52 protein-coding genes and 5 tRNA genes (2 of these 57 cut by a window edge) are annotated in these 57,671 nt (G+C 43.1%); 38 read left to right on the top strand and 19 right to left on the bottom strand.

From position 1 onward, the window contains the following. Positions 1–243: the 3' portion of a Dabb family protein gene (locus G327_RS0107190; RefSeq protein ID WP_019614083.1), read on the top strand. 54 nt of this gene lie to the left of the window's left edge; only the last 243 of its 297 coding nucleotides appear in the window; the start codon falls outside the window, past its left edge; the stop codon is at positions 241–243. A gap of 166 nt (positions 244–409) precedes the next feature. Beyond that, positions 410–1,006 (top strand): hypothetical protein, encoded by a 597-nt coding sequence (locus G327_RS0107185; RefSeq protein ID WP_019614082.1) that lies wholly within the window; start codon positions 410–412, stop codon positions 1,004–1,006. A gap of 55 nt (positions 1,007–1,061) precedes the next feature. Here G327_RS0107185 and G327_RS0107180 read toward each other — a convergent pair whose 3' ends face one another. Continuing rightward, positions 1,062–1,802 carry a hypothetical protein gene (locus tag G327_RS0107180; protein WP_019614081.1) on the bottom strand — a complete coding sequence of 247 codons (741 nt, stop codon included), beginning with the start codon at positions 1,800–1,802 and terminating at the stop codon, positions 1,062–1,064. Between the two features lie 335 nt (positions 1,803–2,137). Between G327_RS0107180 and G327_RS0107175 the strand changes: the two genes are divergently transcribed. From G327_RS0107175 to G327_RS0107165, 3 genes are read left to right on the top strand one after another with little or no spacing between them, the layout of a single operon-like run. Further along, positions 2,138–2,800 (top strand): alpha/beta hydrolase, encoded by a 663-nt coding sequence (locus tag G327_RS0107175; RefSeq protein ID WP_019614080.1) that lies wholly within the window; start codon positions 2,138–2,140, stop codon positions 2,798–2,800. 51 nt (positions 2,801–2,851) lie between these two features. Beyond that, on the top strand, positions 2,852–3,100 hold the full coding sequence (locus G327_RS0107170; RefSeq protein WP_019614079.1) for a DUF2960 domain-containing protein: 249 nt from the start codon (positions 2,852–2,854) through the stop codon (positions 3,098–3,100). A 35-nt stretch (positions 3,101–3,135) separates the two neighbouring features. Then, entirely contained in the window at positions 3,136–3,825 is a 690-nt protein-coding gene (locus G327_RS0107165; RefSeq protein ID WP_019614078.1) for a hypothetical protein, read from the top strand. 57 nt (positions 3,826–3,882) lie between these two features. Here the strand turns inward: G327_RS0107165 and hutH are convergent, their stop codons facing one another. The 5 genes from hutH to hutC all read right to left on the bottom strand — a co-directional run bounded on the left by hutH (position 3,883) and on the right by hutC (position 10,271). Continuing rightward, positions 3,883–5,415: a histidine ammonia-lyase gene (hutH, locus tag G327_RS0107160; RefSeq protein ID WP_019614077.1), complete on the bottom strand. Its 1,533-nt coding sequence runs from the start codon at positions 5,413–5,415 to the stop codon at positions 3,883–3,885. 21 nt (positions 5,416–5,436) lie between these two features. Then, complete coding sequence (gene hutU, locus G327_RS0107155) at positions 5,437–7,113, bottom strand: urocanate hydratase (RefSeq protein WP_019614076.1); 1,677 nt, start codon at positions 7,111–7,113, stop codon at positions 5,437–5,439. An 11-nt stretch (positions 7,114–7,124) separates the two neighbouring features. Then, the gene (hutG, locus tag G327_RS24150; RefSeq protein ID WP_019614075.1) at positions 7,125–8,192 is read right to left on the bottom strand and encodes a formimidoylglutamase; all 1,068 of its coding nucleotides are present in this window, start codon (positions 8,190–8,192) and stop codon (positions 7,125–7,127) included. Continuing rightward, positions 8,185–9,396, bottom strand: a complete 1,212-nt coding sequence (gene hutI / locus G327_RS0107145) for an imidazolonepropionase (RefSeq protein ID WP_019614074.1) — start codon at positions 9,394–9,396, stop codon at positions 8,185–8,187. The genes hutG and hutI overlap by 8 nt, the downstream gene beginning before the upstream one ends. Positions 9,397–9,566: 170 nt before the next feature. Further along, positions 9,567–10,271, bottom strand: a complete 705-nt coding sequence (gene hutC / locus G327_RS0107140; protein ID WP_019614073.1) for a histidine utilization transcriptional repressor HutC — start codon at positions 10,269–10,271, stop codon at positions 9,567–9,569. 168 nt (positions 10,272–10,439) lie between these two features. Here hutC and G327_RS24145 point away from each other — a divergent pair, with 168 nt between their 5' ends. Then, positions 10,440–11,972 carry a hypothetical protein gene (locus G327_RS24145; protein WP_019614072.1) on the top strand — a complete coding sequence of 511 codons (1,533 nt, stop codon included), beginning with the start codon at positions 10,440–10,442 and terminating at the stop codon, positions 11,970–11,972. A gap of 119 nt (positions 11,973–12,091) precedes the next feature. On the opposite strand, the gene G327_RS0107130 is transcribed toward G327_RS24145, so the two are convergent. Next, positions 12,092–12,616 (bottom strand): MerR family transcriptional regulator, encoded by a 525-nt coding sequence (locus G327_RS0107130; protein WP_019614071.1) that lies wholly within the window; start codon positions 12,614–12,616, stop codon positions 12,092–12,094. Positions 12,617–12,776: 160 nt separating this feature from the next. Here G327_RS0107130 and G327_RS0107125 point away from each other — a divergent pair, with 160 nt between their 5' ends. Together G327_RS0107125 and G327_RS0107120 are read left to right on the top strand one after the other, a co-directional pair. Further along, positions 12,777–13,727, top strand: coding sequence for a LysR family transcriptional regulator (locus G327_RS0107125; RefSeq protein ID WP_019614070.1), 951 nt, complete (start codon positions 12,777–12,779; stop codon positions 13,725–13,727). A 67-nt stretch (positions 13,728–13,794) separates the two neighbouring features. Next, positions 13,795–14,448: a LysE family transporter gene (locus tag G327_RS0107120; RefSeq protein ID WP_051090293.1), complete on the top strand. Its 654-nt coding sequence runs from the start codon at positions 13,795–13,797 to the stop codon at positions 14,446–14,448. 39 nt (positions 14,449–14,487) lie between these two features. On the opposite strand, the gene G327_RS0107115 is transcribed toward G327_RS0107120, so the two are convergent. Further along, positions 14,488–15,426, bottom strand: coding sequence for an NADP-dependent oxidoreductase (locus G327_RS0107115; protein WP_019614068.1), 939 nt, complete (start codon positions 15,424–15,426; stop codon positions 14,488–14,490). Positions 15,427–15,535: 109 nt separating this feature from the next. Between G327_RS0107115 and G327_RS0107110 the strand changes: the two genes are divergently transcribed. After that, a complete protein-coding gene (locus tag G327_RS0107110) occupies positions 15,536–16,417 on the top strand; it encodes a LysR family transcriptional regulator (RefSeq protein WP_019614067.1) in 882 nt (293 codons plus the stop codon). On the opposite strand, the gene G327_RS0107105 is transcribed toward G327_RS0107110, so the two are convergent. Continuing rightward, the gene (locus tag G327_RS0107105; protein ID WP_019614066.1) at positions 16,418–17,311 is read right to left on the bottom strand and encodes a YjjW family glycine radical enzyme activase; all 894 of its coding nucleotides are present in this window, start codon (positions 17,309–17,311) and stop codon (positions 16,418–16,420) included. It lies immediately after the preceding gene. Positions 17,312–17,314: 3 nt separating this feature from the next. Continuing rightward, positions 17,315–18,868 (bottom strand): YjjI family glycine radical enzyme, encoded by a 1,554-nt coding sequence (locus G327_RS0107100; protein ID WP_019614065.1) that lies wholly within the window; start codon positions 18,866–18,868, stop codon positions 17,315–17,317. A 310-nt stretch (positions 18,869–19,178) separates the two neighbouring features. Here G327_RS0107100 and G327_RS0107095 point away from each other — a divergent pair, with 310 nt between their 5' ends. Beyond that, positions 19,179–19,817 carry a CatB-related O-acetyltransferase gene (locus G327_RS0107095; protein WP_019614064.1) on the top strand — a complete coding sequence of 213 codons (639 nt, stop codon included), beginning with the start codon at positions 19,179–19,181 and terminating at the stop codon, positions 19,815–19,817. Between the two features lie 207 nt (positions 19,818–20,024). On the opposite strand, the gene G327_RS0107090 is transcribed toward G327_RS0107095, so the two are convergent. Together G327_RS0107090 and G327_RS0107085 are read right to left on the bottom strand one after the other, a co-directional pair. Next, entirely contained in the window at positions 20,025–21,365 is a 1,341-nt protein-coding gene (locus G327_RS0107090; protein ID WP_019614063.1) for a leucine-rich repeat-containing protein kinase family protein, read from the bottom strand. Positions 21,366–21,476: 111 nt separating this feature from the next. Then, entirely contained in the window at positions 21,477–22,502 is a 1,026-nt protein-coding gene (locus G327_RS0107085) for a LacI family DNA-binding transcriptional regulator (RefSeq protein WP_019614062.1), read from the bottom strand. Between the two features lie 276 nt (positions 22,503–22,778). On the opposite strand from G327_RS0107085, the gene G327_RS0107075 reads away from it, so the two are divergent. From G327_RS0107075 to fdhD, 18 genes are all read left to right on the top strand, one after another. Beyond that, a complete protein-coding gene (locus tag G327_RS0107075; RefSeq protein WP_019614060.1) occupies positions 22,779–23,222 on the top strand; it encodes a PTS sugar transporter subunit IIA in 444 nt (147 codons plus the stop codon). Between the two features lie 65 nt (positions 23,223–23,287). Further along, positions 23,288–23,575: a PTS sugar transporter subunit IIB gene (locus tag G327_RS0107070; RefSeq protein ID WP_019614059.1), complete on the top strand. Its 288-nt coding sequence runs from the start codon at positions 23,288–23,290 to the stop codon at positions 23,573–23,575. 9 nt (positions 23,576–23,584) lie between these two features. Continuing rightward, positions 23,585–24,841 carry a PTS ascorbate transporter subunit IIC gene (locus G327_RS0107065; protein ID WP_019614058.1) on the top strand — a complete coding sequence of 419 codons (1,257 nt, stop codon included), beginning with the start codon at positions 23,585–23,587 and terminating at the stop codon, positions 24,839–24,841. A 182-nt stretch (positions 24,842–25,023) separates the two neighbouring features. Next, positions 25,024–25,971: a transaldolase gene (tal, locus tag G327_RS0107060; protein WP_019614057.1), complete on the top strand. Its 948-nt coding sequence runs from the start codon at positions 25,024–25,026 to the stop codon at positions 25,969–25,971. A 148-nt stretch (positions 25,972–26,119) separates the two neighbouring features. Then, positions 26,120–27,247: a site-2 protease family protein gene (locus tag G327_RS0107055; RefSeq protein WP_019614056.1), complete on the top strand. Its 1,128-nt coding sequence runs from the start codon at positions 26,120–26,122 to the stop codon at positions 27,245–27,247. 335 nt (positions 27,248–27,582) lie between these two features. Then, on the top strand, positions 27,583–28,770 hold the full coding sequence (locus G327_RS0107050) for a dicarboxylate/amino acid:cation symporter (protein ID WP_026339239.1): 1,188 nt from the start codon (positions 27,583–27,585) through the stop codon (positions 28,768–28,770). 90 nt (positions 28,771–28,860) lie between these two features. Further along, positions 28,861–29,172: a cupin domain-containing protein gene (locus G327_RS0107045; RefSeq protein ID WP_019614054.1), complete on the top strand. Its 312-nt coding sequence runs from the start codon at positions 28,861–28,863 to the stop codon at positions 29,170–29,172. A gap of 181 nt (positions 29,173–29,353) precedes the next feature. Beyond that, entirely contained in the window at positions 29,354–30,178 is an 825-nt protein-coding gene (locus G327_RS0107040; RefSeq protein ID WP_019614053.1) for an META domain-containing protein, read from the top strand. Positions 30,179–30,404: 226 nt separating this feature from the next. Continuing rightward, positions 30,405–31,709, top strand: a complete 1,305-nt coding sequence (locus G327_RS0107035) for an inosine/guanosine kinase (RefSeq protein WP_019614052.1) — start codon at positions 30,405–30,407, stop codon at positions 31,707–31,709. 477 nt (positions 31,710–32,186) lie between these two features. After that, a tRNA-Pro gene (locus tag G327_RS0107030) sits at positions 32,187–32,263 on the top strand. 144 nt (positions 32,264–32,407) lie between these two features. Next, positions 32,408–32,484 (top strand) — tRNA-Arg (locus tag G327_RS0107025). Positions 32,485–32,501: 17 nt separating this feature from the next. Beyond that, positions 32,502–32,577: transfer RNA gene (locus G327_RS0107020), tRNA-His, on the top strand. A 37-nt stretch (positions 32,578–32,614) separates the two neighbouring features. Then, positions 32,615–32,699 (top strand) — tRNA-Leu (locus tag G327_RS0107015). A gap of 226 nt (positions 32,700–32,925) precedes the next feature. Then, positions 32,926–33,002 (top strand) — tRNA-Pro (locus G327_RS0107010). Between the two features lie 966 nt (positions 33,003–33,968). After that, positions 33,969–34,442, top strand: coding sequence for an NADH-quinone oxidoreductase subunit NuoE family protein (locus tag G327_RS24140; protein WP_019614051.1), 474 nt, complete (start codon positions 33,969–33,971; stop codon positions 34,440–34,442). 3 nt (positions 34,443–34,445) lie between these two features. Then, complete coding sequence (locus G327_RS0107000; RefSeq protein ID WP_019614050.1) at positions 34,446–36,011, top strand: formate dehydrogenase beta subunit; 1,566 nt, start codon at positions 34,446–34,448, stop codon at positions 36,009–36,011. A 2-nt stretch (positions 36,012–36,013) separates the two neighbouring features. Continuing rightward, the gene (gene fdhF, locus G327_RS0106995; RefSeq protein WP_019614049.1) at positions 36,014–38,887 is read left to right on the top strand and encodes a formate dehydrogenase subunit alpha; all 2,874 of its coding nucleotides are present in this window, start codon (positions 36,014–36,016) and stop codon (positions 38,885–38,887) included. A 137-nt stretch (positions 38,888–39,024) separates the two neighbouring features. Further along, positions 39,025–39,897 (top strand): formate dehydrogenase accessory sulfurtransferase FdhD, encoded by an 873-nt coding sequence (gene fdhD, locus G327_RS0106990; protein ID WP_033297966.1) that lies wholly within the window; start codon positions 39,025–39,027, stop codon positions 39,895–39,897. A gap of 228 nt (positions 39,898–40,125) precedes the next feature. Here fdhD and G327_RS0106985 read toward each other — a convergent pair whose 3' ends face one another. Then, positions 40,126–41,109 (bottom strand): lipid A deacylase LpxR family protein, encoded by a 984-nt coding sequence (locus G327_RS0106985; RefSeq protein WP_019614047.1) that lies wholly within the window; start codon positions 41,107–41,109, stop codon positions 40,126–40,128. 233 nt (positions 41,110–41,342) lie between these two features. Here G327_RS0106985 and G327_RS0106980 point away from each other — a divergent pair, with 233 nt between their 5' ends. Next, positions 41,343–42,038 (top strand): 2'-5' RNA ligase family protein, encoded by a 696-nt coding sequence (locus tag G327_RS0106980; RefSeq protein WP_019614046.1) that lies wholly within the window; start codon positions 41,343–41,345, stop codon positions 42,036–42,038. A 25-nt stretch (positions 42,039–42,063) separates the two neighbouring features. Here the strand turns inward: G327_RS0106980 and G327_RS0106975 are convergent, their stop codons facing one another. Next, positions 42,064–43,440: an aspartate aminotransferase family protein gene (locus G327_RS0106975; RefSeq protein WP_019614045.1), complete on the bottom strand. Its 1,377-nt coding sequence runs from the start codon at positions 43,438–43,440 to the stop codon at positions 42,064–42,066. A 387-nt stretch (positions 43,441–43,827) separates the two neighbouring features. Between G327_RS0106975 and G327_RS0106970 the strand changes: the two genes are divergently transcribed. Then, on the top strand, positions 43,828–44,037 hold the full coding sequence (locus G327_RS0106970) for a cold-shock protein (protein WP_019614044.1): 210 nt from the start codon (positions 43,828–43,830) through the stop codon (positions 44,035–44,037). 87 nt (positions 44,038–44,124) lie between these two features. Here G327_RS0106970 and G327_RS0106965 read toward each other — a convergent pair whose 3' ends face one another. Then, complete coding sequence (locus tag G327_RS0106965; protein WP_019614043.1) at positions 44,125–44,610, bottom strand: hypothetical protein; 486 nt, start codon at positions 44,608–44,610, stop codon at positions 44,125–44,127. Between the two features lie 362 nt (positions 44,611–44,972). Here G327_RS0106965 and G327_RS0106960 point away from each other — a divergent pair, with 362 nt between their 5' ends. The 3 genes from G327_RS0106960 (at position 44,973) to G327_RS0106950 (ending at position 47,820) form a co-directional block, all read left to right on the top strand. Further along, the gene (locus G327_RS0106960; RefSeq protein ID WP_019614042.1) at positions 44,973–45,836 is read left to right on the top strand and encodes a nucleotidyltransferase family protein; all 864 of its coding nucleotides are present in this window, start codon (positions 44,973–44,975) and stop codon (positions 45,834–45,836) included. 35 nt (positions 45,837–45,871) lie between these two features. Next, a complete protein-coding gene (locus G327_RS0106955; RefSeq protein ID WP_019614041.1) occupies positions 45,872–46,147 on the top strand; it encodes a DUF4389 domain-containing protein in 276 nt (91 codons plus the stop codon). Positions 46,148–46,533: 386 nt separating this feature from the next. Further along, positions 46,534–47,820: a sensor domain-containing diguanylate cyclase gene (locus G327_RS0106950; protein WP_019614040.1), complete on the top strand. Its 1,287-nt coding sequence runs from the start codon at positions 46,534–46,536 to the stop codon at positions 47,818–47,820. A gap of 105 nt (positions 47,821–47,925) precedes the next feature. Here the strand turns inward: G327_RS0106950 and G327_RS0106945 are convergent, their stop codons facing one another. Together G327_RS0106945 and G327_RS0106940 are read right to left on the bottom strand one after the other, a co-directional pair. After that, entirely contained in the window at positions 47,926–48,378 is a 453-nt protein-coding gene (locus G327_RS0106945; RefSeq protein ID WP_019614039.1) for a GNAT family N-acetyltransferase, read from the bottom strand. 75 nt (positions 48,379–48,453) lie between these two features. Then, positions 48,454–48,960 (bottom strand): Crp/Fnr family transcriptional regulator, encoded by a 507-nt coding sequence (locus tag G327_RS0106940; RefSeq protein ID WP_281167222.1) that lies wholly within the window; start codon positions 48,958–48,960, stop codon positions 48,454–48,456. 384 nt (positions 48,961–49,344) lie between these two features. Between G327_RS0106940 and G327_RS24135 the strand changes: the two genes are divergently transcribed. Then, the gene (locus tag G327_RS24135) at positions 49,345–50,370 is read left to right on the top strand and encodes a DUF1254 domain-containing protein (RefSeq protein ID WP_019614037.1); all 1,026 of its coding nucleotides are present in this window, start codon (positions 49,345–49,347) and stop codon (positions 50,368–50,370) included. A gap of 88 nt (positions 50,371–50,458) precedes the next feature. Here the strand turns inward: G327_RS24135 and G327_RS0106930 are convergent, their stop codons facing one another. After that, entirely contained in the window at positions 50,459–51,310 is an 852-nt protein-coding gene (locus G327_RS0106930; RefSeq protein WP_019614036.1) for a bile acid:sodium symporter family protein, read from the bottom strand. A 309-nt stretch (positions 51,311–51,619) separates the two neighbouring features. On the opposite strand from G327_RS0106930, the gene G327_RS0106925 reads away from it, so the two are divergent. Then, positions 51,620–53,182, top strand: coding sequence for a phospholipase effector Tle1 domain-containing protein (locus G327_RS0106925; protein WP_019614035.1), 1,563 nt, complete (start codon positions 51,620–51,622; stop codon positions 53,180–53,182). Between the two features lie 89 nt (positions 53,183–53,271). Here G327_RS0106925 and G327_RS0106920 read toward each other — a convergent pair whose 3' ends face one another. Then, the gene (locus G327_RS0106920) at positions 53,272–53,610 is read right to left on the bottom strand and encodes a TehB family protein (RefSeq protein ID WP_019614034.1); all 339 of its coding nucleotides are present in this window, start codon (positions 53,608–53,610) and stop codon (positions 53,272–53,274) included. A 374-nt stretch (positions 53,611–53,984) separates the two neighbouring features. On the opposite strand from G327_RS0106920, the gene G327_RS0106915 reads away from it, so the two are divergent. The 3 genes from G327_RS0106915 to G327_RS0106905 all read left to right on the top strand — a co-directional run. Then, positions 53,985–55,031: a hypothetical protein gene (locus G327_RS0106915; protein WP_019614033.1), complete on the top strand. Its 1,047-nt coding sequence runs from the start codon at positions 53,985–53,987 to the stop codon at positions 55,029–55,031. Between the two features lie 189 nt (positions 55,032–55,220). Continuing rightward, positions 55,221–57,518: an ATP-dependent helicase gene (locus tag G327_RS0106910; RefSeq protein ID WP_019614032.1), complete on the top strand. Its 2,298-nt coding sequence runs from the start codon at positions 55,221–55,223 to the stop codon at positions 57,516–57,518. Between the two features lie 151 nt (positions 57,519–57,669). Further along, positions 57,670–57,671, top strand: partial view of an extracellular solute-binding protein gene (locus tag G327_RS0106905; RefSeq protein ID WP_019614031.1) — a 2-nt sliver only. 1,441 nt of this gene lie beyond the right edge of the window; a 2-nt sliver of its 1,443-nt coding sequence is all that appears in the window; its start codon straddles the right edge of the window (only 2 of its three bases are visible, at positions 57,670–57,671); its stop codon lies off the right edge, out of view.

Here is a 57,671-nt window from a genome sequence, read left to right as displayed (position 1 = left end):
ATTGCCGAGTTACAAGCTGCATTTGCCGCCATACCGTCAAAAGTGCAGGGAGTTGACGCCGTTGAGTGGGGAGAAAACGACAGTCCGGAAAATAAAAATCAAGGTTTTACCCACTGTATTTTGATGACCTTTGCAGATCACAACGGGCGGGATAATTATCTGCTGCATCCGGAGCATGAAGCTTTAAAAGTTATTTTCCGCAGTGTGCTCGATGAGATTATTGTACTGGATTACAGTCTTTAAATTTAGCTGAAAACAGCCTAGGTATGAATTCAATAATTACGGTAAACAGCCATGTTTCCACCGCGCTGAGACAGTAAACACTGTTATTTATGTCAGCAGCTATACTCTATGTATGTCAATCACCGCCTGCCGCAGTTGCGCCTGTGTTTTAGCATAAGGGGACGTATTGGAAATTGCACCGGACTTTACCGCCGCCGACTGGAAAACTCTGGATCTTCATGAAAATGAACAGCACTGGTTGCAGGCTGTTGATGTATTGAAAAGACGCTTGTATGCCCGCTATATTTACCCCGTAGACGCCCTGATTGAAATTGAAAACAGCCTTGAACCTAAGCAGATGAATTTTGGTTTTACTATTCTTGCCGTGGATCTGCTGCTGATGGAAACGCTGCAGGCATTTAAAGAGGGGCTTGCCGATACTAACCGTAAGTCGCAAAGGGTGTTTATGCGTTTTCTTCGTGACAGTCCGCGATTTTCGCCGTTTTTCAGTACACCGAAGCAGTGTAATGATTTCTATATTGAATTCCGCTGCGGCATTTTACATCAGGCCGAGATTCAAAGTACAGCCCGGGTCTGTTCAAGCGGTGAGCTCTATGACCGCTGCAGTGAGGGAGATACAGTTAACTATAATGCCGTTCATCAGAGCCTTAAGGCTGACCTTGAAGATTACCTGGAGCTGTTAAGAGATCCGCACAACAGCAGCCAGAGAGCGCTTTTTAAGAAAAAGATGAACGCGGTGGCAGACAAGGATGTTCACTGTTAATGCTCAAGAAAAAAGCCGTCTGGGACGGCTTTTATGATTGATTGTTTAGTAAAAGCTAGTTTTGTAATTTTTCGTTGATCAGTTGAGTTCGCTTGTTAGTTGCCCGGTTACGAATTTCATGCATTACGAAGGTTAATGCATCACGAGTCCAGGCTTGTCCTGACTGCGGGTCGTAATCATGGGGAAGGGCCACATCCTGTGGAGCATAAGCGTCGATGCCGGCCTCCCGAGAAGTAGTAATGGTACGTAAGCTGTGCTCGTAAAAACCAACGACCAGGGTTTTGCCTAATTTATCAGCGCCGCCCGCCTGTTTAATAACTTCCTCTGCAACACCTGTTGTACTTAAGTAAATGATAGTTCCATCTTCTGCAATTAACGGATTGATAGAGGTGATAAATTCAGGCGCAATACGATCACCAATAGACTGGGCTATTTCCCACTGTGCATAAACGGGTTTACCGGTTTCTTTATGCAGATCCACAACAACATCCGCTAACGCTTCATTCATCGGGCCCGGTGTTTGATTACCATTGGCAGATAAGCGGTTACCAAACGCATAGGCTAAAATTGAGTCTGCCTGATTAACAGCCAGCGGCTCACCTTTCCAGGTTAATACTTCATTCATCAGAAATTCTGCAGTATAAGCTGCCACTTCTTTATTTTTAAGCTGCTCGCTCAGACGTGCTTCAATAGCACTTTGTAACTGCTCATCTGTAATGACATCAGATGCAGCAAAGGCAGATGAACATGTTACCGCTGCCGCCAGTACAAGAGACTTAAGTTTATTATTTTTCAAAATGATTCCTCATGATTAAATTTAGTTATTCAAGGGTAATTGAGCTGTCAAGATCTGCTGTATATCCAGCAAAGTTTAACCCGCCTAGTTATATCGCTTAATAGAGCCTGCAGGTTGATATTTACATTTAGTTACACCTTACTGTGAAGTGAAACATTGTTCGGTGTTTTTTAAAGGGGGGTTGTACGCAGTTTTTTTACATGTGGCTGTTGAAAAGTACGGCTGGACTTAGTGCATTTTGTTTTATCAGCTTAACAGCCGCTGTGTTAAGATAGCCGCCTGTTACTCCCGGTATAAGCACGGGATCTTTTACTTCATGTAGAGAGCATTTGAATATGAATTACTTACCTTGCGTGGAAGTGGAGCCGTCAACAGCGGCGACTGCATCGGTAATCTGGTTACATGGCCTTGGTGCTGACGGTCATGATTTTGAAGCACTTGTTCCTGAACTGGGATTACCGTCGAATATGCCGGTACGTTTTATCTTTCCGCATTCGCCAAGCATTCCCGTGACGATTAACGGCGGCCTGATTATGCCGGCCTGGTACGATGTTGCTGATTTAAGTATTGACCGTAAAGTAGATATTAAACAGTTAACAGCATCGGCAGAGGCCGTACAGAAGTTAATTGATCGTGAAATTGAGCGCGGCATAAAACCTGAACGTATCATCCTCGCGGGGTTTTCGCAGGGCGGTGCTGTTGCTTATCATGCTGCTTTAACTTATAACAAACCGTTAGCGGGACTGCTGGCGCTGTCGACTTATTTTGCTACTAAAGATACTATCTGTATTAATGAAACAAATAAAAGAATTAACATCGCAGTGATGCACGGCAGTGAAGATTCCGTGGTCAGTTCATTGTTAGGCGAGCGGGCCGTTCAGGCCTTACAGGCAGCCGGTTTTACACCGGAATATAAAAGTTATGCGATGGAGCACGCTGTCTGCGCAGAGCAGATAGCGGACATAGCCGCCTGGTTAGAAATACGTTTAGCAGAATAATAAAACAACACAATAAAACACCAAAGATAGACAACAAAACAGGGTTTAAAAATGGCAAGACAAGTAACTTACGTATATAAAAAACAGCGCAAGACGATTCAATTTTCGTTTAATGAATATCACGATATGTATGAAGCGGCTGCAGCTGCTGAAGGCATTGATTTAACCAGCTTCTTAGCAATGGAAAAACAGCTGGCAATGAGCTGCCGTGGACAGGGTATAATGAAAAACCATCGTAAAACTGAATTTACTAATATGGGATTTGGTGAGATTAAATTTGTACGTGACGAAGAAAAATAATCGATAGTGACACTCTGGAGAAAGAGCTGAAAAATATGAGTGAAACAGCTGTAACACGTAAAATGAATGCATCGGAAAGTGAGTTTATAAACAGTTTACTGCAGTCCATGCCCAGCGGCCGCAGGCGTTTATTAAAAGCTGCGCTCAATACTGCGGTTTTCTGGCTGCTGTCGATGCTGGCTTTTGGACTTCTCTGGCTGGTACTGACCTGGGCTGTCGGGCTGTTTTCCACCTTAGAGATAGGCCTTAACAGCGGTTACGGATTGTGGATTAAGTACAGCGGTGTATTTATCTGCGCTGTTTATGCTCTATCAGTAACCCTGAAATGGCTGCAGCAGTGGCCGGATCATCGTGCTGCTTTGTTAAGAGATAAAGCGGGCGGGGTGGTGGTTGATGAACACTATCACGTTGCAGAGGTTAAATGCTTTAAAGAACCGCAGTACGGCGGACTTATTTATTTTTTACATATGTCCGATAACAAAGTACTGGTTGTATACGATTATGAAAGTCAGACGGAAAAGGGAAGCAGTTTCGTTGTTAAACGTTCCTTACAGATAAGCCGTGCACCTGACAGCGGTTATTATATAGAACAGCATTTTTCCGGAGCTGTTATCACGTCGTGCGCCACATTTGCTTTAACTATTGCACCTGATTTGTGGCCGAAGCCTGATTCCTGGTGTGATATTGACTGGCATGAGCTGGAAGATAAATTTTCAACGGTTTAAAAGAAAAAAAGATGCTTAATATAAGCATCTTTTTTGCGCGCTGTAATTATCTGGAGTTTATAAACTCGGTAGAATATTTTCCGGCATCAGCTTGTTATGTGATGCTTCTAAAATAAGCTGATTGGCTTTGGCGATATCCGGTGCAAAATAGCGGTCTTTATCGTAAAAATCAACTCGTCCGCGCAGCTCGGCTTTTGCCTGTTCAATCTGCCCCGATGATTTCAGCGGTGCTCTGAAATCCAGACCTTGAGCTGCGGCTAACAGCTCAACTGCTAATATGCCTCGCGTATTCTCCGCCATATCTTTTAACCGTCTTCCGGCAAAGGTTGCCATGGAAACATGATCTTCCTGATTAGCTGAGGTCGGTAAGCTGTCAACACTTGCCGGATGTGCAAGAGATTTATTTTCACTGGCAAGCGCTGCCGCTGTTACCTGTGCAATCATAAAACCGGAATTAACACCGCCGTTATTAACTAAAAATGGAGGAAGTTTACTTAAGCCGCTGTCAATTAATAACGCCATTCTGCGCTCCGATAAACTGCCGATTTCTGCAATTGCTAAGGCTAAATTGTCACTGGCCATCGCAATCGGCTCTGCGTGGAAATTACCTGCGGAAATAATATCGCCGTCATCGGCAAAAACCAGCGGGTTATCGGATACTGAGTTTGCTTCTATTTCAAAAATGGCTGCTGAATTACGGATCTGCTGCAGGCAGGCGCCCATCACCTGAGGCTGACAGCGCAGCGAGTAGGGATCCTGTACTTTTTCACATTTAGTATGCGACTCACCCAGTTCACTGGCTTTATCCAGAATATGACGATAAACAAGGGCCGCATCGATCTGCGACTGATGGCCGCGAACCTGATGCACGCGCGGATCAAAAGGACGGCGGCTGCCGAGTGCCGCTTCCACTGTCATTGCGCCGCAAAGTGATGCCGATGCAAACAGATCTTCAGCGGCAAACAGGCCTTCAAGACCAAATGCACAGGAAGCCTGCGTACCGTTAAGCAGCGCCAGACCTTCTTTGGGGGCCAGTGTCACAGCCTGTAGTCCGGCAATTTCCAGCGCTAACTGTCCGGAGATAACTTTGCCCTGATAACGGGCTTCACCTTCGCCGAGCAGTATGGTGCTCATATGTGCAAGCGGTGCTAGATCCCCGGAAGCGCCTACCGAGCCTTTTTTGGGAACACAGGGGTAAACCTGGGCATTAACCAGCTGTATTAAAGCTTCAATCACAGCTAAGCGGATACCGGAAAAACCGCGTGCCAGACTATTAATTTTCAGCACCATCATCAGACGCACGGTTTCATCATTCATGAATTCACCAATGCCGGCAGCGTGGGAAAGCACAATGCTGCGCTGCAGGGTTTCCAGATCTTCCGGTGCAATCCGGGTATTGGCTAATAACCCGAAACCGGTATTAATGCCGTAAGCGACGCGGTTTTCAGCAATGACCTGATTAACAATTTCTGTGCTGGCGTTAACAGCTTCAATACAGGATGGATCTAAGCTCAATTTTACCGGCGTACGGCTGATCTGACGAAGCTCTGCAAGTGTTAAAAACCCGGGTTTTATATTTAATTCGACCATCAATTTCTCCAAATCAGCTGGTTATTCAGCATCTAACATAGGTAAATCTAACTTCTCATCACGTGCGCACTGTTTAGCAATATCATAACCTGCATCGGCATGGCGCATTACACCGGTGGCCGGATCGTTTCTTAATACACGTCCAATACGGCGATGCGCATCATCACTGCCGTCACAGACGACTACCATGCCGGAGTGCTGTGAAAATCCCATGCCTACGCCGCCGCCGTGGTGCAGCGAGACCCAGGTTGCGCCGCTGGCGGTATTTAATAATGCATTCAGCAGCGGCCAGTCAGAGACGGCATCTGAGCCGTCTTTCATTGATTCTGTTTCACGGTTCGGGCTGGCGACTGAGCCTGAGTCGAGATGGTCTCGGCCGATTACAATCGGTGCTTTCAGTTCGCCGCTTTTAACCATTTCATTAAAAGCCAAACCTAAACGCTGTCTGTCTTTAAGGCCCACCCAGCAGATTCTTGCCGGCAGTCCCTGGAACTGAATATGCTCACGGGCCATATCTAACCAGTTATGCAGATGCGGGTTGTCCGGAATTAACTCTTTGACTTTCTGATCGGTTTTGTAAATATCTTCGGGATCCCCGGAAAGCGCGGCCCAGCGGAACGGACCGATGCCTTCACAGAATAGCGGGCGGATATATGCCGGCACAAAGCCCGGGAAATCAAAGGCATTTTTTATACCCTGCTCAAATGCCATCTGACGGATATTGTTGCCGTAATCAACAGTTGCCGAGCCGCAAGACTGCAGATCCAGCATCGCCTGCACCTGCACCGCCATTGATTGTTTAGCTGCGCTTACTACGGCCGCTTCATCTGTAAGGCGCATCTCGGCCGCCTGCTCCATGGTCCAGCCCTGCGGCAGGTAACCGTTTAAGGGATCGTGTGCAGAGGTCTGATCGGTGACGATATCCGGGCTGATGCCGCGTTTAACCAGCTCCGGGTAGATGTCTGCCGCATTGCCGAGCAGGCCGACAGAGGTGGGTTTGCCGGTGCTGACTGCTGTATCGATAATAGCCAGCGCCTGATCTAACGTGGCTGCTTTGTGTGTCACATAACCGGTGCGTAAACGGTAATCGATACGTGATTCGTCACATTCAACGGCAATCATGGAAAATCCAGCCATGGTCGCTGCCAGCGGCTGTGCACCGCCCATACCGCCTAAGCCGCCGGTCAGTATCCAGCGGCCCTGCGCTTTACCCTTGAAGTGTTGAGTCGCCATAGCTGCAAAAGTCTCGTAGGTACCCTGGACTATGCCCTGTGAACCTATGTAGATCCAGGATCCGGCAGTCATCTGCCCGTACATCATCAAGCCTTGTTTATCGAGTTTATTAAAGTGTTCCCAGTTCGCCCAGTGCGGCACTAAATTAGAGTTGGCAATCAGCACCCGCGGCGCATCTTTATGAGTGGGAAAGACACCGACAGGTTTCCCGGACTGCACCAGTAAAGTCTCGTCATCACCTAAACGTTTAAGCACTTCGACAATTTTGTCATAACTCTGCCAGTCCCGCGCAGCCCGGCCGATACCGCCGTACACAACCAGCGCATGCGGATGTTCAGCAACATCGGGGTGCAGATTGTTCATCAGCATGCGCAGCGGCGCTTCAGTTAACCAGGAGCGGGCATTTAATTTTGTGCCCTGCGGGGCAATAATTGTGCGGGATGTATCTAAACGTTTATTGTTCATTGTGCTTCCTTTTAGACCGGTGAAGTAGTGCTGTGTAAAACGGACGAATCAAGCATCGAGTGAGATATCTGCCAGGCAAGGCGGGCAGCAAGGCGTGCCGTCTGGCTGTCGATATCAAAGTTGGGGTTATATTCAGTTAAATCTGCGAGCAGAAGCTTGCTTTCACCGGCTGCATTTTTAGCATTTAAAATCGGCTGAAGCAGGCTTTCAATTATTTCAATGGACACGCCTCTGGCTGCCGGTGCGCTGACACCCGGGGCTGCAGAAGCAGGGAAAACATCCATATCTATGGTCAGATAGAGGTGATCGCAGTTGTCGATAAACTGCTGCAGTTCAGCAAAGCGTTTATCCAGCTGCTGAGTGACCAGCTGATGATCTTCGCGGTAGAAAACCTGCAGCTGCTCAGCGCAGTTAAATAATGCCTGGGTATTACTCGCACGACTGACTCCCAGACAGGCGTATTGAAAAGGCCAGCCTAACAGCTGACAGTGATCAGCTATCTGCCTAAACGGAGTACCGGAACTGCTTGGATAGTGATTATCATCTTTTGAGTAACTGCGCAGATCAAAATGCGCATCAAAATTGATAATACCGATTTTAGGTGTTTTGACTTGTCTGTGCAGATGTCTAGCCAATCCTTGGAAAGAAGCCCATGCTGTTTCGTGTCCGCCGCCGAGGATTAATACTTTATTCTGCTGCTCAAGTGCAGTGCCAATATGATCTGCCAGTTCTTTCTGACTGCCGGCCAGATCATGATCCTGACAGAGAATATTGCCGCCGTCATAAAGCGGGACCTGATTGTTGTGATGCCAGGCAGTATTCGCTAATACTTTGCGGATCAGATCCGGCGCACGCGCCGCACCGATACGGCCTTTATTGCGCACTACACCTTGATCGCAGCAGAAACCAAGTATGACCATACCCGGAGGATGGGCATTAGGTGTCCGATCATCATTAATCACTTTGACCATCTGGTGAAAGCGTCTGCCGGCTTCACCGTCTTCGTGGTCAATGCGTCCCTGCCAGAGGTTAGGGCTGGTGGGCTGATATAAATGCTTAGTTGTATTCGTGTCAGTCATTACAGATCTCTCCATTAATAATGCGCAGATCTAATAAAGGGGTGCCGATTTCGTAGCTAAGCTGTGCCGGGTGGTCAATGTTCCATAGGCACAGATCCGCATCAAAGCCGACTTTTATCTGTCCGCGCTGCTTTTCTAACCCGAGTGCTTTGGCTGCATTACAGGTAACGCCGCGCAGTGTTTCCTGAGGCGTTAAGTTAAACAGCGTACAGCCCATATTCATGATCATGGCTATAGAGGCTATCGGTGAGGTACCGGGATTAAAGTCCGTAGCTAATGCCATGGGTACCTTGTATTTTCGCAGCAGATCTATCGGCGGCAGGTGGGTTTCGCGTAAAAAATAAAAAGCGCCCGGCAGCAGGGTGGCTACTGTGCCGTTTGCAGCCAGTGCTTCGACGCCTTTCTGATCCAGATATTCAATATGATCAACTGAGGATGCCCCCATTTCAGCGGCTAAGATGCTGCCGCCTAGATTGCTTAACTGTTCGGTATGACCTTTAATGCCTAAACCGTATTTTAAAGCACTGCTGAATACACGTTTGCTCTGCGCTAAATTAAACCCTATGCCTTCGCAGAAAACATCAACATAATCCACTAACTGCGCTTCCACCGCCGCTGGAATAATAGAAGCGCAGATATAATCAATATAACTGTCGGCATCACTAATATACTCAGGCGGTACTGCATGCGCCGCCAGCAGGGTGGTGCTGACTTTTATGTCGGCGTACAGCTCAAGTTGTTTAGCCGCCCGGAGCATTTTTAGTTCACTCGCAAGTGTTAAGCCGTAACCAGATTTGATTTCGACGGTAGTGACGCCGTCTCGAATTAACCCGGATAAACGCTTCAGGGCTTTTTCAATAAGTTCCTGTTCAGAGGCCTCGCGGGTAGCATGTACCGTTGCCATAATACCGCCGCCGCCACGGGCAATCTCTTGATAGGTGGCGCCGTTTAAGCGCTGTTCAAATTCGCCGGCACGATTACCGGCAAAGATCAGGTGAGTATGGCAGTCTATAAGGCCAGGAGTAATCAGCTTACTGCTGCAGTCCAATATATGATCGAATACACTGTCCGGCAGATCCTGCATTGATCCTATTTGAGAAATTTTACCGCTGCTGAGCACGATAAACTGATCCTGTTGAATCTGGTAACCTGAATCGCCAGTTTCCATGGTTACAATAGAGGCATTTATCAGCAGTAAATTCATAAGATTCTCACTTGTTTAAATGTATATACAATTAAATAAATGATATACCAACAAAGCACAAGTGATATGTTAAGAAATTGTGATCAGCTTCGTTTTGACAGCCGCAAAAGTTTACAGGAAAGACAAAAAACAGAGAATAACAGGCTAGACAAACTACACTGAAAAAGTATTTAAACCTGAGTAGTAAGGCTTAGTTTATATTTATCACCAGGGTGATACAGCAGCGCAACACTGATCAGATTTTCTGCACTCCAGGTTCTGCGGTGAAGCAGTAGACAGGCAGCGGCGCTGCTTAAATTTAATTGCTTCTGAATGTGTGCGCTGGGCAGTACGGCTTCAACGGTATGTTCAATGGAGCTCAGCGGGCAGTTTTTAGTCAGGTATTCATTGGGTGTCGCCTGACTGAAATCCTGGCTGATATAATTCGGTGCAAATTCCGGATTAACCCAGCGCAGCTCCATCTGTAGCGGTACACCATCTTCCATGTGTATGATTTCGCTAAAGTAAATGTTTGTGTTAATCTTAACACCTAAGCGTGTTGCTATGTCATTATCGGCTTTTACTGTGGCCTGCGTTAATATTCGGCTGCTGTAGACTTTGCCGCGCTGCTGGATTTCATCGGCGATATTACGAATATCACTTAGCGGAGAGTCGACTTTTCTGGTGCATACAAAAGTGCCCAAACGCGGCGTTCTTTCTAATAACCCGGCGGTTACCAGATCGCGTATGGCTTTATTAACTGTCATACGGCTTACAGCAAACTGTCTGGTTAATTCAATTTCAGTGGGTATTTTTGTACCGGGTGTCCAGACATTGGAGCTGATTTTTTCATTGATAAAGTCTCGAATTTGTATGTAACGTGGAGATTTATTCATCAGTCTGCCTAAGGTAAAAGTTTGTGGTAATTGACTATACAAATGATCGCTCAGTTAAGCGAATAAAGCAAGTCTTGGATATTTACTGACTAGCGTTTGCTATCAGGTCTTGCAACAAGTGCTACTATTTAAGTGATTGAGCATATCCCTATGGACAGGATGAATAAAATGCAGCTGAAAATTAGACAGCCCGTTTTGTTATTGTCAGCACTTATATTTCTTGCCTGCTGCTCTTCTTCGAAAGAGTCAGTCGTTGAGGCTGTCCGCGTCTCGCAGCATCATGAAAATATTATTGATTCGGAAAACTTTCTGGTATTCGGCAGGATCCTGGATCAGAACGGTGATTACGCTAAGCTGGCAAAAGCGGCGGTCGCATACTCTGATAAGTTTGCCGCTGAGCAGTATGCTGACAGCATGTTCTTTAAAGCCGGCCGCAGTGATTTTGGTCTGGAACTTCCTGAAGGACATTATACGATTGTCATATATGCCGATATTAATGCTGACGGCCTGCTGACTCAATCCGAGGCTGTTGGTCAGAGAGAAATAGTATTAAGCAGAAGTAATTTTCAGAAAAGGGTGCAGACCCATGTTGATATCCATTTAACTGCAGGTTATACGAGCGAGCGGCCGCTGAGTATGATGGTACCGCAAATACCGGAGTCGCTTTTCTTTCCAAGCGGCAGTATCCGCAGCCTGGACGATCTCATTTTTGAGCAGGAAATTGCCACGTTAGGTATCTATAATCCGGCTGCTTTTATGGACATTGCCTCGGGGTTGTTTTATGCCCTTGAAGAAGAGTCAATTTATAAAATACCGGTCATATTTGTTCATGGAACGGGAGAAACAGCCAAGACCTTTGCGCATATTATCAATCACCTGGACAGGCAGCGCTATCAGCCGTGGTTTTTTTATTATCCTTCCGGCGTTTATTTGGATCAGCTGGCTGCGCTGTTTTATAAAATTTATTTATCCGGAACGATTATTGCCAAGGGAGATACGCCTCTGATTGTTGTTGCTCACCGGGCTGGTGCTGTTATTGTCCGGCAGGCTGTAAATCACTATCAAAAAAGTGTGCCGGAAAATAAGGTTAAGCTGGTGGTGACTATTAACGATCCCTTAGCGGATGATCCTCTGCTTAACCGTGGTAAAAAATCCGCCATGAGTCAATTATCTGCCTGGGATAATTTACACCGTAACCCTGATCAGCTTAAAAAAATATATCAAAAGCCGTTACCTGAATTTGTCAGCGAGCAGGTATTTTATACAGCAGCTGCAGATGAAGAGTTACACAGCAGTGACAATTTCGCGGAACAGCAAGTCTATAGCCAGCGCTTTGCTTTTAACAGCCGCCATACCCCGCTTATTGAAAATGAAGAAATGATCACTTTTCTTATGCGCACCCTGAATCAGGTAGAAAATCCTTATCCTCAGGCACATATACAGCAGCTTGCCAGAGGTGGTTATGATGTAAATTTAAGCAGCCAGTATGATCCTTTTACTCAATATATCATTCGCTCTATGGGTAAATATATTATTGCACTGGCACACGGAATTATTGAGCCTAATAACCCGGATCAGGTACACTTTGTACGCGTAGTTAAAGGTGAAGAAACTGCTGTAAGTATTGTAGAAATGGGTTTAATTAAATTTATGCGTGAATATTCAGAAATAATCGATGCCGGCAGTCATTCTGATAATTAAACTTTAATGCTGCGGATAAAACCGTGCACTTCAGCATTGAAGGCACGGTTGTTTTAACTTTTTTAACTTTTTTAACTTTTTTAACTTTTTAAACTTTTGACTACTTTTTAAACTTTTGACTACTTTTCTTTTGACCAGCTGCGGATTGTTTTAATCTCCTCACCGTCAATACTTAATGATTCGAGAAATTCCTGATGGGCATCCGGCTCCATCTTTTCAAACTGTTTGTGCCAGTTGTGCATATCTTGTTCATTAAGACCGGCCGCCTGCATTATTTCTACCCAGCGTTGTTTATTTACCATGTTGTACTCCTGTTGTGTAGGCTGTTCTAACAGCATTACAATTGCTTTCTGCTGCTGACGCAGTTTCTGGATCTCTTTCTCCAGAGAATTAAACTGGCCGCGCAGAATATGCTCTTGTGTTTTATCGTCTGTTCGGTCAAGCAGAGTTTTCATGTTATTTATGGTGACACCAAAAGAGCGGTAAGCAATGATTGCTTCGAGTCTTTTAATTTCTTTATCACCGTACCAGCGGTAACTGTTTTCAGAGCGGCAGCTCGGCAGCAGTAAACCGGCACGTTCGTAATAAAGAATAGTCGTGCGTGATAGATGATATTTTTTAGCCAATTGAGTAACTGTATACATAAATGATTCTCTTTTTAACCGGTCTGTATTTTCAACCCTACGCCTGTAGACGGGTCAATAGATAATTAACGTTCAGGATATTTTAAATTCTGCGTTATGTACGGCTGTCTGCCAATAAACTATGCTAACCTTTTGCTTTTATTGGTTACCTGAGAAAACTATGGATCTTATTAAACTGTCGCATATCAGCATGAAACACCTGATAACTCTGCATATCATGTTAGATACCCTGAGTGTGACGGCAAGTGCGGAGCGTTTATGCGTCAGTCCCTCTTCAGTCAGTAAAATTCTCAGTCAGCTGCGTGATAGTTTAAATGACGAGCTCTTTTATCGCCATGGCAATAAGCTGGTAGCGACGCCTCTGGCAAGGCGTTTGGGCCCGTCGGTACATCAGATAATTAATGATATGAATCAGATTATTACTCAGGAGGCTTTTGAACCCTCGCGATATACCGGGCGTTTTTCTTTAGCAATGCGTGAAAGCACCTTTGAATTATTTGCAACAAAGTTAATCGCACAGGTGTTAGCTCAGGCACCTAATATACGTCTGGATATCTGCTCAAAAGACAGTATCGGCTTTGAAGGGTTAGTCAAAGGCAGGTTAGATTTTATCATTTTACCTCATGACGGCAGTCAGCAGCCTGATACTCATAATAAACTGGTCTGGGAAACTTTAATTGAGGATCATATGGTCTGTCTGATGAATCCTGCACATCCGCTGGCCGCTAAAACAGATGCACAATTTAATCTAGATGACTACCTGAGCCACGGGCATATTGCGATTACCGACAGCGATCTGAATATTCCATTTTTTGAGATGCAGCTGGCCCAGCAGAACAGAAAGCGTAATGTTGTTGTATCCGTGCCTGATTTTGGCGGCGCGGCTGTGATGTGTCAGCATAGTGATCTGCTGTTTACCTGTTCGCAGCGCTGGGCAAAAAGTGCTTTTCAGGCAAAAGGACTGGTGGCTAAAGCGCTGCCTTTTAATTACGGCAATATCGCTTACAGTCTAGTCTGGCATCAGCCGAGTATGAATGATCCTGCGCATCGCTGGTTATATCAGCAGATCTTGAAGTGCTGCTGTGATCCGACGGTACAGGGCGGAGGTTAGCGGCATCGGACAGTGTATGTTAAAGTGACCGGCATATTATATAAACATGGTTTAAACAGAGGGAAGTATGGATACGATTATAATGAGTTTAACACCGTATTTTGCGGAGATTCTTTCAGTGGCGGTTATCGCTGTCTTTATGGCGGTCAGTCCGGGTGCTGATTTTATTATGGTGACTAGAAACAGTATTTTTTACAGCCGTTCAGCCGGTTTGTATTCTGCATTAGGCGTGAGTCTGGCTATCTGGATCCATGTTGCTTATTCGATTGCTGGAATGGCGGTGATTATCTCTAATTCAATTGTTTTATTCTCAATTATAAAATATCTGGGTGCCGCCTATTTGATTTATATCGGCTGGAAGACTTTTCGAAGCAGCTCTAAAACCGAGATTGATCAGCCTCAAGAGCATGCTAAGCAGTTAACAAACTGGTCTGCTTTTAAAGTTGGTTTTATTACCAATGCACTTAATCCGAAAACAACTATCTTTTTTCTAAGCCTATTTACGCAGGTGGTTAATCCGCAGACTCCGCTGTTCCTGCAGATCTTTTATGGTGCGATTATCTCCTGTGCGCATTTGTTATGGTTTAGTTCAGTATCCGTTTTTCTGAGTCAGCCGGCACTGCTTAATAAATTTAATCAGTATAAGGGCAAGATTGAAAAAGTAATCGGCACTCTGCTGATCGGTTTCGGCCTGAAAGTGGCAGCTACGACTGCTGGTTAATTATAGGCCGTCATAGTGACGGCCTGTCCACAACACTGTTTAGAATCTGCTCATATCCAGAATAACTTTACCGCGTGCTTTACCCTGTTCCACCAGAGTCAGGGCTGCTTTGATATCAGAAGCAGCATAAGTCGAGTCTATCTGAAGCGCTAATTTTCCGGCATCAACCTGCTGTGCAATCCAGGTAAGCTGCTGTGCGCTTGGCTGGTGGAACATCAGCTCAAGTGATACATCTTTCTCGGCGGCTAAATCGGCAAACATCACACCAACCAGACTGACAACTGAGCCGCCCGGTTTAGTTACAGCGATGGACTTTTCCTGTACCGGACCGCCGACTGTATCAATAACAATATCAATATCCGACAGCAGCTCACTAAAATCTTGGGTTTGAAAATCAATAACAGTATCAGCGCCGAACTCTTTAACAGAAGCCGCTGATTCAGCTGCTGCTGTGCTAATGATTTCTCGTGCACCTAAAATTTTGGCTATTTGAATGGCAACTGAGCCGACAGCGCCGGCGCCGCCGTGAATAAGTATTTTACTGCCTTCGACTTTACCGCCGGCAAGCAGCGCCTGATAAGCAGTTAAGGCTGCCTGCGGCAGGGCTGCACTTTCGAGTAAAGATAGGCTGGCTGGTTTAAGAGCTACGCTGCCTGCGCTGAGCCGCTGATACTGTGCAAAAACAGCCGCTTCATCAAAGCCTGGGCGGAAATAAACTTCATCTCCGACTGATAAACCTTCAACACCTTCACCCACTTCAGTAATAATACCGGCGCCGTCACTGCCCATAACATAGGGGAAAGACATCGGCATCATCTCTTTCATATAACCGGCACGCAGAATATTATCTAACGGGTTGATGCTGGCCGCCTCTACCTGCACAAGCACTGAGCCTGCTGTAATTTGTGGTTTTGCTATATCGCTAGTAGTGACAACATCATTAATATTTCCGTATCTGTTTACTTGAATCGCTTTCATCGTGTTCACCTTTTAATTTGAGTCATTGTTGACAAGACAAAGTATATATTTGTCGCTAATATTGATTAATAGGTAAATAGAGAAATGATTATTCTTAAATGGAGCATAAATGGATAAGCTGCGTGCAATGGGAATTTTTCGTGAAGTGATCCGAAAAAACAGTTTTTCAAAAGCAGCTGAGTCTCTGCAGTTAGCTAACTCGGCCGTCAGCCGCTATGTGACCGAATTAGAGCAGTGCTTAAATGTAAAGCTGCTTTACCGTACAACTCGAAGCCTGACCCTGACCGAAGAAGGCAGGCTGTACCTGGAAAAAATAGACGAAATTCTCGACCGGGTGGAACAGCTGGAAAATTTAGCCGTATTTAGTCAGCAGGAGCTGCGCGGTACATTAAGAGTGACCGCGCCGAGTTTTTGGGGATCTTTTGTATTAAAACCCCTGATGGTAGAGTTTATGTGCAGTCACCCGCAGGTAAAAATCCACTCTCTATTTTTAAACAGAAAAGTGAGTTTAGTGGAAGAGGGTTACGATTTAGCGGTAAGAATTGGTAATTTACCTTCCAGCGGTCTTATTGCCCGGCAGGTATCGATGATTAAGTTAAAACTGGCCGCGTCACCGGAATATCTGCAGGAGTATGGTATACCACTTAGCCCAGAGGAGCTTAAAGATCATCAGTGTTTAATTGATACTATTCCTGATTATCAGAACAAGTGGGCATTCAGCGAAAGCGGCAGAAATATTATGGTACCCGTTGAGGGACAGATACATTCTAATGATCCGGAGCTGCTTCGTGATATGGCGCTGAGCGGTCTGGGCATTGTTTATCTGCCTGAGTTCTTTGTAAAGCCCGCGATTAACTCGGGTAAACTGGTGGAACTGCTGGCAGATAAAGCCCTAGGGGAGATTCCAGTAAATCTGGTATTTCCACCGAATAAACAGATGAATCCGGCACTGCGTGCTTTTATTGATATGATTATCGACAGAATAGAATAATCAGATATAAACCGCAGGTAAAAATAGAGATTTAACACCACGATCTGTCAGCTGTGCGGCTAACCGGTTAATATCCTGTTCAGTGCAGCTGTTCCAGTTTTTAGCTTCAGTGGTTACGCCGTGGTTTTGAAAAGCATTTAACTTTATGCGTACGGCAGCCGGCAGCTGCTGCAGATAATCGGCCAGCGCCTCTATTTCACCTTCAAAATCTGTTTTACCCGGGATGTGGAGCAGACGCACTTCATAGAGTTTATGCTCGGCGGCTAACAGTGCCAGTGAACGGAAAACTCTATGGTGATCTCGCCCGGTTATCCATAAATGGGTTGCCTGCTGCCAGGCTTTAAGATCAATCATAGCCCCGTCGATAAAGGGCATAAGCTTCTGCCAGCCGGTCTCACTTAAACTGCCGTTACTGTCGACCATGCAGGTTAAATGCTGCAGATCCGGTGCTGTTTTAACCGCTTCAAACAGGGATTTGATAAAATTAAGCTGCAGCGTTGCTTCACCGCCGCTTACGGTAATACCGTTGATAAATAAGCTGTTTTTACGAATAAGCTGGAGCATCTCGGCGACAGAATAATGATAAGTTTTAGGCGTGGACTGTTTAGGACAAACTTGCAAACAGGTATCACACTGAGTACATAAATCAGCATCCCACACAACTGTATTTGCTATGTTGTTGTTTGAGGCGCTGTCGTCTGCCCAGGACAAGGCCTGGGCAGGACAGCTGCTGATACAGTCCCCGCAGTTATCACAAAGGTCGATAGTCTGCGGGTTATGGCAGTTCAGACAGTTATAATTGCAGCCCTGCAGAAAAATAACCAGTCTGCTGCCGGGCCCGTCTACACAGGAAAAGTTGATAATTTTACTGATAGACGCTTTTGAGTCTGGCATTTTTTATCGGACGTAGCGAGGTGACTGTTCATGACTCGCAACCCTTGGTTTTCTGTTTAAAATGCTGGTATTAGCGGCCGCTTCTGCACCTAAGCCGGTAGTATTAGTCCGCGAGCCTTGTTCTTTGAAGCGTTCGATATCAGAGAGTTTAATCATATAACCTGTGACACGAATTAAATCGTTAGATGCAACGTTTGCGCTGAACTCACGGAAACCTAAGTTTAATGCCCCTTTACACAACTGATACATAGCCAGCGGGTTGGATTTTACGGTTTCGTCAATGGTCAGAATTTCACTGATTCCCGAGGTATAATACTGGTGATGTTTTGCCAGTGCCTGGATATGTGCAACCGGATCCGGTTCGGTACCGTAAGGGATACGTACGCCCGGAGTTACGTCTTCATCAAGGCTGATGCCGCCTTGTGAGTGCAGCAGGGCTCGGCCGTGGTAACCATAGGTCACTGCGGTAGATTTAACGATGCGGTCTAAAGCTTCAGATATCTGATGGCCTAATAAATTGGCCGCTTCACAATGGCCGTACTGGCTTTTAGAGTTATTTAACGGAATATCGGTTAAATCAGTTTTATTGAGTAAAATATTAACTGCTTCCGCCATACCGTAAATACCAAACATAGGCGCAAAACGCGATTCTTCAATTAGTCCCTCTTTTACCAGGAAGCTGTCGAAAAAATGCGACTGCTCATGTAAAAACTGCGATCTTGCTTCAATCAGCTCATACATAAGACTGCAGTAATGCGGCAGAGTGCGACTGAAGAAATCTTCGCTGCTGTCAGCGCGCAGAGCTGTTTCTTTTAAATTAAGGCGCACCAGGGTATTTGCGCCCCCGGCTAAGGGTAATGAATTATAGCAGCTGACAATGCCGAAGCCTTGTTGGTCATAACTTTGCGCATGCATTGGATAGTTAGCAATATGCGGTTTGCTGCATTCGCAGATGTTTGCCGCCGCCTGCTGAAGCAGATCTTCCGGTGTGATTTCTGGATCGTACATAAAGGTCAGATTAGGCGCGACCTGTTTAAGCTCGGCATCAACTCGTAAGATGGTGCGGCAGATGATGTTATCGGTTGGACCGATATTCACATGCATAAAGGCATCGGGCAGGGTACGGTCAAGCATGATCCAGAATAGTTTGATTTTCTGGTAGATAGTTTCTTCGTCAAGCCCTGCCGTATAAGGCATTAATACTTGATCAAGCTGACCTAAGTACACCGGAATATTGGTAACCGACGGTACATGATGATAAATAATGGTCAGTGCATTAAGTGCTTCATCTAGATTTTCTGCCGCCTGCAGCTCCAGATATTCTGAGCCCTGCTTTAAAAATTTAGCATAATCGGGTAATACATAACGTGGTTTGAACGGCGCATTGCCCTCAAACATATCGCATAGTATGCCGCTGTCCATTGCTTCGCGAACTACTTGAGAAACAGGAAGGTAGGGCAGACTAGCGTCGGCCTCTAAAGCGAGATAACTGGATTTTTGCTTGGCTGACAGTGTAGGGTCAGTAATAATCTGCTGGATCTTCTGTTGTAGACTCACGAGTATATATCCTCTTTATAAATAAGGACTCTAATCTAACGCTGATTAGTTTTTTCCAAAAGTGAAAATAAATAAAATGCTTTTTTCCAAAATGGAAATCCGAATATAATGCTCACAAGTTAATTGTTTATTACAGAGGGGTAAATTATGATCTGTTTTATTAGTTTGTAACGGCATACTTATATATATGATAAAAAATAACCCTCTATTAAAGCAGCCGCGAGTCGCTGCAGGTGATCTGTTTTGAACGTGAACAGATCGCCGCAGACAAACGTTCCGCGGCACCATCAAATATATAGAGTAAATTGCCATGACAAAAAAACACTGGTCAAAATTTCAGCTTCTGCACCAAGTTGTTATTAATAAAAACATCCATATTAAAGGTAGCCGCAGTTACTACAGCGACTGCTGGGATAACGGTTTTGAACAATCCGCTGTACGTTATTTATGTGGGGATCGCCCCGGGGAAACCCGCGAGCCTAACTGGCATATCGATCAGCTGCATATCGGTGACTGCGTCTGCATCGCCGCTGAAGTAGTGATTTTAATGGGCGGGAATCATAACCACAGAGCAGACTGGTTCTGTTTGTATCCTTTTATGGACTTTATTGAACAGTCCTATCAGGGCAAGGGCGATACTATTCTTGGTGACGGGTGCTGGCTGGGCATGCGGGCTATGATTATGCCCGGTGTCACAATTGGTGAAGGGGCTGTTGTGGCCGCCAACAGTGTGGTTACTAAAGATGTGGAGCCCTACAGTATTGTGGCGGGCAGCCCGGCGAAACACATTAAATATCGTTTTGATGGCACAGTGCGAAATGCGCTGCTGGCATTACAGGTTTATAACTGGCCGGAAGATAAATTTGAGGCGTTGAAAGGGTATTTATGCAGTTCTGATATAGAGGGTTTGCAGCTGGCAGTACAGGATTACGATTCGTCGGCTCGATAAACTTCTTTTAAAATCCAGGCTCAGGGTTGAGCCTGGATTATTCATACCAAATCCACTAATTTTCTATTCATTTATGCTTGTTAAAATGGACGCTAGCTTCGTTCTTGATTTTATAATTAGAGTAACTAGTTACTGCAATCAACGCCTTGCTTTCATCCATTTTACCTACGCCTAAATAGATCATCTAATTAATGAAATTGGTATTATTTAAATAACCACTTCAACCTTTGCAGATAAAAGCAGCAGCTGCGCTTTTATTTCTAAAAAGCGAGGGCGGAAAGCCTGTTCACTGTGTTTGCAGTCATCTTTCAGGGTGGTTAACTGAGTGCTTAATTCACAATTATCATCCTGCTGGCACTGGCTTAACATATCTTCTAATAAGCAGCCGAAAGCCCGTATTTCTATACTTTCCATGGCCTCTTTATGGATAACAGGCAGTGTGGCCAGATTAGAGGATGCACCAAAATCACCAAACAGTAGTGAATAGTTACTATCAACCATAACGTTGTGTGCATAGATATCACCGTGACTAATACCCTTAGCATGTAAATGCTCTAGCGTATCAGCCATTTGCAGTGCCACCCGGGCGACAGCGTCTGCATCAAACTGTGTGCCTTCGGCAAAAGTATCACGTGTGCAGGTAATTAATGACGGCGGTAAACCTAAATTCCCAAAAGTATTTGGAATAAGTTCCATTACTAAACCAAGTTGATCCTGCTGCGCAATCTGTGCGAGAACTTTAATAAGATTAGGGTGTTGGCCCGCTGTTAAACAACAGTTTAATTCATCAATAGGGTAACCGTCACTGGTGACGGCTCCTTTGAATAATTTAAGCGCAATATCAGATGCACCGCCGGCGAGTACTGCTGGTCTGTTGTTCCATTGACCGCGGTATATAACTCCGGATGCGCCTTCACCGAGCTGCTCAGCCAGTATGATATCTGCCAGTTGAACTTTATGCATATCCTTTGTTTCCTGACTCAAGCCTGTGCACAAAGGGTTGCCGGAAAATGCCAGCCAGGAAAGTTTAGGCAGCTGCAGCAGCCAGTCCGGTAGAGAGGTTAGCTGATTAGCAGATAAACGGGCTAACTGTAAATTTTTACAATTCTGCATTGAGTCCGGCAGGGCGGTAATTTTATTGCCCGCTAACGCCAGTTTTTGTAAGCGCCATAACTGTCCCATGGAGTCGGGTAGTTTTTCAATCTCATTATCGGTGAGAATCAACCAGCGGGTATCAACAGGCAAAGCATTCTCAGGCACTGTGCGGATTTTATTGGCTTTAAAACCGAGCATCTCTAATTTAGGGCATTTAGCCAGTACGGCGGGTAAATGTTCAAAATTATTATTAGATACAAACAGAATTTTCAGCTGCTTTAGGCGGTCAAAATCATCGGGTAAAGTGCTTAGCTGATTATTTGATAAATCCAGTACTTCTAAGCTGTCCGCTACAGTAAAGATCTCGGTCGGGAATTCGTTTAAATTTTCGCTAAGGGTTAACTTTTTAACCGGGCCTAACAGCCCGGATTTTAGTTGTTGTAAAGTTTGCAAATTGACAGCCTGGTTTTTGGATCAAAAAAAAGGCGCCATGGTAATGGATAAAGTACACAGTGGAAAGGAGTTTTATTGTGCTTTTTATTGATCTAAAGCCGCTATATCTAATCAGCTGCTGGCTCGTTCACAAAGTTTAAAACCGATATCAATCTGTTTAGAGGTACCTTGATCCTCGCCGGTTAATCTTTCCAGCAGCCGCCGGGCCGCTTTTTTGGCCATTTTAGCGTAGTTTATCTCAATGCTGGTCAGGCGAGGGATACACTTTTCACTAAATGTTGAGCCGTCCAGGCAGGTCAGCGCTATATCTTTGGGGATTTGTAATACACGGCGCTGGCATTCAAACAACGCGCCCATGGCTATTTCTTCATGGCTGAAGATAAATGCATCTAGGTCGGGTTGTTGGAGCAGTAATTTTGCTACACCTTCACTGCCTAATTCGATATTCGGCTCATCATTGCTAGTTAAAAAATGATCCGGTGCTAGATAGTTCTCCAGCATAGCCGCCTGCCAGCCCCGCAGCTGTTTACGCAGTATGCTTTGTTCACTGCGTGCACCAACAAAAGCTATTTTCTGAAAACCCTGTTTAATCAGGTAGCGGGTCATCTCTTTACTGCTTTGATAGTGATCCGTACCGACATTTAAATCGATGCAAAGCTCATTAATTTCAGCTATTTCCAGCACTGCAGCTTGAGAATTTTTAAGCAGTTTTACTGTCTGTGCCGAATGTTCACTGCCGAACAGCACAACGGCAGCCGGGTTATTGGCTAACAGAGTCGACAGCAGCTGCTCTTCCTGAGTGATGGAATAACTGCTGTAGCCGATAATCAGCTGGTAACCAGCCTGATTGAGGATTTCCTGAAAAAATGGAATAAAATCGCAGCATATTTTATCGGTAAAGGAGGGCAGGATCAGCGCAATCGAGTCACTTTTACCGGAGGCTAATGCACCGGCCGCCTGGTTAGGTATATAACCCAGCTCTTCAACAACCTGCTGAATCTTATCTCTAAGTTTGTCGGAAACCTGCTCCGGCGTTCTTAATGCGCGGGACACCGTCATGGCCCCTACACCGGCTGATTTAGCGACATCTGCTAATGTTACACGCCCGGTACCGCGGCGTTTACGAAGTGTTTCCATCAAATATCCTGAATATGTTTTTAACAGCGGCAGCGCACCTGCTGCTTGAACTTTTTATTGTTTTTAATATGAACTTATCAATCATAACATTATTTATTCTCTTTTTTTTATCTGTGATCTGCAACGCCGTTAATTAAAAATGATAGCTGACTCACACATTTGGTAGCGCTATCAGGTAGCGCTACCAAATGTGATCCTGATCTCTTTCTAAAATCTTTAATAGGTTTAAAGTTGCGTCATCAGAAACAGGCACAGTTAATAAGAAAGAGTAAAATCATGCTAAAAAAAATGCTTACCGAAGATGTTATCCGTATTCATGAGTCAGCTGAAAACTGGCAGCAGTCGATAGAATTTGCATGTCAGGCGCTGCTTGATAACGGCGCAATTGAACCGAGTTATGTTGACGCTATTTTCCGTTCACATCAGGAAATTGGTCCTTATTACGTTGTCGGCCCGGGTATTGCGATGCCGCATGCAAGACCGGAAGACGGAGTAAACAGACTGTCTTTAAGCCTTACCGTGATTAAGCAGGGGGTTAATTTTGATAATGAAGAAAATGATCCGGTAAAACTGCTGCTGACATTAGCCGCCACCGACAGTGTAAGCCATGTTGAAGCTATTCAGCAGCTGGTGGAGCTGTTTATGAATGAAGAACATATCGAAGCAATTTGTAATGCATCCGATGTTGCTGCTATCCGCAGCATTGTCGAACAGTACTAATTAAAAACTTTTAGAAACACACTTATTTAATAACTCTCAGTAAAAAACAATAGAAGGTAAATATTATGAAAATTATGGTTGTATGTGGAAACGGTCTTGGTACAAGTCTAATGATGGAAATGAGCATTAAAACAATTGTTAAAGATTTGGGCGTAAGCGCCAATGTCGATCATGTTGATTTAGGCTCTGCAAAAGGGACTGACTGCGACATTTTTGTCGGTACTAAAGATATCACTGAACAGCTGGTTGCACAGAGTGTAGTAGGTGAGATTGTGACGCTTGATAATATGATTGATAAAGTCGCTATGAAAGAGCGTTTATCTGCTGCTCTGACAAAACTTGGCGCACTATAGGAAAGCATCATGGAATTTTTTAACTTTTTAATGACGGACGTGTTGTCCGAGCCGGCTGTTCTGGTTGGTCTGATTGCATTGATTGGTTTAATCGCACAGAGTAAACCCGTTACAGAATGTATTAAAGGTACTGTAAAAACTATCATGGGTTTTGTGATTCTAGGCGCGGGTGCAGGTCTGGTGGTCAGCTCATTAGGTGATTTTGCTGCTATCTTCCAGCATGCTTTTGGTATTACCGGTGTCGTGCCGAATAACGAAGCAATCGTTTCTATTGCCCAGGAAGTATTTGGTAAAGAGATGGCGATGATCATGCTGTTTGCCATGGTGGTCAATATCTTAATTGCACGTTTCACGCCGTGGAAATTCATTTTCTTAACAGGTCATCATACTCTGTTTATGTCAATGATGGTTGCCGCTATCCTGGCTTCCAGCGGCATGTCCGGTATTGCGCTGATTGCGGTTGGTTCACTGCTGGTCGGCTCGCTAATGGTATTTTTCCCTGCAATTGCACATAAATACATGAAACAGGTAACCGGCTCGGATGATGTGGCGATTGGACACTTCTCAACATTATCTTATGTGCTGGCTGGTTTTATCGGCAGCAAATTTGGTAATAAAGAGCATTCAACGGAAGAGATGAATGTACCTAAGAGCTTATTGTTCCTGCGTGATACACCAGTGGCAATCTCTTTCACTATGGGTATTATCTTTGTCATTACCTGTCTGTTTGCCGGCGGCGATTTTGTCCGCGAAGTAAGCGGTGGTAAACACTGGTTTATGTTTGCATTAATGCAGTCAATCAGTTTTGCAGCCGGTGTATACATTATCCTGCAGGGTGTACGTATGGTTATTTCTGAAATTGTGCCTGCATTTAAAGGTATTTCAGACAAAATCGTACCGAATGCGATTCCAGCGCTTGACTGCCCGGTTGTATTTCCCTATGCACCGAATGCTGTTTTAGTTGGTTTCTTATCAAGTTTTGCCGCTGGTTTAGTGGGTATGTTCCTGCTTTACCTGATGGATCTGACTATGATTATTCCTGGTGTGGTACCGCACTTCTTCGTTGGTGCTGCTGCCGGTGTATTCGGTAATGCAACAGGCGGACGCCGCGGTGCGATTCTTGGTGCATTTGCTCAAGGCCTGCTGATCACCTTCTTACCGGTATTCTTATTACCAGTATTAGGCGACTTAGGATTTGCTAATACCACTTTCAGTGATGCAGATTTTGGTGTTGTTGGTATTCTGCTTGGTATTATCGTTAACTAAGTAAGCCGTACCCACTCAGCGCTATTAAGCCTGTTTACAGCTAAGCAGTAAACAGGCTTACATTCCATCCTTTCCTTCTGATTACACTATTTGGACTCAACTGTTTATAAGAGTTCTATTGATCACTTGTAAACGCAGCAAAATAGAAATATCAGATCCAGCTAAATTAAGTAGAGACAGATATGAATAAACTGCAGCAGCTCAATGAATTTACCACTATAGTTGCCGATACCGGTGAAGTACAAGCGATTATTAAATACCAGCCTCAGGATGCTACCACCAATCCCTCTTTGATTTTAAAAGCCTCGCAGCTGCCTGAGTATAAAAGCCTGATTGAGGCTTCCATCGCTTATGCAAAAACACAAAGTAATGATAAAAAGCAGCAGACAGCAGATACCTGCGATATGCTGGCGGTTAATATAGGTAAGGAAATTCTCCAGGTGGTGCCGGGGCGCATCTCAACAGAAGTGGATGCACGCCTTTCTTATGATACGCAGGCAAGTCTAAATAAAGCGCGCCAGCTGGTTAAAATGTATAACGATGCGGGCATAACAAATGAGCGTATTCTGATCAAACTTGCTTCTACCTGGCAAGGTATCAAGGCTGCGGAGATCTTAGAAAAAGAGGGCATCAGCTGTAACTTGACGCTGTTATTTTCATTTGCTCAGGCGCGCGCCTGTGCAGAAGCTAATGTTACTCTGATTTCTCCTTTTGTCGGACGTATTATGGACTGGTATAAAGCTAAACAGGGCACTGATTTTAAAGCATGCGATGATCCTGGTGTTATTTCGGTAAAAGCGATTTACGATTATTACAAACAATATGGCTACGATACGATTGTGATGGGCGCAAGTTTCCGTAATACCGGGGAAATTTTAGAACTAGCCGGCTGTGACCGGTTGACTATCAGTCCGCAGCTGCTGCAGGAACTAAGTGAGATGGACGGTGCGGTGGAGCAGAAATTATCTGCCGATGTTACTGTGCGTCCTCGGCCGGAAAAAATAAGCCATGCACAGTTTTTATGGATGCATAATCAGGATGCGATGGCGGTGGATAAATTAGCCGAAGGTATCCGGAATTTCGCTGTTGATCAGGGCAAGCTTGAAAGTAAAATAGAAAAAATGCTCTAATAAAGCTTTGCTCATCTGCTCCGTTAAAGTAAAAAAGTCGTTTTTAAACGACTTTTTTTGTGCCGATAACTTCGATGAAATTAAGACTTTTCCTTGTCCTCTATTGAGGGCATAATCACGGCAAAATATTACCTATGGAATTACCTACGTGGAACTACTGCAATTTGAACATCTCGGACAGACATTAAGATTAGAGGGCTCGCTTGCGGGCTGGCAGCAGCTGTACTGGGGTGAACATATTGTCTCGCAGCTGACAGCAACAGAGAACCGCGAGTCGAAATCGACTCATCACTTTGAGCTTAGCCGTCAAGTGCAGACTACAGTACAAGTCGATAGTGAAGACGGACAGCCGTCGGTGCATATTATAAAATGCAGTTTGGAAGTGGATTTAACCTGGCAGCCCTTTGAAATTAAGTATCAGTTTGTTGTCGACGGCAGCCTTGCCGCCGAAGGCACACGTAACAGTAAAGACATTGAGCAGCAGGTACCGGTTAAAGCCGTAAAAGTAGAAAAGAAATTTAGTCTAATGGGGCTGGCATCTCTGGGATTTAAACTGCTGAAAAGTGCCAAGATTATTAAAGTCGTATTAGCAGGCGCCAGTTTAGCCGCCTACAGCTGGTTTTTTTCGCTGCAGTTTGCGCTGTCACTATTAGCCTGTCTGGTCTTTCATGAATACGGGCATATTCGCGCCATGAAACATTTTGGAATGAAAACCAAAGGTATTTATTTGATCCCGTTTGTCGGCGGGCTGGCGGTTAGTGATGAAAAAATAAATACCCGCTGGCAGGATGTGGTTATTTCGATTATGGGGCCGACCTTTGGTCTAATTCTGTCGCTTGCTTGTATTTTAGTTTACTGGTTAACGGGAAATATCTTCTTTGCCGGACTGGCCGCCTTTAATGCCCTGTTGAATTTATTTAACCTGCTGCCGATTTTACCGCTGGACGGCGGCCATGTGCTTAAAAGCATTAGTTTTTCCATGAACAGTAAAGTCGGACTTATTGCCTGTATTGCCGGTGCGGGGATCGGCGTATTTATCAGTTACAGCCTGGGGCTTGCGCTGTTGGGTTTTTTACTGCTGATCGGTAGTCTGGAAATACTATTTGAGTGGCGTACTCGACATCAGAGTCACCTGCTGCCACTGGACCGTTACGGGCAGGTGTTTTCTAGCGTCTGGTATCTGTTAACTGTCGGCGGACTGATTGCTGTTATCTTCTATTTTGCAGGCTCGGGTGATCAGCTGCTGTCTCTACCTCTGCAGATTTTAGGTTCGTAACTGATTTTTATACTATTCCGCATAATTAAATGGTCTGAAATTACGAAGGGATAATTAATGATAGTAAGGCGTTTGATTGAGCAATAGCTGGCTATTGGGATTGAAAACAACGAAGCTGTCGTTAATTTTAACCAGTAAGACTGAGCAGATATTTATGCGGATTGGTATTAGTTATCTGCAATATTATTATCACTAACATGGCATTATCAAGACACAGCTATTTTTCAATAGGTCTGCAACAAGCAACAGTCAAAATAAACTGCAGACTTTTTACCGGCAATAAATTAACGAATTAGGATAAGAAGTCCTTATCCTGCTAACTGAACGGAAAAAAAATGAATTTAATACTTAAACTATTGTGTGGAATATTAATAGGCATATTGATGGGCATGTTTGCGCCGGATGTGCTTATTCAAGGTCTAATCACGGTACAGTTTTTTGTTAGTCAGTTAATTAAATTTATCATCCCGCTGTTAATCCTTTTTTATGTTACCAGCGGTATAGCAAGCCTGCCGAAAAACTCAGGTAAATTACTCGGAAAAACCATTACTTTATCTTATATGTCGACGCTTGGGGCCGGTATTTTTGCGTTCTTTGTCGCAAGTACTCTGTTCCCGGTTTTACTCGATGGTACAGGTCAACTTCCCGAGGCTCAAACGGCTCTCACTCCATTTTTAACTCTGCAGATCCCGCCGGTAATGAACATAATGACGGCATTAACTATTGCTTTCATTTTTGGTTTAGGCATCTCAAGTACGGGAGCGGATCATCTGAAAAAAGTAAGTGATCAGGGGCGCGATATCATTGAGCTGTTTTTAAATAAAGTAATTATTCCGTCGCTGCCTTTCTATATTGCCGGCGTCTTTGCGGACATGACGGTAAAAGGCACTGTATTTGCCACCCTGCAGACCTTTAGCCTAGTGTTAATTGCTGTGATTGCCATGCACTGGTTCTGGTTGACCCTGCAGTTTGTCACAGCTGGTATTGCTGTACGGCAGTCTCCGTTAAAGCTGCTGCGTACCATGTTACCGGCTTACTTTACCGCTGTTGGTACTATGTCATCCGCCGCGACCGTTCCTATCACTCTGCAGCAGACTAAACGTAACGGTGTATCAAGTTCAATTGCTAATTTTGTCGTGCCCTTGTGTGCTAATATCCATATGTCAGGTTCGGTGATCAGTGTCGCCAGTGTTGCCGCTGCTGTCATTATTATGACTGGAGCAGGGCCTATACCTACTCTGTTCGAAGCGCTGCCGTTTCTAGCTATGTTAGGTATTACTATGGTTGCGGCCCCAGGTGCGCCGGGCGGTGCGGTTATGGCGTCTGTCGGCCTGCTTGGCTCAATGCTTGGTTTTACGGAAGAAATGATTGCGCTGCAGATAGTTCTCCACTTAGCTCAAGATAGTTTTGGTACTGCCTGTAATGTGACGGGTGACGGCGTGATTGCTCTGCTGATTAACACGGTTGCCGACGAGGAAGAAATAGTGGACGAAGAATTGCAGATGCAGAAAGAGGCGGCTTAATCTTAGGGTAGGGAGCTTCTTTGCCTACCTGCCGTAAACCTGAACATGTGAAGGTTTACAGGCGCTTAAACTACTTGGAGATTGATTAATATGGGTAATCTATTTGAAAAACTCCCAGCAGATTTTAGCTGCGAGGTGTTTGAAAATCTGGTTGACAGTAAAAATGTAAAAATTGAACGTATTATTTCCAAAGGGCACACTTCCCCCGAGTCCGGCTGGTATGAGCAGAACACCAATGAATGGGTAATGGTTGTACAGGGCGCTGCCGAAATAAGCTTTGTCGATCGACCGGCGGTTAATTTAAAAGCGGGTGATTACCTGGAGATAAAAGCGCAGCAGAAGCATAAAGTAAGCTGGACAGATCCGGAGATTGAAACTATCTGGCTGGCGGTGCACTTTTAATTTAATTAAGGTAGGATGACTGCTGATAATAATTTCAGTAAAAACAGATATCAAAGAGTATTCTTTTCTGTGATTTTGACTGCTGTAATAGTTGTCGATAAAAGAAAAATGGAAATTTTTGTTTGTTGTTAAACAGACTCTTTTATTATAAATTTTTATATTAACAATGAGAGGAATAAATATGTTTAATTGCAAACTGCCGGCCGTATTACTTAGTTCAATGGTGCTGTTAGGCTGTGCTCAGCTTGAGCAAAAAAATCAATCACCGGAAATGCAGGCTGCCGCAGTAAGTTCAGAGCAGGCTTTAGTCAGTGCAGAAATCTGGTATCGCGAGCGTATGTTATTACCTGATAATGCACAGCTGACTTTAGTTTTAGCGGATGTTGCGCTGGCCGATGCTCCGTCACAAACTATCGCTTCTAAAACCCTTACATTGACAAATACACCTCCCTGGAACGTTGATTTAAACTATGACCCGTCTGTGCTTACGGAGCAGGGGACTTATGTTTTACAGGCGCGTATCGAAGTAAACGGGCAGTTATTATTTATCAATACGACCAGCACACCGGCGTTTGCCGAGCAGGATAACAAAGCAGTGAACATGATGCTTTCTAAGGTCTCTATGGACAGAAAAGCAGCTATGGTTAATACAGATGCCGGTTTTGAGAATACCTACTGGAAGCTGATCGAGCTTAACGGCAGCCCTGTAGTGACTAAAGAAAATGCCAAAGATATCAATATGACCTTCAGCAGTGAAGAGCAGATGGCGCAGGGTTTTTCTGGCTGTAATGGTTTCTCCGGCGGTTATCAGCTGAACGGTAATCAGATAACCTTTTCACCTTTTATGTCCACCATGATGGCCTGTCCGGATATGGATAAAACTGAAATTCCATTTTTAAAGACATTAGCTGACACAGAATTATATGAGATTAACGGAAAAATATTATCTTTAGTTGATGCCCAAAGTCAGGTAATTATGCGTTTTAAAGCAGCTTCAGAAGACTAGTTCTTCGCTGAAGTCGCTGCATACTGCTGTATAGAATGGCTTCTAAGCCATTCTTGCATTAAATCAAACTTTGTTCTTTTCGCTGTTTTTTATGATAGGGTTTGTGCTAGGATCTGTCACCGCTTTTATTAGCCTGTAAAATATCCGCTGATAACACGGTCATTATCCTTTAAGACGGATAGCACCTAAGCTGTCTATCCGTTGTTGCCTACATCGAGAATAGAACATGAAGTTTCCAGGTCAGCGAAAGTCAAAACATTATTTCCCCGTAAAAAATCGTGACCCATTATTGGCTCAATTTATCCCGCAGCCGCAGCGCACTGCAACTTATATAACTGGTATTGATCAGACTCTGGTTGATATTGAAGCAAAAGTCGCGGATGAACTGCTTGTGCGTTACCAGCTTCCAAAAGGTAATTCGACACTTATCGATGACGACACGGCACATGCCCTCTATTCTGAATTAAAAGACCAGAAGCTGGTTAGTGACGAGTTTGCCGGCGGCACCATTGGTAATACTGTCCATAACTACTCTATTCTAGCCGATGACAGATCTGTACTGTTTGGTGTAATGAGCAACAATGTTGATGTCGGCAGCTATGCTTACCGTTACCTTTGTAATACTTCTTCAAAAGTAGATCTTAATTATCTACAGCCGGTTGACGGTGCAATCGGTCGCTGTTTTACCCTGGTTTCTGAATGTGGTGAACGTACTTTTGCGATTAGTAAAGGATCAATGGATAAATTAAGTCCTGAGTACATTGATAAAGAGATTGTTCAGGGGGCCTCTGCGCTGATCATTACTGCTTATTTAATGCGTGCAAGCGACGGTGATCCAATGACAGAAGCCGCCCTTAAAGCAATCGAATATGCAAAACAAGCAGAAGTGCCTGTGGTACTAACTTTAGGTACACGTTTCTTAATTGAAGAAGATCCTGTCTGGTGGCAGAATTTCATTAAAGATAATATTACTATTCTGGCAATGAATGAGGATGAAGGCGAAGCTCTAACTGGTTTTAAAGATCCTTTATCAGCCAGTGAAGCGGCTCTTGAACTATGTGATATGGTATTGACTACTGCAGGGCCTTTAGGTCTATATACAGCGGGTTACACTGAAGAGTCACAAAAGCGGGAAACATCTCATACACTGCTGCCTGGCGCGATTCCGGAGTTTAACCGCTATGAGTTCTCTCGTCCTAAATTAAAAGCCGACTGTGATACACCGCTTAAAGTCTATGCGCATATTTCTCCTTACATGGGCGGACCTGAAAAAATTCGTAATACTAACGGTGCTGGTGATGGTGCTTTATCGGCTCTGCTGCATGATCTGTCATCCAATACTTTCCATAGAGAAAATGTGCCGGGTTCAAGTAAGCATAAAAATGACGGTTTATGTTATTCATCGTTTTCGCAGATATGTAAATATGCAAACCGTGTTGCTTATGAAGTACTTGCACAGCATAGTCCGCGATTATCCCGCGGTCTGCCTGAGCGTGAAGACAGCTTAGAAGAAGCATACTGGGAAAGATAACTTCTGTTTATTATTAATATTATAAAAGCCGTTGATTTTTGACGGCTTTTTTGTTCCTGTTGTATCATTCTGAAATGTTGTTTTCAGTGCAAAGGAATAACTAAAGTTACAAACTGAACATTTTTTAGCTGATAATTATTGGACTTCGAAGTTAAAATCAGCAATGCGTTTAATAATTCAGCATACAACACGATTAATGAAAAAAATATTTGACGATCAGATCACAACTCAGTAATATTCGCCTCGTTGACAAGGCATTGCCCTTAACAACTTTTCGGTGATTAGCGTAGTTTAGTAGCGCACCTCCGATGGGTAACAAAGAGTTGGACCAGGGGTTGCCCTGGAAGGAATAACAATTTAAACCCTAAAAATTTTCGGTGATTAGCGCAGCTTTTTAGTGCACCTCCGATGGATTACAAAGAGTTGGACCAGGGGGATAACCCCGGAAGGTATAATAATTTAAATCCTAAAAAATTTCGGTGATTAGCGCAGCTTGGTAGCGCACCTGGTTTGGGACCAGGGGGTCAAAGGTTCGAATCCTTTATCACCGACCAAATTGAAATCTATATGCTTGGTAGCGCATCGTCGCGAAGCTTATAGATAGTTGGACTAGAGGGGCCGTTCTTAGGTTCGAATCCTTTATCACCGACCACTTTTATTAAGCATGTTATAAACGTGTTTTGTGTTAGAAAAGTTAAGACCCCTTAGCTCAGCTGGATAGAGCAACGGCCTTCTAAGCCGTAGGCCATAGGTTCAAATCCTATAGGGGTCACCATATTTAAAAGTTTAGCGGCGGATGTAGCTCAGTTGGTAGAGCCCCGGATTGTGATTCCGGTTGTCGCGGGTTCAATCCCCGTCATTCGCCCCATCTTTAAAATGTAATAAGTAGTAAAGTTTAAATAGTTGCGGAAGTGGCGGAATTGGTAGACGCGCTAGATTTAGGTTCTAGTATCGCAAGGTGTGAGAGTTCAAGTCTCTCTTTCCGCACCATTTAAACAAAGAGTGGTAATGAGGAAATCGGATTTAGGTTCAGCTGTTCCTCAAAGTAAGCGCAAAATGTGATAGTTAAAGTCTCTTTTTCGCACCATTTAAACTAAATATTTAAAGTAATATCTCGGTGATTAGCGCAGCTTTTTAGCGCACCTCCGATGGGTTACAAAGAGTTGGACCAGGGGGAACCCCCAAAAGGTATAACAACTTAAACCCTAAAAATATTCGGTGATTAGCGCAGCTTGGTAGCGCACCTGGTTTGGGACCAGGGGGTCAAAGGTTCGAATCCTTTATCACCGACCACATTAAAGAAACCGCTCTTGTAGCGGTTTTTTTTCGTCTAGAGATTGTGGTTAGCGTAGTTTGGCAGCGCACCTCCAATCGTTTTATAAGGAGTTGGACCTGATGGCGTGTTTGTCAGGTTCGAATCCTTTATCACCGACCACAGTTGATTAACGCGCTTTATACCAATCCGCTTAATATTGTGCTCTATTTTAGAAAGTGAGGCTTCAGCCTCGCCCACTGTATTACGTGGTTAAAAACGTACTTGCAAATATAAAAACAGAGCAGTTAATTAGGCGGAATGGTATTGCAAAGAATTAATTCCAAGTATTGAGCACTCGACGGTTTAATGTGCAAATAACCGATGTGATACCAATCCGTATAAACATCTGATCTGTCTTACTAATTAAAATTAATGATAGCTTCGTTGTTTTCCATCCCAATAGCCAATCTATTGCTCAATCAAAAGCCTTACTATCATTAATTATCCCATCGTAATTTCAGAGCATTTAATTATGCGAAATGGTATGAGTTCTCACATCAAGCGACTCGACAACAAGGGAAGCAGGTGAGCAGGTTTAAATCCCATGAGCAGATTCAGTGCTTTTTTGAGCTGCCGTAGCGTGGGGAATAACTCGTTTCATCCTGCCCTTTATTTACTCCAAATTGGGTATTGTCGTTTTTGCCACGGAGCGTTTACCTAGAAATGTTAAGTTGGTCAAAAAATGTCTATAAAAATCAAGGTGCTGTTGTTCTGTATTATTATATCCCTGCATTCATGAGGTATTATAAAAAACATGTTAACAGTAAGTGTAAATGTTGTTAACTGCCCTGCCGTGTGACGATGTCGTTTAGTAAGCGAATTGTTAATTTAACTCTCCATTTTAACCACTAATAAGGGCGTTGAGCTTCGGTAAGTAAAGCGATTGTGTCAAATGTTATTTAGCGTTTGACACCAAGTTAATGCATAGATAAGAGAACGCGAATATGTTTAAAGAATATGATTTTGATACAGCGCTTAAAGTGATAGAAAAAAACACCCATTTAAGAGGGGGGTTAGTTGAAACACTGCGAAACTTGGCAGATACCTTTGGTTATATTAATGAAGAGTTATACCCAGCACTGGCCAATACTTTTAGTCAGTCTGAAGCAGGGGTACTTGGTGTTGTTAGTTTTTACCATGATTTCAAAACTAAGCCAAGAGCAAAAAATGTGGTAAAAGTTTGTATGGCTGAAGGATGCTATGCGAGAAAGTCTAAGAATATGATTAAAGTTTTGTGTGACACATTAGAAACTGATATTGGTGAAAAGAGAGAAGATGGAGAATTTGAAATAGAAGAGGTTTTTTGTTTAGGCAACTGTGCAGTTGGTCCGAATATTGTTGTGAACGATAAACTTTATGCTGAAGTAACCAGCGATAACGTAAAAAGCATCATCAATAAAAACTGTAAAGGAAAATAGATAATGATTAAGGTTTATGTTCCGTTAGATACCACCTCTGTCTCTTTAGGCGCCGATGAAGTTGTTGAAGAAATTACACTACTCGCAAAGCAAAACAATCAAGATATTCAAATTATTCGTAATGGATCTTGGGGACTTTTCTGGTTAGAAACCTTAGTTGAAGTGGAAGTTAACGGCGAGCGTATTGCTTATGGTCCCGTCAAAGAAAAAGATGTTGCTGGATTGTTTGATGCTGACTTTTTAAACGGAGGAGAGCATCCATTAAGAGTCGGTGATATTACTAAAGTACCTTACCTTGCTAAGCAGACAAGACTCTGTTTTAAGCGTGTTGGTTTAGTTGACCCGATGGATATTGATGATTACATCAAGCATGGTGGTTTTACTGCACTTAAAAAAGCACTTTTTGCCTCCCCTGAAAGCCTAATTAAAGAGATGGAACACTCTGGCTTAAGAGGTCGAGGCGGCGCTGCATTCCCGTCTTATCTAAAACTACAAGCAACCAAAGATGCGGTTGATGACGAAAAATTTGTTGTTTGTAACTTCGATGAAGGTGACTCTGGTACGTTTTCAGATCGAATGATGGGTGAGGGTGACCCGTTTATGATTTTAGAAGGCATGTTTTTAACCGCGTTAGCGGTGGGGGCAAATGAAGGTTATATCTATCTTCGTTCTGAATATCCAATCGCACGAAAAGTATTAAATAATGCCATTAATCTTGCCCGCAAAACAGGCTGGCTGGGTAAAAATATCCAAAACAGCGGCAAAGATTTTGATATCCATCTGCGTGTTGGTGCCGGCTCTTATGTTTGTGGTGAAGAGACTGCATTATTAAATAGTTTAGAAGGCAAGCGTGGCACTGTTCGTGTAAAACCGCCATTCCCTGTTCACAAAGGTCTGTTTGGAAAACCAACAGCACTATTCAATGTTATCTCACTAGTCAGCATGGTACCGATTATTGAAAATGGCGGCAAAGCGTACGGCAGACTTGGCTATGACCGCTCTCGTGGTACCTGCCCGTTTCAGCTCAGCGGCAACATTAAATATGGCGGCTTAGTTGAATTACCATTTGGTATTACGGTTAGAGATATCATCGATGACTTTGGCGGCGGTTTAGCGTTCTCATTTGATGGTGCGAGAGATGTTAAATTGGTGCAGATAGGCGGGCCGCTTGGTTACCACATGTCTAAGAACGATTTAGATAACCCATTAGACTACGAGCATTTTAAAACGCTCGGTGGACATATCGGGCATGGTGGAATAATCGTGATGGGGCATGATGCAAGTGCCAAAGAGTTAGCGCATTTTGCTTTTGATTTCTGTGCCTTAGAGTCATGTGGAACCTGTACTCCTTGTCGTATTGGTTCAAGACGCGGCGCTGAGATGATGGAGCAAATTATCTCAGGCGAGTCTGTAAATGAAAATATTATTCTCATAAAAGAGCTCTGCGATACCCTGACGCAAACGTCATTATGTGCATTAGGCGGGATCACCGCAGTGCCTGTTTTAAGCTTGATTAAAAACTTTCCAAATGAGTTTGAAGATCGTTACAACAAATATGTGAGAAGATAATTATGCAGCTAACCAACGCAAAAAATATCATCAATGTAAAATGTGATTATGGCACGCCAGCGGTTGACTCTAAAAAAGAGGTTACCTTAACTATCGATGGTCAAACTGTTACCGCCTTTGAAGGTGAGTCAGTTATGCGCGCCGCTTTAAAAGTAGGTATTAATATTCCAAGACTCTGTGCGACAGACAGCCTTAAACCGATTGGCGGCTGCAGGCTATGTATTGTTGAAATTGAAGGAGCAAGAATCACAACCTCTTGTACAGCAATTGTTGCAGAAGGACTTGTTGTTACAACGGAAAGCAAAGAGCTGTTTAAACTTAGAAAAAATTTACTGGATCTGTATATCTCAGAGCATCCGTTAGAGTGTTTAGTTTGTTCAGCTAATGGAGACTGTGACTTACAAACTTTATGTGCTGAACATGGTGTGAGGGGCTCTCGCTTTTTAGTGGAAGATCGTAAACCTCATAAACCTGTTATTGATAAATCAGCACCCTATTTTGACTATGAAAGCAGCAAATGTATCAGCTGTTATAAATGTGTCAGGGTGTGTATCGAAACACAAGGTACCTTTGCATTAACCGTTAAACATAGAGGACTTCATTCAGAAGTCTGTCCGGGTCTATTTGACTTTAAAAACTCTATCTGTGTTTCATGTGGTAAATGTGTTGAAGTTTGTCCTACCGCTTCATTAAATGAAAAAAGCATGGTCAAGATGGGCTTACCATCAAACAAAGTTGCCACGACTTGTGCTTATTGTGGTGTTGGCTGTGGTTTAGTTGTTGAAACTAAAATGGATGAGGTGGTTAGGATCACACCTAACGGCAATACGCCTTCAAACAAAAATCACCTCTGTGTTAAAGGTCGTTTTGCTTACGATTATGTTTCGCATAAAGAAAGAATTACAGAGCCGTTAATTCGTGAAACTGTTAATGACCCTTGGAAAAAAGTAAGCTTTGAAGAAGCATTTGCCTTTATTGCAAAGGGCTTTAATAAAATTAAAGAAGAGCATGGCAATGATGCACTTGGCTCATTAGCTTCTTCTCGCTGTACGATAGAAGAGGTATATGCACTTCAAAAGTTCAACAGAACAGCATTTGCTAATAACAATATCGATAACTGTGCAAGACGTTGCCATTCACCGACGGGTTACGGATTAGAGCAAACTCTGGGTACCAGTTCAGGTACACAAGACTTTGATAGTATTGAACATGTTGATGTGTTTTTAATCGTTGGCGCAAACCCAACCAATGCTCACCCAGTTGTTGGTGCGCGTTTGAAAAAACGTATGCGTGTTGCTGGTGTAAAAACAGTTGTGATTGATCCGATGGAGACAGAGTTAGTTAGTTCTCCACTTATTAAAGCAGATGTTCATTTGCAAATTAAACCGGGTACAAATGTTGCGGTATTAAACTCTATTGCGCATGTTTTAGTGACCCAAAATCTGGTTAATAAGAAGTATATTAAAGAGCAGTTAGACAACACGCTTGTGAAAAAATATATGGACTTTATTAAGCAGGAGCAACATAGCCCAGAGCACGTTGCAAAAATTGCAGGTGTTACAAGCTACGACATTGTTAAAGCTGCCAATATTTATGGCTCAAGTGATAGAAGCTCTATCTTTTACGGCTTAGGTGTTACTGAGCATGCTCAAGGCTCTGATGGTGTAATGACACTTGCTAACCTTGCGATGTTAACCGGAAACTTAGGGAGAAACGGCTCTGGGGTGAATCCTTTACGTGGTCAAAATAACGTACAGGGTGCTTGTGATGTAGGGGCTTACCCTCACTCCACACTTGGTTATGAAGATGTGACAAGTCAAGATGTTGCAGATAAATACACTAAAGCATGGGGCGTTGAACAGAGCACTAAACTAGGTCAAAAAATGCCTGAGATGATTGATAGTGCATTACAAGATAAGTTTAAAGGTTTCTTCATTCAAGGTGAAGAGATCATGCAGTCTGAGCCAGACTTACCGCGTATTGCTAAAGCGTTATCTAAAATGGACTTTGTTGTACAACTGGATCTGTTTTTAAATGAAACGTCTGCTTTTGCAAATGTATTTTTACCCGGCAGCTCTTTCTTAGAAAAGGACGGGGTATTTATTAATGCAGAGCGTAGACTTAGCCGCGTAAGAAATGCGTTGAAACCTAAAGTTGAGTTACAAGAGTGGGAAATTATCTCTAAAGTCGCAACTGCGATGGGTTACGATATGCATTACAACCATCCGGAAGAAATTTTAGATGAGATGAAAGGTCTATGGAATGATATTAGTGAGGTTAGCTACGATAAAATAGATCAACTTGGTGGCGTGCAATGGCCTTGTAATAAAGAAAACCCGAATGGTTCACCTATTCTGCATGAAGGTAAAATCATCAGAGAAGGTGGCGGGGCATTACAAGTATGTGATTATCAGGAAACAAGTTCGGCTGCTGATGTCGATTTCCCTTTCATATTAATTACAGGTCGCGTTTTGGTACATTACAATGTAGGCACGCAGACACGGAGAACGAAAAATAGTGAATGGCATGAAAAAGATGAGTTATTAATTCATCCAAGTGATGCTGAACGACTTTCCTTAAAAACGGACGATCTTGTGAGCTTAATAAGCCGAACTAATGAGATCTCAATTAAGGTTCGCCTTTCTAAGAAAGTGAAAGCTGGTACTCTGTTTACTACGTTCCATCACCCTGATACGGCAATCAATGCGATTCAAGGATGGGATAAAGATAAAGCGACTAAATGTCCTGAGTTTAAGGTGACTGCAGTTAAAATCGCAGCAACTGACACTTTGTCAGAGTGGCAGGTTTCTCGAAACGAGCAGATAGAAAAGCAGAAAGATTTTTTTGAAGCTTCTCTTGAGGAATCAGTTGAGTAATTGAATAACGCAGACTGTTTTTATTTAAAGAATATCTTCGATAAAAAGAGTCTGCTTTCAATCTACTCATGAGTTATCAAAACGCGAAAATAAAACGGATAATTTATCCTGTCACATTTTAGTAATAAGAGTAATAAATGCACCACAGAATAGAGAACGACAATGCTCTCGAAGTCAAGGTGATGCCTAAACAGCATTATCAACGTCAGTCAGAGCAATTACATCAGAAGCTCAAAGAAGACGTTATTATTGTAGAGGAGCCGCTGCAGATCAGCTTGTCTTATTACGACTTAGCGAGTGAACAATACCAAACAAATACACTTTCAATTACGATGCGTACCCCGGGTCAGGATCGTGAATTGATTCATGGTTTTTTATTATGTGAAGGTATCATAAACGAAAAAGGTGATATTACAGATTGTGAGTTTGATACACAGCAGCATCAAGGTAACGCGGTATGTGTCGTCTTAGCAAAGCATGTACAGCCGAATTGGCGAGCTATTGAGCGCCAGTTTACCAGTCATTCAAGTTGCGGTATTTGTGGTAAAACGTCGTTAAACGCACTGCAGCTCAAAGCGCCCGTAAAGACGACCGAAAATAAAACAACAATTAACAGCCAAAATATTTTCCATCTGCCTGAGCAGTTACGACTGCATCAAACTATTTTCTCGCAAACAGGCGGCTCACATGCTGCTGGTTTATATTCTGCTGATCAGTTTCTCGTGACCGCTGAAGATATCGGACGTCATAATGCCGTTGATAAAGTTATTGGTATGAACTGTTTAACGGAAACTAGCAATGAAGAAACGATATTGGTGCTGAGTGGGCGTATTAGTTTTGAATTAGTACAAAAAGCGATCATGGCCAATATTCATATAATAGTCGCAGTTGGCGCTCCTTCAGCCCTTGCTGTCAAAGCGGCTACAAAATTTAATGTCACCTTAATCGGTTTTACCAAAACTGACAGTTTCAATGTTTATCATGGTGGCTGGCGGGTATTATCAACTTAACAATAACAGCTGCAATTGTGTAGTAATCTGCCGATGACACGAATGTTATTAGTGTCATTGTGAGCATCAACAGATGCATAATAAATGTATGTTAATCAATGCAATAGCAAAAAACACTGTTAGCTGAACAATGTAAACGGGATCGTGTTATTTAGCCGCCAGATAAGATAGATCTATTTGCCCCGGCTTACGAAGCTGAAAATAAGTGTTTATTTAAGCGGCCGGTTTTTACATGCCCCAGCTGAATATTAATGAGCCGTAACCATGGTGTCTGCCGGGATCACTCTGGTACTCTCGAGTGTAGGTATTAAAGCTCCAGGCGACTGACCAGCCCGGCTGTACCCAGATAACGCCGACTGTAAGAGCCGCCTGTTTATTTTCAAGCTCGACGTAGGAATCGTAGGGCAGACTGCCTTGTAATGTTAAATCATTGAATCGATACCCCATAGACGCCCGGCTGTAAATAAAAAATGAGCCGGACTCTGCCTCTGCAGATAAATTACCGTATTGGCCGCTGTGACTGCTTAACCGTCCAAAAGAATTGCGTAGACTGGTTCCCCATTTCAAGGTGAGACCGAGATCGGTTTCACTGCGGAAGTTTCCGAGCTGTGAATGACTGAAGCCGCTGAATTCCCACTGACTTCCGTTAGCAAAGTCCTGTCGAATCAGTAGTGTTTCTACCTCATAGCCCAGCTGCACAGTGAGTTGATTTTCTATCTGATTATGCCAGCCAAGCGGTGATGATGAGCCGATAATCTTGTGGACAACTTCTTGAACTGGCTGAGTACCGGAGGCTGGTCCTACCACACCCAGTGATAACCAGTTTTTCTGAGCTAGGGAGCTGCTGTAAGTCGCTGTGTGGCTTTCTACTGCTAAATATCCGGCAAAAGGGCGCTCATAAGGCTGTGGTGTTTCTATTGCAATTTCAGAGGGCGTCCACATCTGCTGGCTTAATTTTAATCCCCAGGCTTTCTCTGCCTGTGTTTGTGTAAAGGAAAGCTGGCTTTGCCGGTGCATAAAGCCCGGCGCTTTGCTTAGGTTGGAGGCTGGCGTCTCTTCCCAGCCAATGATTAAACCGTTGCTGTAGTTACCGTCATCCCCGAAAGCTGCGTCATTATCTATCTGAATAAACCATTGCCCGGCATAAACATTAGATGTGCACAGCAGCATGGCGGATATATGTATTATTCGTTTTGCAGACAGATGAGACAAATAGGCCTCCGGTACAAGGTGAGCTATTAACGGTATTCGTATAAAAGTAGCATAGAGAATGAGTTAAGGTAGAGTTGCTAGTCACAATCCTACCGCTGCTGATGAGTTTTTAGATATAAAGCGATTGAACAATTATATTCAAAAAATGGCGAAGGTTAAGTGTCTGCATAGGAAAAATAGAATAAACTATTTACTTCAGTTTCAGTAAATAACAGAGGTCAACAGTCCTTATTATGTCTGATATAAAAAAAATTTATGATGATATGTGGAACAATTCCATCTGCAGGTTCAAAGAAAATCAATATGAGACAGATCCTCTTATTAATTCAACGGAGGATAACCGCAGAGGGCTGACTGTTTTATCTTACCTTAGCCCTGATACTGGTGAAAAAATCGGTGGTTTTTTAGATGAGTTAAGAAGTATAGAGCCGCTGCAGTATTATTATCCAGAGAATGAACTGCATCTGACGGTGTTATCGATTATTACCTGTCAACAAGGTTTTACGCTGAGCGATATTGATGCGCCTGCTTATGCCGGAGTTTTTGCTGATGCGGTTAAGGATCTGCCGCCTTTTACAATAAAATACACTGGTATTACCGCTTCGTCGTCTTGTATTCTGATTCAGGGATTTCCTGAAAGCGGGCAGTTAAATGTACTGCGCAGCCGACTGCGTGATGGTTTCAAGAAAGCCGCTCTGCCGACATCGATTGATCTCAGGTATAAAATATCTACGGCGCATACAACAGCGGTCAGGTTTCGCCGGGAAGTGCACAACAGCGAAAAATTTATAAAAATACTTTATAAATATAGAAACTTTGATTTTGGTACGGTGACTATTGATAAACTGGAGCTGGTTTTTAATAACTGGTATCAAAACTTGTCACATACAAAACAGCTGTCTCACTGTGAGCTTAGAAAAATACAATAACCGCCCTATGCGCGAGGAATCTGTCTCAAATCTTCTTGTCGGCGGCTATACCGATGCCAACACAGTATTTTTTGAATGCATCTTTAACATTATCTGAGACCCTGTTTTCTGCGATTATCGAAAACGCTTCATGGCTTACCTCAATAACCCTGGCGATCTCTTCCTGTGTCAGAGTGAGCGGCGGCTCTATTCGGACTACGTTATTATTAATGCCGAAATAACCGAAAAATACACCTCTTTGTAAACATAAATAACAGAAGGTTTGTGTTAATGCCGGATTGTTTTCAATATTGAGCTCCATTCCCAGCATTAGTCCTAATCCCCGTACTTCCTTAATAATATTCGGGAATATTTTCTGTAGTTTTAACAGCTTATTTTTTAATAACAATCCGTTTCGGGTGACAGAATCCAAGGTATCTGCTTGTATCATTTTATTCACTACATATTGTGCGACCCTGCAGGAAGGCGGATGTCCGGAATAGGTGAAAACATGCTGTGCAGGTTCAAGAGAATCGAGTATTTCCTGCCTGCCTATAACAGCAGAAACAGGTACATAACCTGCCGATAATCCTTTCGCTGTGATCAGCAGATCCGGCTCAATATTATAATGTTCAATGGCCCAAAGCCTGCCGCTTCTGCCCATTCCTGTCTGCACTTCATCAACCATATATAAACAGTTATATTGAGATGCCAGCTGTCGAAGAGATGCTAAAAAGCCTTCTGCCGGTGTTATAACACCGGCATCCCCTTGAATGGGCTCAACTAATACGCCGCCGACCAGTCCGCTCTGAAAAGCGGTTTTTATATCAGCCAGAACCTGCTCTACTTGAGAGGCTATACCGGGAAAATCAAAATGGCGGAAATATTTTGAATGAGGAAAAATACCTTTATCTAAACCAAAACCCGAGGCCGGCTGGGATAACCCAGTGGAGCCGTGATAGTCATATTTAAAAGATACCACTGCAAAGCGGCCGGTATATTTTCTCATGGCCTGAATAGCTGCTTCTACGGCATCTGAACCGCTTAATCCAAATAAAACTTTTTTGGGGTAATGCCCCGGGGTATTGTTTATTAATAGTTTGGCTAAGTCTAAAGCCGCCTGGTTCGGCGCATAGGGGAAGCAGGAATGCTGCAGCGTTTTAGCCGCATCGGAATAAATTTGTTCTAATCCGGTGTTGTAGCCGAGGATATTGCACGAAGCGCCGGTTAAACAGTCTAAATACCAATGGCCGTCAACATCTTGTATATAGTTGCCGTTTCCTGCCGCTATGGCAATTCCATATAGACCGACATAATTACTTCGGCCTATATATTGTTGTGTCTCTGCGATCACTTTCTTGGATTTTGGGCCCGGCAGAAGCAGGTGTTTATCTATATTGTGCTTATCAGTTAGTAAATGCATATTATACTCCCGAAACAACCGCACTCTATTGATTATAGTAAGTTATCGTTGGAAGGCGTTGATAGGCATCGGCACAGGGTGACTCATTATAACTGCCTGATATTATGAACGGCTGCTCACGGAGAGCGCTTTTTTTGTTCGTTATATTGGATCTATCAGCTCACGACTGGCTGTTTAGTGTTCGCTTTCTGTGTGCTTTTTAATCAACTCTATTGACATCCTAGCTAGATTCTATATAGTGGGCCCCAGCAAGAAAGAAAGCCTTTTGTTTACATTCTCCATTTCGTTGTAATAATACCTCGCTCTGTAGTTTTTAAGTTCCAGTCTGTTTTTACGCTACTCAAGCCTTTTTAAGGCACAATTAATTTAAAAATACAGGAGACTATTATGTCTAATACAGTTACAGGTACAGTTAAGTGGTTCAACGAATCTAAAGGTTTTGGTTTTATCGAGCAGGAATCTGGTCCAGATGTATTTGCTCACTTCAGCGCTATCGCAAGTGACGGTTTTAAAACACTTGCTGAAGGCCAGAAGGTTCAGTTTACTGTGACTCAAGGTCAAAAAGGCCCGCAAGCTGAGAATATTGTTGCGCTATAAGCCGTAGTCACTATTCAGAATTTAGAAAATGGTAAACCTTTACGGGTTTGCCATTTTTTTTGCCTGCTGGAAAGTGAGTCTTGTTTTTTAAACAAAAAATATCCAGAACAAGATAAAGGAAATAGCGATTGTCACAATCGGTGACATTTTAAGTACGAACAGCAGCTTGGCGATCAGCTTTTTGACTGCCGGTTCATTGCGGTATTCTGTTTGTTTTTGTTTGGTTCTTTTCGGTGTTACGTCATTAAATTCTGAAAAATTATTGCCGTCTGCCATGACTGCAGTTTCACCGCAAGAGAGCAGCCAGTGCACCTTGTCTGTACTGTCGCTGTCATGACCCGTTACCATATAATCAATATTGCCCTGACCTTCAGGTCTGGATTTAAAGTCGGCTTTCACATCCCATTTTTGTTTACGCTTTTCGGTTACAATTCTTTTTAGCTGTTTTTTTGCCTGATTGTAAGAATTATATCTTTCCACATATTTAAACTGATTATCCTGCTCTTCACCATGGTAGACAATTGCAGTTAAAAAATATTCTTGTGGTGTGTTTTCAGCTGTTTTTTTATTCATATATAATTTCACTTGTCAGGGTTTTACTTATTAATAATTGTTTAATATTTAATGTAACTGAAAATACATGAAAGATAACGAAAGGTCACGAAGGTTTTTGAAAATTCGAGATCTGTATAGGTTATTTTGAAATGGACGACGTTATTTCACTCTTAACACCCAGCCATGCTGAATAGCGATGTCATAATAGTTCCCCTGTTTTTGATTAATCTAATGCTAACGAGAGCTGGATCGCATCTTTAAGCGGACGATTAAAAAAACAGCTGTTATTTTCATTTTACACTTGAAACTGACATATTAAGTCTTTATATCTAATATTGTTGTCAGAATCATCTGACAACAATATTAGATAGGGAGAATTAATGAACAAGTTATTCCAGACCCTTTTTGTTTTACTGGCTATGTCTTCGCAGACAAATGCGACCCCGACGAAACTTCATCAAAATATCGATGCGGCTAAGTTATTAACCTTTACCCAGGCAAATCGCAAGAATTCAGATTCTGAGAGTATTTTTCCTTTATTGGATAGCTCTTATCAGGCAAATGATGAACCTGCACAGTCCTTATTACCTTTTACGCCAGCTGAGCGTACCTCCACTTATCCTAAAAACCTTATGGGTCTTTATAGTATCAGTGACTATCGTTGTGATCCGATTAAACAGCCCTATAGTGAATTCACCGAGCTTTACCAGAATGCGCTGACCGGACAGAGTGAACTGGAAAGTTTAACTGAGCGTATTGCGCTGCTGAGTCAGACCAGCTCTTTTTCATCAGGTATCAAATCTAAGGCGCGTGCTTTAAACAAAATCAATACAAAACTTGCCGGCAGCAGCGAGTTGATAACAGATTTGGCCCGCTCTTCGATTGTTGCTCAAGATATCCCATCGCTGCTCAGTGCCTTTGAGTTAATTGAGCAGCAGACGCAGATAGTGCGTATTAAAAACCGTTTTAAAAGCCCGGGAGCATCGGGTTACAGAGATTTAAGTCTGCTTGTCCGCCTGCCGGAGAGTCAGCTTATTGCAGAAGTGCAGTTACACCTGGAAGCATTTTCAACGATTAAAAATGGTAAAGAACATCACAATTATGAACAGATTCAGAGAATAGAGCGTCTGCAGTTAAGTGAAAACCGTGCGTTAAGTGAACTAGAGCTGGCTGCTGTTAATAAACTTAGAAAGGAGTCAAAACAGATGTACCACTATGCCTGGAATCAGTATCTGAGTGCGTAATAATAATTTAAACGGCTTAATATAAAGGAGCTGAAATGAGCGAACAACAAGAAAAATCCTATAAAAACAAAAGTGTATGGTTACGCGGTTTATTTATGCTGATGTTTGTCTTTCTAATGGGCGTGGCTAAATTTGTAACCTTAGTGGTTGTTGTACTGCAGTTTTTAGCTGTACTGCTGACCGGTGAAACAAATGAAAACCTGCTGCAGTTTGGTAAAAGTCTGAGCGTCTACCAGTATCAGATTGTGCTGTATCTTACCTATAACAGTGAGCTTCGTCCGTTCCCGGCAGCTGACTGGCCGCAGGAGTAGAGAGCTAAAAATTTAAGGGCAGGGCAGACAGATATCTGTTCTTCCCTTTTTGTTAAATACTACCTTAGCGGTATAACCCTTTCTGCGAGTCCTGATTTATCAATGCCTCAATCGAGCGAGAAGGGCTTATATATTATTAGCTGTGAAGCACTGTGACCTGCTCTCAATTATTTCCCTGCCGTTAAGCACTTTGTTTGTGATTATATTCCAGAGTATTTCTACCAGCCATAAGACCCTGAACTTCGCTTTGAATTGATGCGTTTTTTTAACCTTTATATCAGAGATTAAAAAATTATCAAATTAAGCCTAAACTAGAAAGACACTGTGTTTAATAAATATTATGATTGGTTTTAATTCAATCATTAATAAATATTAAGGAAAGTAACGTGCAGATAATTCAGCAGTACCTGACGGATATTGAAAAGTGCGTTCGTTATTTTAATATCAGTGTCGATACTCTGCAGCCGAGTTATTCTAATGAACTGCTTTACAGCAGTGCGATTACACAATATAAAAATCTGTTTTTAAAGCTTCTTAGTGCTTCTTCTGAAGAGGAAATTGAGCAAAATACAAAAGATCTGGTGAATTTCACCATTGAACATGATATCTCTTTTTTGTTTCTCTACAGTGAACTTGTCACAATTATACGACAACTGCTTTGTGACCTTATAGGGAAAAAAGACTTTAAACATATAGAAGAAATTGACAGCTATTTTGCACAGCACGAGTATCGGATTACTATTTTATATCTGCACAAATATTTAAATAAATTTAAGTTTAAATGTGAAACTCGACTCTCACATACGCAGTCGATTCCCGATAAAAACTTTATGATACATTACGAGAATCATCTCAAATGGATGGTTGATTTGATTTTATATGTGCAGGAAAAGAAGTTTGATGATAATTATCCAGAGCTGAATCCAAATTTATGTGAATTCGGTAAATGGATGAAAAGCTCAACAGCCTCCCACCTGCTGTCTACATCACACTATAAACAGCTGGATAAACTGCATATCAATCTTCATGATCTGGCTGCAAATGTTGTAAATTACTGTAAACGTAAAGAGCTGCGTCCTGCCACTCTGATTCATCTGATGAACCGTATAGACTATTATTCACTTGAAATTGGAAATGAAATAGCTTTTCTTAACGAGATTGAATTGAGTGCCAAAGATCCGCTTACCCACCTGCTGACTAGACGTTTATTTAATAAAATAGTACTTAATAAGCTTGATATTGCTAAGGCATCGGGAAGAGAATTTTCTTTGATGATGTGCGATCTGGACCATTTCAAATCAATCAATGATAGATACGGTCATGCGGCAGGTGATATTGTCTTAAAACATTTTTCTTCTCTGTTAGAAAAAGCACTGCGAAAATCAGATTATATTTTCCGCTTCGGTGGAGAAGAATTTATGATTTTGCTGCCGATGACCGATAAAGAAGAGGCTGCTGGTCTAGCTCAAAATATATGTGATGTAACTGCTTCAAGTGGTGTTATTGCTGGTGATGGTGAAACGATTATTAATTACACGGTAAGTATCGGAATAATAGATATTTTAGTTGATAATAATATTGTTGTTAATCAAGGTACGATTGATACATATGTCTCTCAAGTCGATGAAAAACTTTACCTTGCCAAAGAGAAAGGCCGTAACCGGGTTGAATAGGGGGGATAAAGCCCCTTAGCCTGATACGGTCAAAGCTTGAGCAGTCTTCATAAACACGGGTTAGAAAACTTGTTCCCATACCCTGCGTGGCAACGTATATGGAGTTTATTTATTCAGACGCATATCAACATGCGGGATGTTATCTTCTAAATACATCTCTGATATTTCTTTAAAGCCGTGGCGTTGGTAAAAAGGGGTTAAATGCTGCTGCGCGCCGATATCAATGCTTTGTCCCGGCCAGAGCCTTTCACACTGCTGTAATGCCTGGGTCAGCAGCTGATGCCCTAAGCCGCTGCCGCGGGCTGTTTGTTTAGTAGCAACGCGCCCGATACTGACATTATCATAGGAGATCCCCCCTGGAAGTAGTCGCGCGCAGGCGATAAGTTCGCCGTTATTAAAGCCGAGCAGATGCTGCACACCGTCAAATAGATCTTTGCCGTCCAGTTCCGGATACGGACAGGTTTGTTCAACCACAAAAACATCTATTCTTAACTTAATCAGCTGATAGAGCTGGTTTGTGGAAAGTTTATTAAAAGGGAGTAACTGCCAGGAAATCATTTATTTTACCTAAGACTAAGAGTTCAAGAGAAAAAGCAATGTAGCAGGCAGACTGCGTTTAAGCATTAACTTATGTTAACTATTCTCTTTTAAACGCGCCTTAATACGGCTTAGGCTGATATGGGTAATGCCCAAATAAGCGGCAATCTGGTAATCACTAAGCCGTTCCTGCAGGTGAGGGTAGTGGCGACAGAAAAGCGCGTAGCGTTGTGCAGGTGTATGCAGGAGCATAAAACGTTCTTTGTTTTCTTTATGCAGCAGCTGTTTTTCCAGCAGTTTAATATATACAGGGTGTGACTGTTCTCGCCACTGTTCAATAGATGAAACCGGTAAGCACAGCAGCTTGGTCTCGGTGAGTGTTTCCACTAAATAAGCGGAGGGCAAACTGCCGATAAGTCCCTCAAATCCAATTATCCAGTCCTGCTCCCAGTAAAACTCTTTACTGAACTGTTTGCCCTGCTCAGTAAGATAACAAGCGTGACAAAGACCCTGTAAAACAAAGTAGATTGAATCGGCGTCTTCTCCCTGTTTCACCAAAATATACTTCGCAGGCAGGTGCAGTGATTTTGCTGTGCTTAACAGCTTAATTTCTGCACTGTTGAATCCGTGCTGCTGTAATTGTTCAATGAAGGTTGTGATTATAATTTCCTTTTAATGAGAGAAAGTGCGGCAGCTGAGCTGCATATTACCCTAGTCTGATAAATATATTCAAAGCAGGCCTTCAGACGGGGATTACATAAATGAAATTTATGTAACGTCATAAGTCGACGTTATTCTTTGCGTGTATGCAGAACAATATAATTCACTACGCATTATATACCCAAACCACTTGAAGATGCAGATGCAGATTCAGAGCTTGACTCCCGCAGGGCAAGAGTCAGCCATCTTCAGTGGCTTGGGTATAATTAACACGTTATTGTCCAGCGCAAAATCGATGGGTAATATTTAAACTGCATAGAGGTTAATATGAAAAAAACAATTATAGCACTTACTTTGTTTACATCTTTTACATCTTTTACAGCGGCTGCCGGCAGTTTTCCGGTTGATCTGCAGACCTACGGTTTTGATGCGGACAGTTACCGTTACGCAGAAACTGCCCTGGCTGCAGATCATTATGCAAATAACATAGGCCTGGGGGTTAATGTCTGGAACCATATAAAAGAATTCATTAACGTTGCCGACCAAAAGGTTATCCGCACGAATAACGACAGCTTATATTCTATCGCCGTTATTGATGTTAGTGATGGAGCGGACATAACTGTGCCGGAGATGTACGGGCGTTATTTTTCAATCGCAATAATCGATATGTTTCATTTCACTGAACAGGTTATTACTACCCCTGGTACTCATAAAATTAAAGCAGACAGCGATTATGTGGTGGCGCTGCTTCGTACCAGTGCCGACAATATGAATCAGGCTGATATAGACCATGTGGTTAACAATATTCAGCCGAATTTTACCATTAGTGCCCAGTCATCTGTCCCTTTTGTTAAGGGAGATATTGATATTGAAAATATGCTGGCTGCCCGTAAAGAAATAGTTGCACAAGGTATGAAAGAGCAGTCTCTGGCTGACATGATGGGACCTCGAGGTAAAGTTGATGACTGGCGTCATTTAATGGGCACTGCAATGGCGTGGGGCGTACTGCCTGATAGAGAAGCATCCTATAAAGTGGTAGACCCTAAACTGGCTGATACCCAGTGCTACAGCGCCACTTTTGCTGAGCCTGAAAATGAAGGTTTCTGGTCAATTACTATGTATGATAAGCAGGGATTCTTGTACTCAGATGATCACGGTATTTTGAACGGCTACAATCGTCAAACTAATAAAGACGGTACGACCACAGTACATTTCGGCTCAGCTGAAAACTGTGGAAAATACGCTGTTAACCGTCTGGATGTAACAGACGGCTGGAATTTCCTGCTGCGTGTCTATCGTCCAGATTTAGAAGATTTTCACAACTATCAGCTTCCGGAGTTTGTAAAAATATAGGTAGATTTTCTTGTGAAACGGTCAGGTAAAACTGACCGCTTATCTGTATACACCTTACTTCTGTTCTATACGTGGTATTCCTAGTACATTAACGGCAGCTGACTCTGCGTTTGTTTCGATAAATAAGCAGCATTGCCGGTATATTCATTAATATTCCGTACAGCAGCGGGGTGAGTGCCAGTTCCGGTCTCTGCAGCTGCACAACGGCTACGAATATTGCCGTTCCTGCGTTTTGAATTCCAACTTCAATAGACAGTGTTTTCATCAGACGTTTATCTCCGCCTAAAAGTTTCGCGACAGTCAGACCGAGAAGCATGCCGCTCAAACACAATGCGAGAACGGCAGTTGAAGCCACAGTAAACATCTGACTAAAGATGTGAGCGTTGGCCGCCAGCGTAACCACAACGGTAAAAAACAGGGCACATAATGCCGAAGACGCTGCAAAACGGCTAAAGGCAGAAAACCAAAACGCTGTGATGTAACGTTTCATGGTCATTGCAATGATCAAAGGTGCAATAGTAACGGCCGCCAGCTGCAGTATTGCTGTCTGAACTGGCATAACCAGCTGGGTGTCGTGAATGATTAACGGCAGCATAAGCGGCAGGCTGACTGGGATGATTAAACTGCTGACCGCAGTGATACTGATTGACAGGGCGCTGTCACCGCCGCTTAAATGGCTAATTGCATTGGATGATGCCCCGCCAGGTGCAATGGCCAGCAGCCATAAACCGGCGGCAATTGGCTCCGGCAAAGCAAACAGATGGATTAAGAGATAGGCGAGCAGCGGCAGGCCGATTAACTGGGCAGCTAAAGCCGCTATTACTTTGTGCGGATAAAGAGCAACACGTTTAAAGTCTTCTACGGTAAGGGTCAGGCCTACGCAGTACATTACCCACGCCAGCGCAAGCGGCAGTGCAATGGTTAACATTGTCTGGCTCATACAGCAGTTTTCCTATTCTCATTTTAAAACAATCACATTCAGGCCGTTATTATACGGCAGGAGCGGAATCTATTATAGAAAAAATATCAAGTACAAAGTTTTTGAAAATTGATGTTCAGATTGTCTGGAAAGTCCTGCCTAAATATTAAACTCCAAGGTGTAAAAACATGATGCTGATCTATTTATAAAAATTATATTGTTCTAAAGTCATGTTTGAGTTTGTGAAAGAGGTGAATATGCGCGCGGTGACAGCATAGACCGCTGTCCATAAATGATTTTCTTAAATTGCAGATAAAGAGGTAATTAACAATGTCCAAATTACTTATTTTTAACTTTGACGGAACATGCAATGAACCGTCAGATGCATCGCAGGATATCGACTACAAAGGAGCTAAAGAAGACGACAATATTACCAATATATTGAAATTTCACTTAATGCTTGGAGGTAATCTACAGAAAGAAAAAGGCTGTACGTCTAGCTGGGCGGGAAGCAGTCAGGTGGTTTTTTATTACCAGGGTGTCGGTACCTATGGTTCTCGTTTAAAGCGATTATATAACGCTGCTGTATCTGCAGAAAAGTCAGATGTTGCCGCTATCCTAAAAAATGCCATGAGTGATTTTAAAAATAACTATGAAATTGGCGATAAAATGCTGGTTACCGGGTTCAGCCGCGGGGCCGCATTAGCTAGACGTTTTGTTGCGATAATAGAAAAAGAGCATCATGAAAAAGCTAAGTCAGAACCGCAATATGCAGTTGTTGGGAAGTTTGTCTATGAAGCCCTTTATGACACAGTCGCGAGTATCGGAATTCCAAATATGTCTAAATCAGATCGTCCTGAGTCTGATGTGTTGTTTGAAAATGGGCACACACTGCCCGGCAATGTAATAAAAGCACTTCACTGTATTAGTCTGGATGACAAGCGCCATGCCTTTCAACCCACTTTGATGAACTATCAGGAAGATGTTGTTCATGAAGTCTGGTTTGCGGGCGCGCATTCAGATGTCGGCGGCGGCTATTACCGGGATCGTTTATCGGATATGGCATTTGAATATTTTCTACAGTGGATATCGGACAATGTGCCGCAGGCAGAATATGCAATGCCTAACGCTTCTATGTTAGAAAAAGTAATTCCTAAAGGTGTCGATTACGAAATAGGTATTGATGATCTGGCGCGTAATCCTAGTCCCTTTGGTAAAAATCATCAGCAGGACAGGTTTTTAATACTTGACTGGACTACGTTGACGGATCGTCTCTGCTGTGTCATCGAGGATGACCGAGTCTGCAGTAAACTGCCGTTGCTGCATTGGTCTGTTGCCTCGCGTATTCACGGTGATGGCGACTACCGGCCGAAGTCATTAAAAAACAGAAAACACCGCGTTGTTTATGCAGATGGAAGAACAAAAGAATGCCATGGAATTACGCCGCATATTGAAACTCCCCGCGGCGACCTACGGTATTTTGAAAAAGTAGGTCAGCACGCAGAGGTGACTGTATTTGCCAGTCAACTGTATAACAACAGCGGCTTGATGTTAGAAAAGGGATCAACCTATCGATTTACTGCTAAACCGGCTCAGCAGTGGAAAGATGCGACGATTAAATGCGGCCCTAAAGGCTGGAATAGAGGCAGTCAGGAGCTGGGGATAAGAGAGATTGCTATCGCATTAGCTGAACCATTTCGTAGAGTACCTGACTCAGACTGGTTTTGTTTATGCGGATGCATTAAAGATGACGACTGTACATTTGAAATAGGTGAAGGGCCGGTTGAAGTGAAAATGAAAAAGTCGGGGGAATTTAAGCCCTTTGCCAATGACAAGAAGGCATATTATGGAAATAACGAAGGTAAGATAACCATAATAGTAGAAAAACTTTAGCAGCTTAAACGTTGAAGACAGCGTGCTTCATTCCCATGCTTGGTTTATGAATGATGCTGTTCCCGTAGAGCGCGGGAACAGCATAACGTTTATTTCTTAGCGTGGAAAAGAGGCTGATCTCTTTTATCTGTCTCAGACCAGAAATTAATATTGAACTGCGCATCATCAGATATTTCAATACGATGCCAGTATTGAGGCGGGCTGGTAGCGAACTGTCCTGCATTGATAACCACTTTTATTTCCGGCTCGCTGGCATGTTCATCGGCAAAGCCGTAATAGGTAACGATACCTTCCATTACACACAGTTGACCGAATACGCCTTGTGCAGTGTTGTGATGCGAAAGCAGTGCCGCAGGAACGTTTTCTTTGCTAAAGAAAGGGGTAGAACGCTGTACTGTCCAGTTAGCTGGAATTCGTAAATGACTCATTTTAAATCTCCTCAGTAAGGTATATTAGATAAATTAATTTGTATCAGTGTTCACTGGAACACTAAAGATGCATATAGATTACTTCTTTTGGGTTCTTTGTCAATAATAATTATCATTTGCGTTTATTGCCGGGCTGCAGAACTTTTTGTATTAGATCAGCAAATGCTGCCGAGAGAGGGTTAAAGAGTATTCAGCCCGTTATTTTGAGCCTGCTGCTGTCGAGTTCAAATAAATGTCAAGCCATGAGTTTTTTGTCACGTTTATGTGATATGTTTTGTGTTGCGTTGATAATAAATCAAGACTGCGGCTTTTAGAGTCGAACTAATTTTAAGCGCTTGAATTATAGAGTTAAACAATTAATGGAATAGCAATACATGGGCAAACAAATATTTTTAAATATGTCGGATGATCTTGGGGTTGACGGTAGAAAAGCGATTGATGCGTTACGAATAAAATTCCCTCGTCCGCAGGGGTATTTTAAATCGGAGCAGGTAAAAGAGATTATGCTGGTGGATTTTTACCGTGATCATATCAACGGTGTCCGCAACCGGAATTACACTAAAACCCTGAGTAAAATAAAATCTGAGTGTATGAAAGCCGACCGGGTGATGCTGTCATTACACGGGCCGATGCGCAGTATTAATTACGGTATTATTAAAGCACCTGTAGGCAGCTGCAGAGCGGATCAACATGTTACCGATCAGCAGCTGGCAGATTTATTATTAACTATATTTACTAGGAGTCATTGTTACAATCTTTCATTAGTTATGTGTTTTGGTGCAAGAAGCTCACAATATGCGCTTGATCATCAGAATCTGGATGCAGTCGACTGGACGGACAGTTTCGCTTATAACTTATTTAACCGTATCAGCCCGCGGCTGCAGGTGCGTATGACGGCCAGAACAGGAGAGCTGTCATTTAATACCTTAACCGGTATTGCAGAGGTGCAAAGTGAAGTGTCAGTTCAAGGAACGATAGATAATGCCGAGATTCGCCATGAGCAGCTGTTTGTAGACAGTCAGAACTGGTGGAATACCCATATTGCCGGATTAATGAATCCGCCGGGCTCTGCAAAAGCGCTGTTTATCATTGCGTTAGAAACTGCGCGTTTAAATCCGGATGCCGCCGCTGCACTTACCCGGTTAAGACTGCTTAGACGAAATCACGGACTGCCGGCACGTGACATACAAAGCCGTGAGCTGCTGAATTATTTAGGCAGTCTGATCCGTTTAACTGAGGCTTCGGTAAGGCAGCTGGATCCGGTAAAAAATAAATACGGCAAGCTGGTTTATCGACATTTTCATGGTTCAGGTAACTGCGTGTTTGTGAAATATCCGGTTACAAGATGTGTACATCCCCAACATTTGGGACAGAGTTACCCGGTGCCGGCAGACTACTTACGTAAGTTTGCACATGGCTAACAGTTTTACGCTGGGCGTAATGCTCAGCGCTATGTCTTGCTGCTCTAACCCGTTTTCATGTACTGAAAGTGTATAGCTGATTTGCCGGGGCCGTTTGTTTCATTTGCTGATAGTGTTTATTAGCTATGAGAAAACACTTTTTAGCATTAAAATGCCGGCTCTCTTATTCAGTCTCGAATTTAAATTGTTATGCACACAGCCTCTTTACCATCAATATCTGCTCTTAACTACACTCAGGAACAGCTCTCTCTGATCAGCCATAGCTGCGGTAATGCGCTCTGCTCGGCTGGAGCCGGGACAGGTAAAACATCAACGCTGGTTGGCTTTCTAGAGCAGCAGTTAAAGGTATTATCGGCTGCGCAGATTTGTGTACTGATGTTTAACAGCGAAACCAGCCGTGACTTTATCAGCAAACTTGGCGAACGGGCTGTTAATGGTGCGCAGATGGTTAATACTTATCATGCATTCTGCAAAAAAATACTCAATGAGAGCGGTTATTTAAAGCAGAGTGGTTACAGCCTGTCTTTTAATGAAAAACAGGCGATGTCTATTATTCGCGATGTATTAAAAAAACAGGCGTCGGATCCGCGTTATGCCGCGCAGAAAAACACTCTGTTAAAACCTAATACTCGAACCGTGGCTGCCGGTTTTATCGGTCTGATCAAAGCCAATGCACTGACTCCCAGGGAAGTGCTGAATAATTATAAATTTAATCGAGATTATGCTTTTTTAACAGAAACTTATAATTTGTATGAGCAGGCGAGAAAACACCAAAAAGTATTGTTTTTTGATGACTGGTTAGTGGCTGCCGTGGCACTGTTAAGCTCGGATCTTGATTTTCAGGAAACTATTCGAGAGTCTTATCAGTTGATTGTTGTTGATGAATTTCAAGATATTAATGCTGTGCAGTATCAGCTCCTGCAGTTAATTAAAGGGACTGATTCAAGTCTGGTGGTTGTCGGAGATGTTGATCAAAGTATTTACGGCTGGCGGGGCAGTGATCCGGGATTTATGCTCAATTTCGAACGTGATTTTCCACCCTGCAGAAAATACCGCTTAAGTGAAACATTCCGCTATGGCCATGCATTAGCGATCAGTGCCTATCAGCTGATCAGTAATAATAAACAGCGCGAATCAGATTTTATTACCTCTTCCAGTCAATATACCGAAAAAACCGATGTTCACGTTATTGCTGACAAAGCCTTTGTTTCAAGAACGGTAAAAAATATCAGGGCGCAGTTAGCAGAGGGGACGCGCCCGTCGGAAATCGCTATATTGATCCGCCGCTGGTCACAAACCATGCTGCTGGAAATCGGCCTGCTGAAAGCAAACATAGCCTACCAGATGCCGGCAGTCAGTGCGTTAAAAGACAGTAAAGAAATTAACCTGCTGCGTGCAGTTATTGCCATTATGCAGCACTGGTCTCGGCAGACACCTAATATGCCGGTCAATGACGCTTTTAAAACCGTTTTATCTTACCCAACCTGTTTTATAAAGCAGAGCGCAGTCAATGACCTGGCAGATCTTTTAGCGGGCGGCGCATTAACAGATTACCGGCAGAAGGTAAAAAACTTCACCGTACGCAGCTCTATGGACAGTAAAAGTCTGAATAAGGTGAATGAGCGTCTGCAGTGGTTTGCTAAGCATCACTTAGAGCAAAGTGCGTTTACTTTGTTTGCCGGATATCGTCAGAAATTTGCAGTGAACGACTGGCTGAAAAATTCAGAAGCGACTGAAAGTGATTTTGAAGAAAATATAGATCGCCTTGATGCAGTTGCTACCATATTAAGAACACTTAAACTAAACACCGAACAGGCGCTGCAGTTTTTTCAGCATAATGAACAGGCCGTTCATAGAGCAAACAGCCGCGAAGAAGCGGTTAAAATTACCACTATTTTCCGCGCTAAAGGGGCGGAGTTTGATTACGTTCATTTACCCTTCTGGAATGCCGGAGATTTTCCCAGCGTGCGCAAAAAGTCATCCGTCAGTGTAAACGATATACAGGAACAGCGCCGCCTGGCCTATGTCGGATTAACCAGAGCAAAAAAAGGAGCTTTTATCTATCATTCACCGCAGCAGTACGGAAACGGGGAGAGCGGTGCTTCTCGTTTTGTTAAAGAGGTTGATATAAATACGGTGTTGAATGTTGCCCAGGCTGTCCACCTCAATCACTCTCTACCGGAGGATATGTCGGAAAAAGTGCAGCGTTATTTATTAAAAATAGGGCGTATCACGAAAATCAAACCTGCTGCTGCCCGTATTGTTTGTCGTAAGATAGACAGCGGTAAACCGGTTCAGACAAGAAATGCAGTGAAGAATAAAGCACCTGCATTAACGACTGGTAAAGCGGTAATTCATATCGGCAGCGGGCGTGAGGGTAAAATTATTGAATGTGACCGGATTAGTTTTAAGGTTGAGTTTAATGATAATAGTTCGGATAAATATTTAAGCAGAGCATTTAATGATTATTTTAAACATAAAGCTTAACCCTTGTAGTGGTGAGGGGATAGCTGTGTCGTATCACGCTTTTGCTTTTCTTTTCCCTAAATAGTGCTCTTATTCATCAAGGTAAACTCTTTTTAACTGCCGCTGTACTATTTTTATTAAGGTATGCCGTTTTTAAATGAGGTTTCTGCCGAT

The organism is Psychromonas ossibalaenae ATCC BAA-1528, assembly GCF_000381745.1.
GTDB classification, from domain to species: Bacteria; Pseudomonadota; Gammaproteobacteria; order Enterobacterales; family Psychromonadaceae; genus Psychromonas; species Psychromonas ossibalaenae.
This window is presented reverse-complemented; position numbering and strand designations above follow the sequence as displayed.

What these genes read in the sequence shown, in the direction of transcription:
- tal (WP_019614057.1), top strand. Translation starts at nt 25,024, where the DNA reads ATGAATAAACTGCAGCAGCTCAATGAATTTACCACTATAGTTGCCGAT.
- G327_RS0106980 (WP_019614046.1), top strand. Translation starts at nt 41,343, where the DNA reads ATGTCTGATATAAAAAAAATTTATGATGATATGTGGAACAATTCCATC.
- G327_RS0107110 (WP_019614067.1), top strand. Translation starts at nt 15,536, where the DNA reads ATGGATAAGCTGCGTGCAATGGGAATTTTTCGTGAAGTGATCCGAAAA.
- G327_RS0107050 (WP_026339239.1), top strand. Translation starts at nt 27,583, where the DNA reads ATGAATTTAATACTTAAACTATTGTGTGGAATATTAATAGGCATATTG.
- G327_RS0107075 (WP_019614060.1), top strand. Translation starts at nt 22,779, where the DNA reads ATGCTAAAAAAAATGCTTACCGAAGATGTTATCCGTATTCATGAGTCA.
- G327_RS24135 (WP_019614037.1), top strand. Translation starts at nt 49,345, where the DNA reads ATGAAAAAAACAATTATAGCACTTACTTTGTTTACATCTTTTACATCT.
- G327_RS0107165 (WP_019614078.1), top strand. Translation starts at nt 3,136, where the DNA reads ATGAGTGAAACAGCTGTAACACGTAAAATGAATGCATCGGAAAGTGAG.
- G327_RS0106920 (WP_019614034.1), bottom strand. Translation starts at nt 53,610, where the DNA reads ATGAGTCATTTACGAATTCCAGCTAACTGGACAGTACAGCGTTCTACC.
- fdhD (WP_033297966.1), top strand. Translation starts at nt 39,025, where the DNA reads ATGCACCACAGAATAGAGAACGACAATGCTCTCGAAGTCAAGGTGATG.
- G327_RS0107120 (WP_051090293.1), top strand. Translation starts at nt 13,795, where the DNA reads ATGGATACGATTATAATGAGTTTAACACCGTATTTTGCGGAGATTCTT.
- G327_RS0107065 (WP_019614058.1), top strand. Translation starts at nt 23,585, where the DNA reads ATGGAATTTTTTAACTTTTTAATGACGGACGTGTTGTCCGAGCCGGCT.
- G327_RS0107040 (WP_019614053.1), top strand. Translation starts at nt 29,354, where the DNA reads ATGTTTAATTGCAAACTGCCGGCCGTATTACTTAGTTCAATGGTGCTG.
- hutH (WP_019614077.1), bottom strand. Translation starts at nt 5,415, where the DNA reads ATGGTCGAATTAAATATAAAACCCGGGTTTTTAACACTTGCAGAGCTT.
- G327_RS0106915 (WP_019614033.1), top strand. Translation starts at nt 53,985, where the DNA reads ATGGGCAAACAAATATTTTTAAATATGTCGGATGATCTTGGGGTTGAC.
- G327_RS0107000 (WP_019614050.1), top strand. Translation starts at nt 34,446, where the DNA reads ATGATTAAGGTTTATGTTCCGTTAGATACCACCTCTGTCTCTTTAGGC.
- hutI (WP_019614074.1), bottom strand. Translation starts at nt 9,396, where the DNA reads ATGAATTTACTGCTGATAAATGCCTCTATTGTAACCATGGAAACTGGC.
- G327_RS0106955 (WP_019614041.1), top strand. Translation starts at nt 45,872, where the DNA reads ATGAGCGAACAACAAGAAAAATCCTATAAAAACAAAAGTGTATGGTTA.
- fdhF (WP_019614049.1), top strand. Translation starts at nt 36,014, where the DNA reads ATGCAGCTAACCAACGCAAAAAATATCATCAATGTAAAATGTGATTAT.
- G327_RS0107070 (WP_019614059.1), top strand. Translation starts at nt 23,288, where the DNA reads ATGAAAATTATGGTTGTATGTGGAAACGGTCTTGGTACAAGTCTAATG.
- G327_RS0107035 (WP_019614052.1), top strand. Translation starts at nt 30,405, where the DNA reads ATGAAGTTTCCAGGTCAGCGAAAGTCAAAACATTATTTCCCCGTAAAA.
- hutG (WP_019614075.1), bottom strand. Translation starts at nt 8,192, where the DNA reads ATGACTGACACGAATACAACTAAGCATTTATATCAGCCCACCAGCCCT.
- G327_RS0106970 (WP_019614044.1), top strand. Translation starts at nt 43,828, where the DNA reads ATGTCTAATACAGTTACAGGTACAGTTAAGTGGTTCAACGAATCTAAA.
- G327_RS24140 (WP_019614051.1), top strand. Translation starts at nt 33,969, where the DNA reads ATGTTTAAAGAATATGATTTTGATACAGCGCTTAAAGTGATAGAAAAA.
- G327_RS0106945 (WP_019614039.1), bottom strand. Translation starts at nt 48,378, where the DNA reads ATGATTTCCTGGCAGTTACTCCCTTTTAATAAACTTTCCACAAACCAG.
- G327_RS0107115 (WP_019614068.1), bottom strand. Translation starts at nt 15,426, where the DNA reads ATGAAAGCGATTCAAGTAAACAGATACGGAAATATTAATGATGTTGTC.
- G327_RS0107085 (WP_019614062.1), bottom strand. Translation starts at nt 22,502, where the DNA reads ATGGAAACACTTCGTAAACGCCGCGGTACCGGGCGTGTAACATTAGCA.
- G327_RS0106975 (WP_019614045.1), bottom strand. Translation starts at nt 43,440, where the DNA reads ATGCATTTACTAACTGATAAGCACAATATAGATAAACACCTGCTTCTG.
- G327_RS0107095 (WP_019614064.1), top strand. Translation starts at nt 19,179, where the DNA reads ATGACAAAAAAACACTGGTCAAAATTTCAGCTTCTGCACCAAGTTGTT.
- G327_RS0107045 (WP_019614054.1), top strand. Translation starts at nt 28,861, where the DNA reads ATGGGTAATCTATTTGAAAAACTCCCAGCAGATTTTAGCTGCGAGGTG.
- G327_RS0107175 (WP_019614080.1), top strand. Translation starts at nt 2,138, where the DNA reads ATGAATTACTTACCTTGCGTGGAAGTGGAGCCGTCAACAGCGGCGACT.
- G327_RS0106965 (WP_019614043.1), bottom strand. Translation starts at nt 44,610, where the DNA reads ATGAATAAAAAAACAGCTGAAAACACACCACAAGAATATTTTTTAACT.
- hutU (WP_019614076.1), bottom strand. Translation starts at nt 7,113, where the DNA reads ATGAACAATAAACGTTTAGATACATCCCGCACAATTATTGCCCCGCAG.
- G327_RS0106925 (WP_019614035.1), top strand. Translation starts at nt 51,620, where the DNA reads ATGTCCAAATTACTTATTTTTAACTTTGACGGAACATGCAATGAACCG.
- hutC (WP_019614073.1), bottom strand. Translation starts at nt 10,271, where the DNA reads ATGAATAAATCTCCACGTTACATACAAATTCGAGACTTTATCAATGAA.
- G327_RS0107170 (WP_019614079.1), top strand. Translation starts at nt 2,852, where the DNA reads ATGGCAAGACAAGTAACTTACGTATATAAAAAACAGCGCAAGACGATT.
- G327_RS0107130 (WP_019614071.1), bottom strand. Translation starts at nt 12,616, where the DNA reads ATGTATACAGTTACTCAATTGGCTAAAAAATATCATCTATCACGCACG.
- G327_RS0106960 (WP_019614042.1), top strand. Translation starts at nt 44,973, where the DNA reads ATGAACAAGTTATTCCAGACCCTTTTTGTTTTACTGGCTATGTCTTCG.
- G327_RS24145 (WP_019614072.1), top strand. Translation starts at nt 10,440, where the DNA reads ATGCAGCTGAAAATTAGACAGCCCGTTTTGTTATTGTCAGCACTTATA.
- G327_RS0107105 (WP_019614066.1), bottom strand. Translation starts at nt 17,311, where the DNA reads ATGCCAGACTCAAAAGCGTCTATCAGTAAAATTATCAACTTTTCCTGT.
- G327_RS0107125 (WP_019614070.1), top strand. Translation starts at nt 12,777, where the DNA reads ATGGATCTTATTAAACTGTCGCATATCAGCATGAAACACCTGATAACT.
- G327_RS0106930 (WP_019614036.1), bottom strand. Translation starts at nt 51,310, where the DNA reads ATGAGCCAGACAATGTTAACCATTGCACTGCCGCTTGCGCTGGCGTGG.
- G327_RS0106910 (WP_019614032.1), top strand. Translation starts at nt 55,221, where the DNA reads ATGCACACAGCCTCTTTACCATCAATATCTGCTCTTAACTACACTCAG.